This is a genomic window from Mesorhizobium sp. M7A.F.Ce.TU.012.03.2.1 (assembly GCF_004006095.1).
GTDB lineage: Bacteria > Pseudomonadota > Alphaproteobacteria > Rhizobiales > Rhizobiaceae > Mesorhizobium.
The window spans coordinates 1,344,894-1,400,953 of record NZ_CP034779.1; the positions used below are offsets into that span (position 1 = coordinate 1,344,894).

A 56,060-nucleotide genomic window follows, 5' to 3' on the forward strand; every position below is an offset into this window, starting at 1 on the left:
CCCTTGGCGCAGGCCTGGCCAAAGGGATAGACGACGTCGTCGCCCGGTGCCGGCCCATAGGAGCCCCGCGCGCAGTTTTCGAACGCGCCATTGGCCGAAACCGTCACGTCGAAGTGGCGACTGGTTCCAGGTGTCATGACGGCACCGGGAATCTGGCACGACAGCGCGTTGGCCGGAACCGGTCCGCACGCCCATTCCGCGCCGTCAGGGGTGACGGTCTGGATCTGGACGGGCGCGCCGCCGGCCACCAGCGTGGCGGCATCGTTGACCCGCACCGGACCGGTGGGGGCAGCGGTGCCAAGGCTGATGACGGTGATGCGGCAAGAGATCAGCGCGGCACCGGCGAGCGAGCCGTTGCAGACCTTGGTGATGCGCAGGGTCGGCTTGCCGCCATTGGGATGGCGGAAGCGTTCCTTGGCGCAGGCCTTGTTGTTGGTGAGGTCGTTTTCGCCGGGGATGGGCTTCACCGTCGCGCAATTCTCGACAATGTCCGACTGATAGCCGGCCGGCATGACAGCCTTGACCACAATCGGCGTCGAGCCGCCCGGAGGCAGCGAGATGCCCGCATGGTCGCAACGGAACAGCCCGGGACCGGTCGGTACGCAGGTCCATGGCGGGCTTGGGCCGAAGGTCGAGGAGGCCGGCGCGCCCGCCGGGTAGCTGTCGATCACCGTCAGCGGCCCGTTATAAGTCGATGTGCCGTTGTTGATGATGTCGATCACGAAGTGGCAGATGCCGTCGGCCGTGCAGACCGGGACGCGGGCACGCTTCTTCAGGATCAGGTCGACCTTCTTCTCGACCGGCGGCCGGCAGTCGCGGTCACGGTCGCCACGCCGGCAGACCGGGATCGAGGCACAGCCGCGATCGTTCGACTGGCTGCCGAAAAGCGGCTTGCCGCTAGCGCCATAATTGTAGGTGGCGCAGTTACGCAAGACGCTGCCTTGCCAGCCTCCGGCCGGCTTGAAGCCGAGCTTGAGGTCGACGGAGGCCCCCGGATTGAGCGTGGTCACCGGATGGGTGCAAATCATCGGGGTAATGCCGGGTACACAGACCCAGGGCGGATTGGGCCCTGAATCGAGCGTCGAGCCGGCCGGCAGCGTCACCTCGTCGAGCACGATCTTGCCGTGGTAGGCACCGGTGCCGACATTGGTGACCCTGATGGTGAAATCGCAGCCGCCGCCCATCGTGCAACGCGTCACGTCGGCGCGTTTCTCGACCTTGAGGTCCGGCTCCTTGTCCTTGGGCGGGCATCTCTGGTCACGCGGGATGACGATGTCGATCGTCTGCGTGCAGCAAAGGCCCCAGCCTTCCTTCGGGCCGGCATAGGTTTCGATGCCGGTGACGATGAGGTGGATGATGTCGCCGGGCGATGCGCCGACGATCTTCCAGTTGAGCACACCGCCGCCCGCCGGCACCAACTGGGTGTCGGGGATGATGGTGATGCCTGATGTGGTCGTCGACACCTGCACCCATTTGCCGCCCATCTCCGGGCCGACCGGCATGTGGTAGATGAAGGCGCCGCCGCCGGGCACGCAGTCCACCGTGCCGCGCTCCACCTTGAAGCATTCCCGGTCGGGAGGCGGTGGCCGCTTATCACAATTGGTGAGGTCGATCTTGATCGAGGTCTTGGCCCCGGTCTTGTAGTCGCCATCGTCGGGCTTGCCCGGATCCTGCGACGGGATAATGGTCCCGGGGCCGGCTCCGTTGCTGACCTTGATCACACCCTGGTTGTCGATCACGGTCGGCGAAGGAAACGCCGCATGGTCGATCTTGGCCGTGATCTGGAAGTTGATGACGCGTTCATTGGCGGCACCGGCGCCGTCGAGATCGGCGGCGGAGAGCCGGAAATCGGACACCGTTGCCGTATCGTTCGGACCGGCCGAGGTGCTGATCGAAACGCCGGGCAATGGTCCGCCCGAAGCGTCCGTGCCGTCGCCCGACACATTCGCGCTGACGATCGAAAGGCCGTGTGGAAGCTGGTCCTTGAACTCGATCTTGAGCGTTTTCAGCAAGGCTGTCAGGTCAGCGAAGGCTTGCGCATCGCCGCGCAGGCCAAAGCTCAGGGAGTAGACGACATAGTCGCAGCTCCGCTGGGTGCCTTTCTTGGTGAAGAAGGGCACCGCCCGCTCCGGCCTCGGATTGACGATCTTCGAATTGTCGAGATCGAGCCTCAGTTCCGGGGTGATCGGGGCGGCGTCTTCCGCGTGGCTTGCCACAGGGGTGAACATGGCGACCGCGATACCGGCCGCCATCAGCCAGCGCGCGCCGCGCCTGGCATATGACAGGGGTTTCATGATCGTCTCCATGACTGTGGATTGCGAGTTCGTCGTGAGCGGGGAGAGTGCGAAATTTTTCATCTTCCCCTCCTCAACGTTCGCAGCTGACGGCTGGGGTTCGGAGCGGCAAGATCATCTTGCAGCAAGGGTAGTAGCCACCCCTGTCCTTGTCGGACTTCCTGTAGAAGCAAAGTCCAACATCCACTCTGTCGCCCGGATAGTGGCCGGTGATGTCGACCGTGTAAGGCTTGCCGGGCGCATGCGACTGGGATGCTGTCACCCCGACGCCTGGCGTCCTGGACTTTGTCTCATTGGAAGGTTGGGCCTTGATCGAATCGCCGCCGAAGCCGGCATGGTCATGGAGATAGAGATCTGCCTGGAGGCCGCGAGGCGTACAGTAATACCTGATATCCTCGACATCGATGCACGGAGGCAGGCTACCGGGTGGTGGGAAATCCGGCGGGTAGAAGGGGGGCAGGTAGCCGCCCGGGATTTCCTCGTAATAGCCGGCGCGGCCCTCGCAAGGATGCCAGACGGCAACGTCGCCGACATGGCCCTCGACCTCCGGATCTTCAAAATAACCGTCGAAGTCGACGAACCAGGAGCCGAAGGGCGGCACGTTGGCCGGCTTGACCAGCTCTTTCGGCGTGATCTGGACGCCATGCACGGCCAGCGGCCCACCGGCGGCGAGCTGTTCGGCGAGTGAAGGATTGTCGCGCAGCTTGTCGCCGGTGTTGACCAGCGTCTGCGTGCAGACCGATGTGTCGAGATTGCCGTCAGAATCATAACCATATTGCAGGTCGAGACCGCCGGCGGCCTGCCGGTTGCCCTGCGGGAAACCGACCGCATATTCCTGCGGCACTTCGACCCAGATCGATTCCGTCTCCGGATCGTCCGGGTTCTCTCGGAAGTAGCGGATGACCTCGCCTTTGCCGGAATCGGCGAATTGGCTGTAATCGTAGCGGTTCTCGACTGGGCCGCGCTGGGCCAGGTACATGAAGCCGCTATTGTCGAAGGCGATGTCGGTGACGGCGTAGTCCTTGTCGGCCTTGACCGTCAGTTCCCAGCGCGGGTCGCCGGCAAAACTGCCGTCGCGGGCGATGCCCACCGACCAGATTTCCGACTTTTCGCCGACCGAGTAGTAGAGCCGGCCGCCATGGTAGGAGACGCCCCAGACGCGGCGCTCGTCCTGCGTGTAGCCCCAGCTGTCGGGGTCTTCGCTGTCGAAGGCCGCGCCCTTTATGTCCATCACCGAACCGTCGTCGGCGACTGGAGCAAGCCCATGCGCGGGACGGCCGGCAACGCCGTGATCGAAGCTGTCGATCAGACTGCCTTCGGCGTCGATGCGATGGATCAGGCCGGTATCGAGATCGGACGCGAAGAACTCGCGATGAGTGGCGTCGAAAGTGAGATTGCCAATGCCGGGACCGCTGTTGGTGTCGATGTCGGCGAATTTGGATACCTGGCCGGTGATGCCGTCGATCTTCCAGACGGTGCCCGGCCCGCCGCCGTTTTCGGTGCCGAACTGGCCATCCATGAAGATGGCGCCGGCAGCGCCGCGGCGCTGCCGCTCGGGGCGGCCGTCATCGTCGGCGTCCGGGGTGACGATACGGATGCCGTGCAGCGAGGTGGCGCCGGCATAGAGATTGGGAATGCCCGTCGGAACGCCGTCGCGCACGCCGTCATCGTAGGTGACGCCGAACACCTGGCCGACCTGCTCCGCCGTCACCTCGAAGGGCGGTGGCGTGTTGACGAGCTGGCCGGTGGCTGGTCCGCCCAGTTGCGAGACGTCGAAGACGCGCAAGGTGGCGCGCGTGGTGTCGATGAAGGTTTCGTCGACCGGATCGACGCCGGGCGGCAGTCCCTCTTTTTCGGAATCAGGGGGGTCGAAATTGGGAATGATGGTGCCGGAAAATCCGGTCACCGCCATCGAACCGGGATAAATGATCCGGGTTTCCTGCGCCTGCGCGGCGCCCAGCCACAGGCCGAGTGCCAGCAACCCGCCTGGATGCACAGCGCGGCGCAAGCCGCCAGCAAGAGACGACACAAACGAGCCGCGGATGCGAGACATGACACTACCCCCCGTAGTCGACGGGAGAACGTCGGGTCTGGCCGCGCAAATCAGGGCAAGGCGCGGCGGTCCGGCTCGTTCTTCCCTGATCGAATTGTCTGCTTTCCTCAAGATGACGATACGCCTGCTCTTACGCAGGGTCAACGGAATCAACAGAAAGCCCAGCGCATCGACCTCGTCCCGAAGGCGGTGGTCGCGCCGAGCTCCTGTTGTTCCCGGAGACCTGGGAGTCTCTGGGTTATTGGTCATGGGGGCTTCCTTTCCGGGCCGCACCATGCGGCACCTGGAGATCAGTCGCGGGCGGAGGTGGAAAGGTTCATGGAAGCCTTGCGCAGAATGCTTGCGCGCGATGCCGCCTGTTCTTATATACGCGCCAAGCCGTTCGGCGCCGGAATGCCGGTTGCCGGAACGGGATTTCTTGTGAACAGGGGCTTTCGTCGGAACGCCTGTACGGGTCCTGATAGCCTGCTTAGCGGAGAGACTAGAAAAATGGCAAAAGTAATCGGTATCGACCTCGGCACCACCAACTCGTGTATCGCCATCATGGATGGCAAGGAGCCCAAGGTGATCGAGAATGCGGAAGGCGCGCGCACGACGCCTTCCATCGTCGCCATTTCGGGCGACGACGAACGTCTGGTCGGCCAGCCGGCCAAGCGCCAGGCGGTCACCAATCCTGAAAACACCATCTTCGCGGTCAAGCGCCTGATCGGCCGCCGCTATGACGATCCGGTGACGGAGAAGGACAAGAAGCTTGTCCCCTACAAGATCGTCAAGGGCGACAATGGCGATGCCTGGGTCGAAGCCGGCGGCAGGAAGCAGTCGCCCTCGCAGATCTCGGCCATGATCCTGCAGAAGATGAAGGAGACGGCGGAAGCCTATCTCGGCGAGAAGGTCGAGAAGGCGGTCATCACCGTTCCAGCCTATTTCAACGACGCCCAGCGCCAGGCGACCAAGGACGCCGGCAAGATCGCCGGCCTTGAAGTGCTGCGCATCATCAACGAGCCGACCGCGGCAGCGCTTGCCTATGGCCTCGACAAGAAGGAAGGCAAGACCATTGCCGTCTATGACCTTGGCGGCGGCACGTTCGACATTTCGGTGCTCGAAATCGGCGACGGCGTGTTCGAGGTCAAGTCGACCAATGGCGACACTTTCCTCGGCGGCGAGGATTTCGACATGCGCCTGGTCGAATACCTGGCGGCCGAGTTCAAGAAGGAACAGGGCATCGACCTGAAGAACGACAAGCTTGCCCTGCAGCGCCTCAAGGAGGCGGCTGAAAAGGCCAAGATCGAGCTGTCGTCGACCACCCAGACCGAAATCAACCTGCCCTTTATCACCGCCGACGCGACCGGGCCGAAGCACCTGACGCTGAAGCTGACGCGCGCCAAGTTCGAGCAGCTGGTCGACGACCTGGTCCAGCGCACGATTGCCCCTTGCAAGGCTGCATTGAAGGATGCCGGCCTGAAGGCCGGCGAGATCGACGAAGTCGTCCTGGTCGGCGGCATGACCCGCATGCCCAAGATCCAGGAGATCGTGAAGCAGTTCTTCGGCAAGGAGCCGCACAAGGGCGTCAATCCGGATGAAGTCGTTGCTCTCGGCGCCGCCATCCAGGCCGGCGTGCTGCAGGGCGACGTCAAGGACGTGCTGTTGCTCGACGTGACGCCGCTGTCGCTCGGCATCGAGACGCTGGGTGGCGTGTTCACCCGCCTGATCGAGCGCAACACGACGATCCCGACCAAGAAGAGCCAGGTGTTCTCGACGGCCGAGGACTCACAGTCGGCCGTGACCATCCGGGTCTTCCAGGGTGAGCGCGAAATGGCCGCCGACAACAAGGCGCTTGGCCAGTTCGACCTGGTCGGCATTCCGCCGGCGCCGCGCGGCGTGCCGCAGATCGAGGTCACCTTCGACATCGACGCTAACGGCATCGTCAACGTTTCGGCCAAGGACAAGGGCACCGGCAAGGAGCACCAGATCCGCATCCAGGCATCGGGCGGTCTTTCGGACGCCGACATCGAGAAGATGGTCAAGGACGCCGAGGCCAATGCCGAGACCGACAAGAAGCGGCGGGCGCTGGTCGAGGCCCGCAACCAGGCCGAAGCGCTGCTGCATTCCTCGGAGAAGTCACTGAAGGAATATGGCGACAAGGTTTCGGAAGGCGAGCGCACGGCGATCTCCGACGCGATCGCGGCGCTTAAGACCGCGACCGAAGGCGACGACCCGGCCGACATCGAAGCCAAGAGCCAGGCGCTTGCCGAGGCTTCGATGAAGCTTGGCCAGGCCATGTACGAGGCTTCGCAGAAGGAAGCGGCGGAAGCCGACGCCAAGGCGGACGCCGCCAAGGACAGTGACGTTGTCGACGCCGATTTCGAGGAAATCGACGAGGACGACGACAAGAAGAAGTCGGCCTGAACCGTTTGACGGCAAGATTAAGCGAAAAGCCCGGCGAAGGCCGGGCTTTTTTGCAACCCCTTGCAGAAAAACAGCGGGCCTTGCTGAAAAAATGCAGGCAAAGCCGCGTCGACACTGGCATCCCCCTTCCATCGCACCTAAATCGAAACGTCAGTGCCGGCAAGAGACGCAACAATGCTTCAAGACGTTGAGCATCCGGACAGCGGGAAAAAATGAAAGCTGATTTCTACGAGACGCTGGGCGTCCAAAAAGGCGCCGACGAGAAGGAGCTCAAGAGCGCTTTCCGCAAGCTTGCCATGCAGTTCCATCCCGATCGCAACCCCGGCGATCATTCCTGCGAGCACAAGTTCAAGGAAATCAACGAAGCCTACGAGACGCTGAAAGACCCGCAGAAGCGCGCGGCCTACGACCGCTTTGGCCACGCCGCCTTCGAACAGGGCGGCATGAATGGCGGCGCGCAAGGTTTTGGCGCCGGCGGTTTCGCCGATATCTTCGAGGACATTTTCGGCGACATGATGGGCGGGCGCCAGCGCCGTTCGTCGGGCGGCCGCGAACGCGGCGCCGACCTGCGCTACAACATGGAAATCACCCTGGAAGAGGCTTTTGCCGGCAAGACCGCGCAGATCCGGGTGCCGGCGTCGATCTCCTGCTCTGAATGTTCGGGCAGCGGCGCCAAGCCCGGCACCCAGCCCGTCACCTGCTCGATGTGCAACGGCCACGGTAAGGTGCGCGCCACGCAAGGTTTCTTCTCGATCGAACGGACCTGCCCGCAATGCCAGGGCCGCGGCCAGACGATCAAGGATCCGTGCCCGAAATGCGCCGGCCAGGGCCGCGTCACCGAGGAGCGTTCGCTGTCGGTCAACATCCCGGCCGGCATCGAGGACGGCACCCGCATCCGCCTTGCCAATGAGGGCGAAGCCGGCCTGCGCGGCGGGCCATCGGGCGACCTCTATATTTTCCTGGCGGTCAAACCGCACGAGTTCTTCCAACGCGACGGCGCCGACCTGTATTGCAAGGTGCCGATCTCGATGACGACGGCAGCCCTTGGCGGCTCCTTCGAGGTGACGACGCTGGACGGCACGCAGACAAAGGTCAAGGTGACCGAGGGCACGCAGAACGGGCGCCAGTTCCGTCTCAAGGGCAAGGGCATGCCTGTGCTGCGTCAGCCCAATGTCGGCGACCTCTACATCCAGACCGCGGTCGAGACGCCGCAGAACCTGACCCGCCGCCAGCGTGAGCTGCTGGAGGAGTTCGAACAGCTCTCCTCGCAGGACAATTCGCCCCAATCGAGCGGCTTTTTTGCCCGCATGAAGGATTTTTTCGAGTCCTTCGGCGAACGTTGATGCACTTTGGCCAGCCTAAGCCGATTTGCAACGCGTAAATCCTTGAATCGCGTCACCCCTTGAGACGCGACGAAAATTATCTTATCCACGACATGCGTCCGGCCGCGCCTTGCCTAGCACCGCTCAGGTGCTAAGTAACTTTGCGGGGAGCGCTGAGGAGAGCTTGCATGACACGTGGCCCTGGACTGCGGAAGGCGCTTGTCGAAAAGTTCGACGACGAACTCAAATTCTTCAAGGGCTGGATCGACAAGCCGAAGGCGGTTGGTTCGATCGTGCCCACCAGTTCGGTCACCGCGCGCAAAATGGCCTCGATCGTCAATCCTAAATCCGGCCTGCCGGTGCTTGAGGTCGGCCCCGGTACCGGCGTCATCACCCGCGCCATCCTCGCTCAGGGCGTGCGGCCCGAAAACCTCTACGCGGTCGAGTATTCCGCGGATTTCGTCCGTCATCTGCGGCGGCTCTATCCCGGCGTCAACGTCATCGAGGGCGATGCCTTCAATCTCAACGCCACGCTTGGCGACAAGAGCGGGATGATCTTCGATTCCGTCGTTTCCGGCGTGCCGCTGCTCAACTTCCCAGTCGCCCAGCGCATTGCCTATATCGAGAGCCTGCTCGACCGCATCCCGGCCGGACGGCCGATCGTGCAGCTGACCTACGGCCCGATGTCGCCGATTCCGGCCGGCCGTGGCAATTATACGGTCAAGCATTTCGATTTCATCCTTCGCAACATCCCGCCGACCCAGCTGTGGATCTACCGCCGCGAAGCGCATTAATTTGTCGGCGCGGGGTTGTTCGCGGATCGCCAGTGCTCACCGCATACCTTGGCAATGGCGGGAACGTCCCTCGCTTCGTCATCCACGGGCGGAGCAAGGAGCGTAGCGACGCAGCGCAGACCCGAGGATCCATGCCGCGACTTCCGAGCGCCGCTACGGCGCAGAATTCTGTTCCGCTGCACTCCTGGATAGCTGTCACGGAATGGATTCCAGGGTCTCCACGACGGAGCTTCGCTCCTGCTTCGCCCAGGGATGACGAAGTTGGCGTTGATTTGCTCGGTCCTTGGCTGTACCTGTCCGGGAACAAGGGTGGCCAATGGCAGTGATCCCGAAAATCCTCGTCTTCGCCGGCTCGGTGCGCAGCGGCGCCTATAGCGGCAGGACGGCCGACGTGGCGCAGAAGGAACTTGCCATGCAAGGCGCCGAGGTGACCCGCATCTCGCTCGCCGACTATCCCTTGCCGATCCTGGACGAGGATCTGGAAAAGGAAAAGGGTGTTCCCGAAAACGCCCAGAAACTCGGCCGTCTGGTGATCGCCCATGACGGGCTGCTGATCGCCACGCCCGAATATAACGGCTCCATTCCGCCGCTGCTCAAGAACACGATCGACTGGGTGAGCCGGGTGCGCAGGGATGGCGGGCGGCCGGTGAGGCCACTTGCCGGCAAGGTCGTTGGCCTCTGTTCGTCCTCCAGCGGGCACTTTGCCGGCATCCGCTGCATCAACCATCTGCGCGCCGTGTTGGTACGTTGCCGGATGGAGGTGGTGACGCCGGAATGCTCGGTGCCCGAGGGTGGCAGCGCCTTCGACGAGGACGGCAATTTCCGTGACGAAAGACTGTACACATCGATGGAGCATCTATGCCGCACGCTGATCGAAACCTCGCGCATGCTGTCCACCCGGATAGAGACATGATTGCCAGCACCTTGCAGGCCCAATCCATGCAGGAAAGGCTGATCGTCGGCCTCGACGTGCCGACAGTGAGAGAAGCCGAGCAGGCGGTGCGCGAACTCGACGGCGTCGTCTCCTTCTACAAGATCGGCTACCAGCTTGCCTTCGCCGGCGGGCTCGATTTCGCCAGGGAACTGGCCAGCGGCGGCACCAAGGTCTTCCTCGACATGAAGCTGCTCGACATCGACCACACGGTGGCCAAGGGCGTCGAGAACATCGTCAAGATGGGTATGACCATGCTGACCATCCACGCCTACCCGAAGGCTATGCAGGCCGCCGTAGAGGCGGCCAGAGGCAGCGACCTTTGCCTGCTTGCCGTCAGCGTGCTGACCTCGATGGACGAGCAGGACATGATCGATGTCGGTTACGAGTACGACCCGCATACGCTGGTGCTCAGGCGCTCGGAACAGGCGCTGCATGCCGGCATGGGCGGCATCGTCTGCTCGGCCGCGGAGGCCGAGGCGGTGCGCCGCATCGTCGGACCCGACATGGCGGTGGTGACGCCCGGCATCCGGCCGGCGGGCAGCGATCATGGCGACCAGAAGCGCGTGGTGACGCCGGGCCAAGCGATCCGCAACGGCGCCAGCCACCTCGTCGTCGGCCGTCCGATCGTGGCGGCGGCCAACAAACGCGAAGCGGCCGAAGCCATCCTCGACGAGATGCGCTCGGCCTGAGATTTCCAAGAACAAGTTCGGAGACCAAGAAGATGCCCAAGGGATACTGGATCGCCCGTGTCGATGTGCGCGACGCGGAAGGCTACAAGGACTATGTCGCCGCCGCCAAGCCTGCCTTTGAGCGCTTCGGTGCGAAATTCCTGGCGCGCGGCGGTGAGCATGAAAAGGCCGAAGGACCCGGCCGCGCACGCAATGTCATCATCGAGTTCGAATCGCTCGCTGCGGCGCATGATTGCTACCACTCGCCGGAATACCAGCGCGCCGTCGCCATCCGCCAGAAGGTCGCCGACGGCGAGATCGTCCTGGTCGAGGGCGCCTGAGGTCCTTGCAAGCATAGTTCCGAAGAAGTCATTCCGGTTTTCGCCGGAGATCATTGCTCAAAATCGGATAAAGCCTGGCGGCGTTTGAAGCCCCGAAGGCTCATTTACATATCTTTGCTCCGCGATTTCACGGTGATCTGCCTGGCGCAGTTGCCGGGTGCGGAGCCGTGCCGACGAGCGGTCATTCAACGCGGGTCGGATTGCCGGTTGACATGCAGGTATTTACCTGCATATTGTGACTTACAACAGAGTGAGGCAGATGGACGCCGACAAGGTTTTCAAAGCGCTGGGCGACCCGACACGCAGAAGGCTGCTTGACCTTCTGTGCGAGCAGAACGGGCAGACGCTCGGTCAGCTTTGCGACCATCTGGACATGGCCAGGCAATCCGCCACCCAGCACCTCGACCTGCTGGAGGCGGCCAATCTGGTGAGCACGGTCAAGCGCGGCCGCGAAAAGCTGCATTTCATCAATCCCGTGCCGCTGCACGAAGTCTACGAGCGCTGGGTACGGAAATTCGAACGGCAGCGGCTCAGCCTGCTGCACGACCTGAAGCAAGAACTCGAAGGAGAAGACCAATGACCAGGGAAACGACCAGCTTTGTCTACGTGACCTATATCCGCTCGACGCCGCAGAAGGTGTTCGAGGCCATAATCAAGCCCGATGTCGCAAAGCGCTACTGGGGCCACGAGAACGTCTCGGAATGGATGCCGGGCTCGAAATGGGAGCATATCCGCGCCAATGACGAACGGACCGTCGAACTCGTCGGCAATGTCGTCGAGATTTCGCCGCCGACCCGCCTCGTCATCACTTGGGCGAACGCTTCGCAGGCCGACGATCCGTCGAAAGCCAGCCGGGTGACGTTCGCCATCGAGGAATACGACACCATGGTGCGGCTGACCGTCAGCCATGACGAGCTCGAAGCCGGCAGCGGCATGGCGAAGGGCGTCAGCCAGGGCTGGCCGGCGGTGCTGTCGAGCCTGAAATCCTTCCTCGAAACCGGCAGCGGCATCGACATTTTCGCCAAGCCGAAATTGGCTTGATGTTGCGACCTCAAGCAGAATCAGGCCCGTGGAGAATGACAATGACCAAGCGCTATACCGGCGGCTGCGCATGCGGCGCGATCCGTTACGAAACCAATGACGAGCCGATCTTCCAGAACCACTGCCAGTGCAGCGATTGCCAGAAGCGCTCAGGCACCGGCCACGGATCCTACCTGACCTTCGGCCAACGTGCCGATATGGCCATCACCGGGGAGGTGAGCACCTGGCGCGTGGCGGGCGCCAGCGGCAACGAAAAAATCCACACCTTCTGTCCAACCTGCGGAACGCCGGTCTTTCTGATACCCGTCGCCATGCCCGAGCTGATAGTGGTCCATGCGGCCAGCCTCGACGATCCGGAACAGTTCAGCCCGCAGATGGTGACCTACACGAGCCACGGCCATGCCTGGGACAAGATGGATCCGTCCTTGCAGGCGGTCGAGCGAATGCCCTGGGGCTAAACTCGCTGGAAGTATTGGACCTCCAGAGGTACGCTGTAGGCGCTTACAGAGGGGGCGCCTACATGGCCGGAAGTAATCGATATTCACCGATCGGCAAGGGCCTTTTCATCGCACAGATGCTTGTTGGCGGTACCGGCGTGGCAGCCGGCCTTGGACGGGGAAAGCCATTTCACTGCAGCATGGCCGGGGGATCTTTCTCGTAGATCGGGCCCAAGACCCGTTCCTTTATTGGTCTGCACTGATCATAATCCTGCTCGTCCTTGTCGCGTGGCCGCTATGGTATCTCTGTAGGGGCCCACCAAAGCGCTAGAAGCTGCGGGAGAAGCGTCAAGGCACGCGCCTGCGCCTGCAACGCTGCCAGGCAAAGGCACGACGAGCGCTAGTTGCTGCGGCGCGGGCCGATCAGCCGGCTCGCCGCTGTCTCGGCCATGGCGTCGGCCAGCTCGAGGCCCCATTGCTGGCGGCAATAGGCGCGAAAATCGAAGCAGGGCAAGCCGGGGCAGACCTCGAACTCGATGAGGTGAACGGTATCGTCGGCCTCGACCCTGAGATCGACGGAAAACACGTCGCGCAGGCCGAGCCCGCTCATCAGCCGCCCGGCGATCGCACGTATCGTGGCGTCGGCGGCCGGCTGGCTGTCGGCCACCGCGACGAGTTCCGGTTCGGCGTAGTGTCCCGCCGCTTTCGCCGCCTCGCCAGTGTCGCCGTAGAGCGCCAGGCTGTCGGCCATGGTCTGGAAATCGGCGCCTGAATCGACAAAGGCCACGCCAAGCGCTTCAACCCCGGCACCAGGCACCAGGCCGAGGAAACTGGCGCGCACGTTGCGGCCGGCGACATAGGGCTGGACGACGACATCGTCGCGATAGGCCGAAAAGACGCGCCTGCTGAGCTCCAGCGCATGGTCGAGGTCGGCCACACGCGAGTCCGGCCAGATACCGATCTTGGCGCCGAGCCGGTTGGGCTTGACGAACCAGCCGGCGGGCGAGGCTGGCGGCTCGACCAGCCATTGGCCGTCGCGCGCAAGCCCGGCCTGCGGCACCGGCAGGCCGAGTGCGCCGAGCACGGCGCCGGACCGGAACTTGTCCTGGCAGAGCGCGAACAGCGCATCATCTGCGCCGATTGTCTTGAAACCGCCCAGTCGCGCCAGAGCGGGCGCCGCGCCGCCGCGAAAATAGGCAATGCCGTCGGTCAGCGTCCAGACCAGCGTTGTGCTGGGATGCTCACCGGCCAAGACGCTTGCGGCGTCGTCCAGCGCCACCGGCGTGAACGACAGGCCGCGTGCCTGGCAGGCGCGGCCAAGCGCCTCGAATTCAGGAGCGAGATCGGTCGACTGCGCCAGATAGGACGCGATTTCGGCGGCACGCTGCGGTGCATGACCGTCGGCGACCAGACGGTCGAAACAAGCCTTCTCCGGCTCATGGACGAGGATCAGTCTTCGTTTTGTGCTCGTCATGGCTTCGACGGTTTCCGGCGGCGGGGCCACCTACCATCGCACGGCCGATACTATCGGCTCTCGCGAAACCGACATGGCGCGGGCGCCTGCGTGACAGCACCGGCGTGGAACCGGGAAGGCCGGCCTCGTTCAGGCGATCAGCACGCGCGGCTCGAAGCGGCCGTTGACGGGAATATCGAGCAGAAAGGTCATGCCGCCCTGCAGATCCAGCAGACGCTGCTTCTCATCCTTGCCCGACCAGGCGGAGGTGACCGCCAGCCGATCGGCCTTGGCGCCGGCAAAGGCCGGGCAGGATGGCTGCGTCACCGGCATGGCGACCGTGCGGACGAGCTTGCCGTCGGGTCCATAGGCTTCGATGACGCTGCCGCCCCAGACGGCGTTCCACAGGATGCCGTCGCGGTCGAGTACGGACCCGTCGATATAGCCCTTGGCCGAGCGGTGATCGACGAACAGCTTTGGCTCACCTGCAGGCAGACCGGTCGCCGGGTCGCAGGCGACGCGCATCAGCAGCCCGGTCGAGGTGTCGGTGTAGTAGGCGATCGCGCCATCCTCGGTAAAACAGATCGAATTGGAGACGGTGATGTCCGAAAACAGGCGGCGCAGTTCGCCCTTGAAAAACCAGTAGATAGAACCCGCGCCTTTTTCCTCACCCTTGCCCATGGTGCCCATCCACAAGGCGCCGCAGGGATGGACCCGGGAATCGTTGGAGCGCGTGACCGGATTGTCGGCCTCGACGGGCGTGTGCAGCGTCAGTTTGCCGGTCGCGACATCGCGGACATAAAGGCCGGTCTCGGCGGCGACCAGCTGGCGCTTGTCGTCGACGACGGCGATGGCGCTCGCCATTTGACCAAGCTCATGGACGGTAGTCGCGCCGCCTGACAGCCGCTTTTCCAGAAGCTGGCTGTTGACGATGTCGAACCAGTAGAGCGTATCGGTGGCGGGATCGTAGCTCGGCCCCTCGCCGAGCCGGCAGACGTGATCGGAAAAAACCGAAACAATGGCTTCGCTCATCCTGCTTCTCCGAACACCGCATCCCAGGCCGCGACGGCAGCTTGCGCACGCGCGGCCACCTCGTCGACGCTCATGCCAGGTTTGAACAGGCTGGAGCCCAGACCAAAGGCGGTCACGCCGGCAGCCTTGTAGCCGGCAAAATCTTTTTCGGAGACGCCGCCGACGGCGCCGACCAATGTCTGCGCCGGCAACACGGCGCGCATCGCGGAAATGCCGCCGGCACCCAGCACGCTCGCCGGGAAGAATTTCAGCGCCGAGGCGCCGAGCTTGATCGCCAGGAAAGCTTCGGTCGGCGTGAACACGCCGGGCATCGTCACCATGCCGTAGTGCATGGCGCGCGCCATCACCTCGGCATCGATGTTGGGACTGACCAGCAGCCGCCCTCCGGCCTGGTGCAAGCCATCGACATCGGCCGGCGTCAGCACCGTGCCGGCACCGACCAGCGCCGTTTTCGGCAGCACTTGGACGATGCGGGCGATCGACGAGAACGGTTGCGGTGAGTTCAGCGGCACTTCGATCGCCTCGATGCCGGTGTCGAACAGTGCCTGGCCCATGGCCATCGCTTCGGTGGGCTTGAGCCCGCGAAGGATGGCAACCAGGCCGCGCTTGAGTTTTGGAAACGGTGCGGTCTGGCTCATCGAGCTGCTCCAATTCTGGCGATCATGTCGTTCTCACGCGCCGCCTCGACGAGACCTGCACGCACCGCCTCGTCAGCGTCGACGGCCCGAACCTCGAGGCCGGCAAGGCCGAGTGCCTCGCTGTACAGCGTTCCCAGCGCACCGGAGGCGACCAGCACCACGGGTTCCGCACCGGCGCCGTGCCGACGGCTGGCGGAGGCGATCTCGCCGCCGATCAGAAGGCCGGACAGGCAGGCTGCGGCATCGTCGGCTTTCAAATCCTGCAGCAGGCCGGCGGCGCGGATGGAAAACAGCCGCGAGGTGACATCGCCACCATCAGCCAATGCGGTTTCGCACCAGCGACGGAAGAACGGATTGTCCGATGTGACCGGCTTGGGTTGCTCGCCGAGCGAATGGCGCAGGATCGAATGCGCGGCAAGCACGGAAAACAGCTCGCCGGTCGGCCAGGTGCCGAAGCCGGTGACAGTACCGTCCTCGACCAGCACCCATTTCGAATGGGTGCCGGGCATACAGACCAGCTGGCGTCCCTTGGCCGGCAAGCCAGCGCCGGCAAGCTGGGTTTCCTCGCCGCGCATGACGTCGGGCGCGTCAGTCAGTCGCTGAGCAAGGCCCGGAACGATGCGGATGTCGTGGCTCTGGCCGGGCACGCTGGCGGCACCCGCAAGGATGGCGCTAAGCGGCGCCGGCACGGTGACATAGGGTGCTTCCAGCCAGCCCTGGCGGGATCCGGCCATGCCGCAGATGATGACGGGCAGCGCCGCTGGTGCTCCCATCGCCGCCAGATGCCCTTCGAGGATGGTCGAAAAGCCCTTCTGCTGCGCCGTGATCAGGCCATCGTCGCCACGGCGTTCGGCAAGCACCTTGCCTTGCCCGTCTATCAGCCAGACCCGCATGCGGGTCGTGCCCCAGTCGACGGCGGCGACCGCCGGTGCGTTGCCGGCTGGGTTCACAGGAAACCTCCATCGACGACCAGCATCTGCGCTGTCAGCATGCGCGAGGCGTCCGAGGCCAGGAACAGCACGGTGCCGACGATGTCGTCGGGCTGCATCACCTGCTTGATGCATTGCTTGGCGACATGGGCGGCAAGCCCCTGTTCGGTCACCCAGAGCTCCTTCTGCCGCTCGGTGATCACCCAGCCGGGCGCAATGGCGTTGACGCGGATGCCGTCGACACCGAGCTTGCCGGCCAGCCCCTTGGTCAGGCCGAGGATACCGGCCTTGGCGGCCGTGTAGGACGGCATGTCAGGGTGGTTGATCAGATAGGATGTCGAGGTGAAGTTGATGATCGAGCCGCCGCCCGCCCGCTTCATGCCCGGCGCCACCGCTTGCGCGGTGAAGAAATGCGGCCTGAGATTAATGGCCTGGTTGTTGTCCCAGAACTCGACCGTCACGTCCTCGACGGCGTGGCGTTCATCCCAGGCCGCATTGTTGACCAGCACGGTGACATCGCCATGCGCCTCGGCGGCCTTCGCGGCGGACGCCCGCAGGGCCTCGACGTCGCGCAAATCGGTCTTGAGATAGAGAGGCCGGCGGCCGAATTCTTTCTCAATGCGGTCGGCAAGAGCCGTGCTTGGGCCGTCGGCGATGTCGATAAAGGCGACATTGGCACCCTGGCGCACAAATCCCTCGGTCAGGGCAGCGCCAATTCCGGAGCCGCCGCCGGTGATCAGCACCGAGGCTCCTTCGAGGTCGGCAAAATGCGCCGATGGCATCATCGTTCTTGTCTCCCAGCGCATGACCCCGAAAATCGGATCGAATTTCGGAAAGGGATCATGCGCAAAATGTAAATTGCTACAGCGTCCTTTGCGCGTCCAAAAGGACGCGCGGCGCTGTAGCGTGATCGGCGCGCATCCTAGCCACGCAAGGCGCGCGGGCAAGGGCGAACCGCCGGATTTCTGGGCTTATGTCAGACAAAACGACAATGCGCCGCACCGGATGCGCACAGCGGCAGCACCAGGATTGCGGATCACGGGGATCGCCGGTCAGATCGCCTTGGCGCGCAGGGCGCCGCGGAAGGAATCGCGGAGATAGCCGAGCGTGGCGTCGGCATCGACCGGCTTGCCGAACAGATAGCCTTGCCCGCCGGCACAGCCGAACTGGACCAGGCGATCGGCCTGCGCTTCCTGCTCGATGCCTTCGGCGACGACGTCCATGCCGAGCCCCTCGCACATTGCGAGAATGGCGCGGATGATGTGTTCCGAGGGACGGTCGTCGAGAATGGAGGAGACGAAGGCGCGATCGATCTTGAGCTTGTCGAAATGGAATTCGCGCAGACGGCCGAGCGAGGACTGGCCGGTGCCGAAATCGTCGAGCGAGACGCGGATGCCGACGCGGCGCAGATCCTCGACGATCTGCGCGGCAGAGGCCGGGTCGTTCATCAGGCCGGTCTCGGTGATCTCGATCTCCAGCCGCCGCGGATCGAACCCGGTGCGATCGAGGATCGCCAGTATGTGCAGGCCGGTGTTCTGGTCGACGAGCTGCGATGGCGACAGGTTGAAGGACAGGAACAGGTCCTTCGGCCAGCTTCTGGCCGCTTCGGTCGCCTTGCGCAGCACCAACTGCGACAACGGGCCGATGATGCCGCGCTCCTCGGCGATGGGAATGAAGACGGTCGGCGGCACCGAGCCGAGGTCGCGATCGGTCCAGCGCGCCAGCGTCTCGAAGCCGATGGTGCGGCGCGTGGCGAGATCGACGATGGGCTGGAAATGCGGCTCCACCTCGCCGGCCGAGACAGCCCGGCGCAGCGCCTGTTCGATGCGGGTGACGCGCTTGGCCGCCTCTTCCATCTCACGGGTGTAGACGACGACGCGGCCACGGCCGGAACGCTTGGCGTGGTAGAGCGCCGTCTCGGCCTTGTTGATGAGGATTTCCGTGGTCTCGTCGCCCGAATAGAACAGCGAGCAGCCGACCGAGGCCGAAAGCCTGGCGGTGCGTTCGCCGACATCATAGGGCGCCGACAGGATCTCGATCAGCATGCGCGACTTTTCGGCCGCCGCCTCCTCGCTGAACACCAGGGGATAGAGAAAGGCGAATTCGTCGGCACCGATGCGGCAGACCGTGGAATGGCCGTCCATCGAGGCGCGCAGCCGCATCGCCACCTGGATCAGGATATCGTCGCCGGCCTTGTGGCCGAACAGATCGTTGATCGGCTTGAAGCCGTCGAGGTCGAGAATGCCGACGGTAAAGGGCGCGGGATCGTCGGCACGGTCGGCGATCAGGCGATCGACCTTGTCGAAGAAGCGGCGATGGTTGCCAAGCCCGGTCAACGGATCGGTGAATGCCAGATCCGTGCTCTCCCTGTTTGCCTGACCGGTGCCAAACGAAGTTTGCATCGGTGTCCCTGTTTTGTGACGTCGGAATTTATTTTCAGACTGGCAGCAAACCCTTTAGGAAACGTATCGCGAAATCGATTTTCCACGGGCAACCGCGACTGTTTCGAAGGATCGATGAAAGCAGCGCATTCGGGTGTCGGATGCCAATCCTAGGAATGTCGCGATTGGCAGACGGGCAGTGAGCCTGTACAGGCAAGACAGTCGTCCATCCGAGCCGCCGGAGACCCGCCATGAAGCTGAAAATCGCCGTCCAGATGGACCACATCTCCACAGTGTCGATCGCCGGCGACACCTCGTTCGCGCTGTCGCTGGAAGCGCAGCGGCGCGGCCATGAGCTGTTCCACTACACGCCGGATCGGCTGTCGTTGCGCGACGGCAAGGTGTTTGCCCGCATCGAGGAAATGCAGGTGCGCGACGAGAAGGGCAGCCACTATTCGCTGGGCGAGAAGGTGCGCACCGACCTGTCGGAGATGGATGTGGTCCTGCTGCGCCAGGATCCGCCCTTCGACATGAACTACATCACCACCACGCACATCCTGGAGCGCATCCATCCGAAAACGCTCGTGGTCAACGACCCGGCCTGGGTGCGCAACAGCCCGGAAAAGATCTTCGTCACCGAATTTGCCGACCTGATGCCGGACACGCTGATCACCAAGGATCCGCTGGAGGTCGCCGCCTTCCGCAAGGAGTTCGGCGACATCATCGTCAAGCCGCTCTACGGCAATGGCGGCGCCGGCATCTTCCATCTGCTCGAGGGCGACCGCAACCTTGCCTCGCTGCTGGAAATGTTCGGCCAGATGTTCCGCGAACCCTACATCGTGCAGCGCTATCTCAAGGACGTGCGCAAGGGCGACAAGCGCATCATCCTGATCGACGGCGAGCCGGTCGGCGCCATCAACCGGGTGCCGGCCGAGCATGATTCCCGCTCCAACATGCATGTCGGCGGCCGCGCCGAAAAGACCGAACTGACGGAGCGCGAACGCGAGATCTGCGCCCGCATCGGCCCATCGCTGAAGGAGCGCGGCTTCATCCTGGTCGGCATCGACGTGATCGGCGACTACATGACCGAGATCAACGTGACCTCGCCGACCGGCGTGCGCGAGGTCAAACGCTTCGGCGGCGCCGACATCGCCAGCCTGTTCTGGGACGCGGTTGAGGGAAAGCGCGGGTAAGCCGTTTTCATTTTGTCTTAACCATGTTCCGTTTTTGCAACCGCGCTCAATTCCGCTGCAACCCGAGCGGTCATGCGTTCCCGTAATGTTCTTGATTTGACCGGGGAAGTGTGATTGTCTTCCCGGCGGGCCATTCCTGGCCTGATCGCAGGGGCTGGGGCCAGCCTGAATTGGGGTTGCACGATGGTGGCGCGGGTTCGCACGGTCGCTTTCCAGGGCATCGAGGCCGTGCCGGTCGACGTGCAGGTGATGATCGCGCCCGGCAAGGTCAACATGCACATCGTCGGCCTGGGCGACAAGGCGGTGGCCGAAAGTCGCGAGCGGGTGCAGGCCGCGCTGCATGCTTCCGGCCTGTCGATGCCGTCGAAGAAAGTCACGGTCAATCTGGCACCGGCCGACCTGCCGAAGGAAGGCAGTCATTACGACCTGCCGATCGCGCTTGGCCTGATGGCTGCCCTTGGCGCCATTCCGGGCGACATGCTGGCCGGCTATGTCGTGCTTGGAGAATTGTCGCTCGACGGCACGATTGCCGCGGTCGCCGGCGCCTTGCCGGCGGCGATCGCCGCCAATGCCGAGGGCAAGGGCCTGATCTGCCCGTTCGCGTGCGGGCCGGAAGCGGCCTGGGCGGGCAAGGAATTCGACATTCTGGCGCCGCGCAGCCTGATCGCCATCGCCAACCATTTCCGCGGCACGCAGGTGCTGTCGCGGCCGGAAGCCGGCATCCATGCCGCCGCTCTGGATTTGCCTGACCTCGCCGACATCAAGGGCCAGGAGACCGCCAAGCGGGCGCTGGAAGTGGCCGCCGCCGGTGGGCATAATCTGCTCATGATCGGACCCCCGGGATCCGGCAAATCGATGCTGGCGCAGCGGCTGCCGTCGATCCTGCCGCCGCTGGCGCCGAAGGAGCTTCTGGAAGTCTCGATGATCGCCTCGGTGGCGGGAGAGCTCGGCGAAGGTAAGCTGACCGACCGGCGGCCGTTCCGCGCGCCGCACCACTCGGCCTCGATGGCGGCGATGGTCGGCGGCGGTATCCGCGCGCGGCCGGGCGAGGTGTCGCTGGCCCATCACGGCGTGCTGTTCCTCGACGAGTTTCCCGAGTTCACGCCGCAGACGCTTGATGCGTTGCGCCAGCCGTTGGAGACCGGCGACTGCATGATCGCGCGGGCCAACCATCGCGTCACCTATCCGGCGCGCATCCAGCTGGTGGCGGCGATGAACCCGTGCCGCTGCGGCATGGCCGGCGAGCCGGGCTATCGCTGCCTGCGCGGCGAGCGTTGCCGTACCGACTATCAGGCGCGCATTTCGGGTCCGCTGCTCGACCGCATCGATCTCAGGATCGAAGTGCCGGCGGTCTCGGCCAGCGACCTGATCCGGCCCGACCGGGCGGAGAAAAGCGCCGATGTGGCGCTGCGCGTGGCACGCGCACGCACCATCCAGCGCGAGCGCTTCGAGCGGCTCGGCGCCACCCGCGCCACCACCAACGCGCATTGCGCGCCCTCGGTCATCGAAGAGATCGCCATGCCGGACGCCGCCGGCCTGTCGCTGCTCAAGGACGCCAGCGAAAAGCTCGCCTTTTCGGCGCGGGCCTATCATCGCGTGCTGAAGGTGGCGCGAACGCTCGCTGATCTCGACGCAAGCGAAACCGTCGGCCGAATCCATCTGGCCGAAGCGATCTCCTACCGCATGAGCTCGGAGCGGATGGCGCAGGCGGCGTAGGTCCGCCGACAAGCCGGCCTCGCCACATTGCATTCCGCGATCACGCCATAACCCGGCCTCCGCGAATCGATCATCTCCACGATGCGGCGGACCTGATTGTCCGCTTGGCCGGCGTCCTTACCACCCAACGGCCCCCACCGACCGGACGCCGGCCATTTTCTTCCTCTTCCAGAAAGCGTGGATGTCATCGGCGTCGGACCAAGGTCCTGGCCCCCGCATTGACATTCCTTATTTAGACAATGCGAATATGGTGTGGTCGGGGAGCGAGCTATGTTCATTGATTATTACGAAGTTTTGGAAGTCAGCCCGAACGCCAATTCGGAAACGCTGGAGCGCATATTTCGCTATTTTGCGATGCGCTATCATCCAGACAATCGCGAAACCGGCGATGAAGCCCGTTTCAGTGAAATCGTGGAAGCCCACAATACGCTCAAGGATCCGGTCAAACGCGCACAATACGACATCGCGTACAGGGACCATGCCGGCCTTCGCCGTGAATTGACCGAGGAAGCTAGCAACACCAAAGGCATCGAGCGTGACGTCGTGATCCAGGCCAGGCTGCTGTCGCTGCTTTACGCGAAGCGCCGGCACGACGTCGGCAATCCCGGGATCGGAGATGTGGAGCTCGAACGTCTGTCAGACTGTCCGCGAGAGCATCTCGAGTTTCATCTCTGGTATCTGAAAGCGAAGGGCTGGATAGCAAGAGTGGAAAACGGGACGATTGCGATTACGGTGGAAGGCGTCGATCGGGTCAACTCCGAACACCGTCGCGATCCCACCATCCGGCTCCTGGACCATACAGCTCCCTGACGCCTCACCCCGGAGAAAGCAGGCCGAAAACCCGCCGCCCATACACGACACTGGCCTATTCAGCTCTGCTGCGCCTTCAGTTCCAGCCGCCGCGCGTGCAGCACCGGCTCGGTGTAACCGTTGGGCTGGACGCGGCCCTTGAAGACCAGGTCGCAGGCGGCGAGGAAGGCTATCGACTTGTCAAAGTCAGCCGCCATCGGCTGGTAAAGCGGGTCGCCCGCGTTCTGGCGGTCGACGATGTCAGCCATGCGCTTCATCGTCGCCATCACCTGGTCCTCGCTGCACACGCTGTGGTGTAGCCAGTTGGCGATGTGCTGTGAGGAAATACGCAGCGTGGCGCGGTCTTCCATGAGGCCGACATCGTTGATGTCAGGCACTTTCGAGCAGCCGACGCCCTGGTCGATCCAGCGGACGACATAGCCAAGAATGCCCTGCGCGTTGTTGTCGAGTTCCTTCTGGACGTCTTCGGGCGACCAGTTCGGCCGCACGGCGACGGGCACCGACAGGATGTCGTCGAGATTCGCCTTGGGCCGGTTCTTCAGCGCCGCCTGCACGGCGTGGACATCGACCTTGTGATAGTGCGTGGCATGCAGCGTCGCCGCCGTCGGCGACGGCACCCAGGCGGTGTTGGCGCCGGCCCTGGGGTGGGCGATCTTCTGTTCCAGCATCGCCGCCATCAGATCGGGCATCGCCCACATGCCCTTGCCGATCTGGGCGTGGCCGGCCAAGCCGCATTCCAGCCCGATGTCGACATTCCACGCCTCGTAGGCGGAAATCCAGGCGGCCTGCTTCATGTCGCCCTTGCGGATCATCGGGCCGGCTTCCATCGAGGTGTGGATCTCGTCGCCGGTGCGGTCGAGGAAGCCGGTGTTGATGAACACGACGCGCTCTTTTGCGGCGCGGATCGCCTCCTTGAGGTTGACGGTGGTGCGCCGCTCCTCGTCCATGATGCCCATCTTGATGGTACTTCTGGCCATGCCGAGCAGTGCTTCGACGCGGTCGAATATCTCGACGGCGAAAGCGACTTCGTCGGGCCCATGCATCTTGGGTTTCACGACATACATCGAGCCCGCGCGGGAATTGGCGCGGCGGCCGTTTGGCCCTACATCGTGCAGCGCGATCAGCGCCGTCATCGCCGCATCCAAGATGCCTTCCGGAATCTCGTTGCCGTCGCGGTCAAGGATCGCCGGGTTGGTCATCAGGTGGCCGACATTCCTGACCAGCATCAGCGAGCGGCCGGGCACGGTCAGCGTGCCGCCGGCGGGCGTCGTGTAGGAGCGGTCAGGATTGAGCTTGCGGACAAAGCTCTTGCCGCCCTTGGTGATCTCTTCCGCCAAATCGCCCTTCATCAGGCCGAGCCAGTTGCGGTAGACGACGACCTTGTCTGGCGCATCCACCGCGGCGACCGAATCCTCGCAGTCCTGGATGGTGGTCAGCGCCGATTCCAGGATGACATCGGCGATCCCCGCCGGATCGGTGCGGCCGATCTGGTTGTTGCGGTCGATGACGATCTCGATGTGCAGGCCGTTGCGCACCAGCAGCACCGCATCGGGATTGGCGGCATCGCCGCGATAGCCGACGAATTGCCTGGGGTCGGCCAGCGTCGTCGAGCCGGCGCCGGCGCTCAGCCGCAAGGCACCTTGCGCCAGCGACAGACCATTGACGCCGGCCCATTTGCCTAGGGTGAGCGGGGCAGCCTCGTCGAGAAAGGTCTTCGTCCAGGCAACGACCTTGGCGCCACGCGCCGGATTGAAGCCCTTGCCCTTTTCGGCGCCATCCGTTTCGGGGATGGCATCGGTGCCGTAGAGCGCGTCGTAGAGCGAACCCCAGCGCGCATTGGCGGCGTTGAGCGCATAGCGCGCATTCATCACCGGCACGACCAGCTGCGGTCCGGCAACATCAGCGATTTCCGGGTCGACATTGTCGGTCGAGACACTGAAGGCCGCGCCTTCCGAAACGAGATAGCCAATCTCTTTCAGGAAGCCCTTGTAGGCCTCCATGTCGACCGGTGCGCCATGCTCGCGATACCAGCCGTCTATCTGTTCCTGGATGGCGTCACGCTTTGCCAGCAGCGCCCGGTTCTTCGGCGCCAAATCATGGACGATGGCCGAAAAACCGTTCCAGAAGGCGTCCGCTTCGATCCCCGTGCCCGGCAGCGCTTCCCTGGCCACGAACTCATGCAGCTCGCGGGCAATCCGCAATCCGGCGATCTCGATGCGGTCGGTCATCAGGCTACTCCAGATGAAAGGCTTTGCGGGCCTTTGGCATGTCAGGTTTGCCGGGTCAATTCAGCTTAGGGTGAAGGTGGCGTATTTGCATCGCTTCGTCCTCCAGAGAGGAGCGCCATCGCAGGGCACAACTTGCCATGTCCAATCGCATATCGCGTCAATTTTCTCATTCCAGTAAACCCGGCTTTATACATTGCCTGTCAAATAAAGCAGGCAGCTTTGGAGTATGCCGATGTTGAGATTTGCCTGGCTTACTTTTGTTTCACTCGCTCTTGCATTCGCTGGCGTTGCTCCTGCCGCCGCTGCCGATATCGAGTTCATTGGCACATGGCAGCAGGTTTACTCAACCGGCGGCCAATGTGCGATTGCAGAGTCGTTATCCGCAGCGATCCCGGCCTGCAGGTCGATGCGAGCAATGGGTGGACCGCCGATCTAAAGGAGAAAACGATCAATGGGGAACAGGCCTTGATCGGAAACGGCAATTGGCCGGGTTCGGCATCAGCGGGGGCTAAGGCCAGAGCCTTGTCGGCAGCGTTCAAGATTCATCAAAATCGGCTGCTTTTGGTCATGCAAATCATCGACCCGAACGGCAGTCGAATACGGGTACACGCAGTATTCGAGCGACTTACTGTGCCCAAATCTTCCATCTGACGGCTGCCATGCGCATGTGTTCAAATGCGCCGACAGGTTTTCACAAAGGCTGCATCACACCGCAATGCGCGGCCGTCCCGAGGCCACGGCCACGACATGCGCCTCGATGAACATGCGCTGGGCTTCGACGGTCGAGACCCGGAATTCGGTGGCGACGTCGATCTCGGCGCTGTCGGTGCCGGCATCCCTGGCGCGCTCCGCGACGATGGCGCGGACATCGGCCTCGGCCGCCGCGATCGCCGCCGCCTCGTCGAGGAAATCGCGCACGGTTTCACCCGAGGCAAGACGAAACAGCCCTTCTATGGGCTGGCTGACCCGCGCCTCGGCCGAAACCCTGACCTGGCCGACGACGGCGCCGAGCGCGTTGGCGACATCGGTATCCCTGGGCACCACGCAGTCATTGCCGATCAGCGGCGGCAGCCCGGCATAATGCAGCGGCGCCGAGGCGCCGAGGCCGATGACCGGGCGGTCGAGCGCAACGCTCAGGCGGGCGATGCCGGGATGCGCGTCGACCGCGCGCTGCACCAGGGCGTGCGCCACCGTCGACGCCCCATCGAGCCCATCCTCGGCAAAGGCGGTCTCGAGGATGTATTCGGCCGACCAGCGGGTCAGCGTCACCAGCACCCGCTCCGAGATCGCTTCCGGCGAGGCGGCGATGTACTGGCCACGGCCGTCACGCTTGCGGGCGAACAATTCGGCGCCGAGGCGCGCGGCAACGGGATCCCAGTTCGCCTGCTTGCCCAGCACGTGGGCGGCATCCGACGGGGTGAAGCCGGCGACATGCACCAGCCCGCGCGACACCAGCCGGTTCAGCGTCGCGTTCTGCGCGTTCGAGGTCAAAAGCCTGTCGACGGCGAGCGGCACGGCACCAATCAGCTCGTAGAGCTTGGCTTCGGCGCCGGTCAGGCCGGCGGCGAGCCGATCCGGCACGCCGGTGCGCACCGCGAAGCGGCCGTCCATGCGGCCGGGATTGGGCGCCCGCAACTGGCGCTCGAGTTCCGATGTGACGGCGCTGCCATGCGCCATGCCGGCCAGCGCCAGCGGCACCAGGCGGCGCGGCCCGAGCAGGATCTTCGGGTTGAGCGCGCCATCTTCCAGCGCCACTTCGGAATCGCCGCCGAGGCCGAAGGTGCGCATGGCGACGGCCTCGACCATGGTCCGGAAGCCGCCGACGGTGGCGCCTTCCGGATCGAGCCTGGGACGGCCGCCGTCGAGCACGGCGACGTCGGTTGTGGTGCCGCCGATGTCGGACACCATGGCGTTGTCGAGCCCGGTCATGTGGCGGGCCCCGACGAGGCTGGCGGCCGGGCCGGACAGGATGGTCTCGATCGGCCGCTGGCGGGCAAACGCCGCCGAAACCAGCGCGCCATCGCCGCGCACGACCATCAGGGGTGCTGCAATGTTGCGTTCTCCAAGAAAACCTTCGGTTGCCGCCACCAGCCGGTCGATCATCGAGATCAGCCTGGCGTTGAGCAAAGTGGTCAACGCCCGGCGCGGGCCGCCGAGCTTGGCCGACAACTCGTGGCTCGATGTGACCGGCAGGCCTGTCTTCTCGCGGATCAGCTCGCGGGCGGCGATCTCGTGCGCCGGATTGCGGGTGGCAAAATAGGCGCAGACGGCAAAGCCGGACACCGAGGCGCCGAGTTCCGGCAACGCCGCTTCCAGTCCGGACAAATCGAGCTTGGCGGCATTGCCATGCACGTCGTGGCCGCCCGGACAAAAAACCACCGGATCGGTGCCGAGCGCGGCCTTCAGCCCGTCGCGAGCGAGGTCGCCCTCGGAAAAGCCGATCATCACCAGCGCGACACGGCCGCCCTGGCCCTCGACCAGCGCGTTGGTGGCAAGCGTCGTCGACATCGAGACCAGCTTGATATGAGCCGGATCGGTTCCGGCTTTCTGCAGCACCGCATCGACGGCACCGGAAATGCCCACGGCAAGATCATGCCTTGTGGTCAGCGCCTTGGCCTTGGCCAGCACCTTGCCCTTGTTCGGCCCTTCTTGCGGGCCTTCCGTTTCAGACCACAACACGGCATCGGTATAGGTGCCGCCGGTGTCGATCCCGAGGAACAGCGGCTTTGGCTTGGTCTTGGCGGTCATTTTTGGCGGCGGTCCGGGTGGCAATTTATTTGTCCCTGCCCTTAGCCGATACGGAGCGGGCGATAAAGCCGCGAGCGCTGGGCCACGGGTAATCTCCCCCCTCGAGGGGGAGATGTCGCCAAAGGCGACAGAGGGGGTCGGCACGACTGGATGCGACTTCATACGAGGCGAAAGAGGAAGCCAGCGCTCTACGCGAGATGACCCCCTCTGGCCTGCCGGCCATCCCCTCAAGGAGGGAGATCGCAGCTACCCCACAAACCCCACCTTCTTGTGCGTCCCATCGCAGAACGGTTTGTTGGCGGAATGGCCGCAGCGGCAGAGGAAGGCGCGTTGCGTACGGTCGACCGTATGGCCGGTTCCGGTGACGATCTCGAGATTGCCCTCAAGCTTGAGCGGGCCATTGGTGGTCGGCGTCACTTTCAGCGGACCATTCCTCGCTTCGAGCGCCAGCGTGTCCTTCAGCGGCGGCTCGCCAGTGGCGGCAAAACCGGATTTGTTGTGGCTGCCGTCGCAGAACGGCTTGTTCTCCGAAGCGCCGCAGCGGCAGAGCGTGGCACGATAAGAAGTCTCGCCGTCGAGCACGATCTCGGCGTGTACCGCCAGCGGGCCGTTTTCCCGCAGCCGCACCGTGTTGACCACCGGTGATTGCTCCTGCGGCCCGCCATCCTTCCTGACATAGGTGATGGCGCCCGACGGGCAGCTCTCGGCGATGGCGACGATCTTCTCGACGCTGGCCGCCTCGGGATGGATCCATTGGCCCGGCGCGTTGGGCACGAAGACATGCGGATCGCCGAGCACGCAGTTGCGCGAATGGATGCAGCGCTTGCCGGAAAACCCGACGTCGATCTTGTCGCTTTCGACCATGCCGGCCATAGCTGGGCTCCTTTTGCCTGAAGCACGTCGCGTCTGAACAGTTCGAGGCGGCGCGCGCTGGGTATTTGCACAGGCTATGGCTCCGGCCCGAAGACCGTCAAGCTGGCAAACCGGTCAGGGGACCAGCTCGATCTCCTCGGTCTCGCCGCCGCTACAGGTGTAGCAGCAATCCTCGCATTTTTCCGTGTTGCCGGGACCGACGCCCCAATAGGTGCCCTCGTCGCCATCGACCCAGGCGCCGTAGCAGATCGATTCGCCCGCGTTGCAGGATATCGGCAGCTGCTTGGTCTCGCCGTCGTCGAGGAAATAGTCCTTGTCCTCGCCGGGCCAGACATAGTCGCGATCCTGGCTGTAGAGCTCGACGCGCATGGCGTTCGGGTGGCTGTTCTTGATGGCGAAGGTGACATCGTCGGCTTGCGCCGCCGACGCAACCAGCATGACGAAGGACAGCGCGGCCAGCATGCGGCGCGCATAGGCATGAAACATGATAACCCCCCGAATAAGCGGCCCACCCGGCCGCGGGGCAACCATTGCATGCAGCGCTGAATCGCGGAAGTGGACCGGACGAAGCGATCCCTGACTTAATTTGGGTCCAACGACACTTCCGCGCTCTACGGCACCAGATCGATCGTCTCGGTCGAGTGTTCCACGCAGATGAAGCAGCAGGTGTCGCAGGGCTGGTCATTGTCCGGCCCGACGCCGGCCGAGAGGCTGTCGTTGCCGTCGGCCCAGGCGCCATAGCAGATTTGTTCGCCCTGATTGCAGGACAGCGGCACGGATTTCTGCGACTCGGGTTCGATCAGGAACACCTTGTCATTGCCCGGCCAGACCGTCTCACGGTCGCGGCTGAACAGCTCGACCGCGACAGATTCCTTGCGCAGGTTCTTCACGAAGAAAGCCATGTCGGCGGCCTGCGCCGAGGCGGTGAAGACCAGCGCCGTAAGTGCAACCATACGAAACAGCGTCACGGCCTGGATCTCCCGAATCATCGCGGCAGAATCGCATGCCTGCCCGTAACTAGGAAGGCGCGGAACCCTGCGTTGCGATGTCATGCCCCAGCCGCACCGTTTCATGCACCAGAAGGTCGAGATCTTCGCGCCGTGTGCGATGATTGGTGATCGCCACGCGCAACCAGTGCTCGCCATGCACCGTGGTGTCCGAAAGGGCCGCAATGCCCTGTTCCTGCAGCCGCAGCATGACCTCCGTGTTGAGCGTCTTCAGAGCCTCGCCTGTCAGACCGGGCTGATAGCGGAAGCAGACGATGTTGACGGTCGGCGATGCCGCCAGCTGCAATTGTGGCGCGGCCTCGATCAAGCCGGCAAGATAGACAGCCTGGGCAATGTTCTGGTCGATCAGGCGGCCGAATTTCTCGACGCCGTGCTCCTTCAGCGCCATCCACACCTTCAGCGCGCGGAAACCGCGCGACGTCTGCAGGCCGTAGTCGTGCAGCCATTCGCCGGAAGCGAGGCCGCGCGGCGTCGATTCCAGATATTCCGGCGTCACAGCGAAGGTCCCGCGATGCGCGGCGGCATCCCTGACCAGGGCGCAGCCGACCTCAAATGGGGCGTGCAGCCATTTGTGCGGATCGAGCGCGACCGAATCCGCCCGTTCGATGCCGGCGACGCGATGCGCGTTTTCAGGCGCAATGGCGATCAGCGCGCCGATGCAGCCGTCGACATGGAACCAGAGGCCTTCCTCATGTGCCAGCTTCGCAAGCGCCTGCAAATCGTCGATCGCCCCGGTGTTGACGGTGCCGGCCGTACCGATGACGCAGGCCGGCTTGAACCCTGCTGCGCGGTCCTCAGTGATCGCCGCACGCAAGGCAGCGATATCGATGCGCAGCCCGCTATCGGTCGGGATGCGGCGCAGTGCCCGGTTGCCGAGGCCGAGTGCCTCCATCGCCTTGCGGTGGCACGAGTGTATCTGCTCCGAGCCGTAGAAGCGCAGCGGCTTCTCGATGGCAGCAACGCCATGCTCGCGCACGTCGATGCCGGCCTTGACGTTGCGCGCCACGGTCAGCCCTATGATGTTGGCCATCGAGCCGCCGCTGACCAGCGTGCCGCCGGCAGAAGCCGGAAAGCCCAGCATCTGCTTGCACCAGTTCACCACCTGGCTGTCCATCAGCCCGGCCGCGTGGTTGCCGCCGCCGAGGTTGGAGCCCTGGATGGCCGCCAGGAAATCGCCGAGCGCGCCGGTGAAGTTGCTCGACCCCATGTACCAGGACCAGAAGCGCGGATGGGTGTTGCCCATCGGATAGGACATCACCGTGCGCGAGACCTCGCCATAGACGGCGGCAAGCGGTGCCGGCGAACGCGGCAGCGGTGCCGCGAAGGCCTCTCTCACATCGGCCGGCATCTCCCGCCAGACCGGGCGGTCGCGCACATCGCGGAGATAATCGACCGCATCGTCGATGACGCGGTGCGACAGGGCCTGTACATCGGCCCAGTCCGGGGGATCGAGCGTTTCCTCGGCCACCAGGCCGAGGTTTTCTTGCATGGCGTCCATACCAGATCTCCCGTCAAGTCGCCGGGAACTGGCAGCCGGGCGTCGAGCGCGACAGGGCGGCCTCCTCGGCATCCATCTCGGCCTCGATGCCATCGAACAGCGGCGTCGACATGTAGCGCTCGCCGGTGTCGGGCAGCATGCACAGGATCACCGCCCCGGCCGGCGCCTTCTCCGCGACCTGCCGTGCCACGGCGAAGGTGGCGCCGCCGGAAATGCCGGTGAAGATGCCCTCTTTCCGCGCCAGTTCCCTGGCCCATTTGATGCCCTCGGGCCCGGCGATCGGCATCACCTCGTCATAGAGGCTAGTGTCGATCGCCTCCTGCAGCACGTTGGGGATGAAGTCCGGCGTCCAGCCCTGGATCGGGTGCGGCTCGAAGGCCGGATGGCTGGCGGCGGGCGCACCATCGGCGCCGCGCTGCTGGACCTTGCCGCTGCCGATGAGCTGCGCGTTGGCCGGCTCGGAGAGCACGATGCGGGTTTCCGGGCGCTCGCGGCGCAGCACGCGCGCCACGCCTACCACCGTGCCGCCGGTGCCATAGCCGGTGACGAAGCAATCTAGCCGCGAGCCGGCGAAATCATTGACGATCTCGCGCGCCGTCGTCGCCTCGTGGATGGCGGCATTGGCGGCCGTCTCGAACTGGCGGGCGAGGAACCAGCCATTGGCCTCGGCCAGTTCCACCGCCTTCTTGTACATGCCGAAACCTTTTTCGGCGCGCGGCGTCAGCACCACCTTGGCGCCCAGCATGCGCATCAGCTTGCGGCGCTCGACCGAAAAACTGTCGGCCATGGTGACGACCAGCGGATAGCCCTTCTGCGCGCAGACCATGGCGAGGCCAATGCCGGTGTTGCCGCTGGTCGCCTCGACAACTGTCTGGCCCGGCTTCAGCGCACCGCTGCGCTCGCCCTCCTCGATGATGTTGAGCGCCAGCCGGTCCTTCACCGAAGCACCGGGATTGAAGTACTCGGCCTTGACGTAGATCGTCGCGTGGGCCGGTCCGAGATTGTTGATGCGCACCACCGGCGTGTCGCCGACGGTATCGAGAATGCTGTCGAACAAGCGGCCGCGCCCGGCCGTGGTTCTGATCTTCTGCTGCTGCAACATCTTGGTCTCCTTGATTGTCATCGCGTTTTGTCTTCACGGGCCGGTTACAAACCGGCGGGTCGGGCGGCGAGGTTTGGTGACCTTGCCGCGCTAGGACTGACATGCCGCACAGCGGCAATGGCTGGCATCCGGCGCTGAAATCCGCTGCCGGATGCGCCGTGTCGTGTTTGGTGATACAGGAGAGGCCGACAGGCCAGCGTGGGAGCAGGCGTGGAAACGCACGTGGAATCCAGCCGATCGAGGCCGGACGGCGACATGCCGGTCCTTTCCGTGCGCCTGCTCGGACCGCTGGCGATCTCCCGCAATGATGTGCCGGTTACGTTGCCGTCGTCGCGCAAACTGCGCGCTCTGTTGGCCTATCTGGCGCTGGCGCCGCATCCTGTCAGCCGCAGCCGTCTGTGCGAGCTGCTGTGGGACGTGCCGAACGATCCAAGGGGCGAGCTGCGCTGGTGCCTGAGCAAGCTGCGCGGCGCACTCGACGCGCCGGGCCGACACCGGGTCGTGACACAGGGCGACACGGTAGCACTCGATCTGAGCGATTGTCTGGTCGATGCGCTGGAGGTGAGCAAGGCCGCCTCGCAAGGGCTGGGCAGCCTTGATGTCGACCGCTTGCGGGCGCTGGCCAAACTGTTTGCCGGCGATTTTCTCGACGGGCTGGAGCTCGAGCGCAGCCCGCATTTCAACAGCTGGCTGATCGCGCAGCGCCGCCGCTTCAGCGCTTGCCATGCCGCCGTTCTGGGACGGCTTGTCGCAAGCCTGCCGGCGCATAGTGACGAGGCGATCGCCCATCTCGACACATGGGTGGAACTGGCGCCGTTCGACACGCGCGGACATCTGGCGCTGCTGTCCAATCTGGCCGGGCGCGGCGAGGCCGGCGCGGCAGAGCAGCACCTGGCTTCGGCGGAGCGATTGTTTCGGTCGGAGGAGCTCGATTTCGCACCGCTTCGCGCGGCTTGGCGGGCGATCCGTGAACAACGGCCCGGGTCCTCGCCACGGACACAGGCGGCCTGCCTGTCCACGCTATCGCCACTGGTGGCCACCACCGTACCCGGCCCGGTCGAGCCCAGCCACGCGTCGCTGGCGGTGATGCCGTTTGTCGAGGAGAGCGGCGGCACGCGCGGCGGATTGGCCGACGGTTTCACCCACGACATCATCACCCGCCTGGCCAAGCTCAGGGATTTCTTCGTCATCGCGCGCGGATCGGTGTTTGCGCTGGCAGAGCAGAACATCGCGCCCGAGGATGCCGGCCGCCGGCTGAATGTCGACTATGTCGCCACCGGCACGGTGCGCAGCCCGTCCGGCCGCCTCATCGTCGGCGTCGAACTGATCGAGGTGCGCAGCGCCAGGATCGTCTGGGCCGAGACCTTCGAGCGCAGGCCCGATGACATCTTTTCCGTGCTCGACGACATCGGCAACAGCATCGTCTCCTCGATCTCGGCCGAGATCGAAACCGTCGAGCGCAACCGCGCCATGCTGAAGGCGCCCAGCTCGCTCAACGCTTGGGAGGCCTACCATCGCGGCCTCTGGCACATGTACCGCTTCACCCAGGCGGAAAACGAACAGGCGCGGCATTTCTTTGCCCAGGCCTTGCATCTCGACCCGACCTTTGCCCGCGCCTATGCCGGCCTGTCCTTCACCCACTGGCAGAACGCCTTCCAGCGCTGGGGCGACCGCGACCGCGAAAGCGCGCTGGCCTTCGAGAGCGCCGGACACAGCCTGCTGGTCGACGACCACAATCCGGCCGCGCATTGGGCGATGGGCCGGGCGCTGTGGCTGCGCGGCGAGCAGGACGGCTCGCTGCTCGAACTCGAGCGGGCTGTCGATCTCAGCCCCAACTTCGCGCTTGGCCACTACGCGCTGTCCTTCGTGCATTCGCAGTCGGGCGACCCGCGAGCGGCGATAGGCTCTTCGGATCATTCGCGCCATCTCAGCCCGTTCGACCCGCTGCTGTTCGGCATGCTGGGCGCACGCGCCATGGCGCATGTCCGGCTCGGCCAGTTCGCGGAAGCGGCCGAATGGGCGCTGAAGGCGGCGGCGCGGCCCAACGCCCACGCCATCATACTGGCGATCGCCGCGCACTGCCTGGCGCTGGCCGGACGGCTCGACGAAGCGCGCGGCTTCGCCGCCGCCATTCGCAAGACAAGGCCGGACTATTGCGCCGACGATTTCATCGGCACCTTCCGCTTCGAGCCGGACGCCGTGGCGCTGTTCCGGCAGGGCGCCAGGCTTATCGGGCTGAACTGAAGCTGGCTCGCCATCTCTGGGATCGCCTGGGAATTTCGCCTCAATTCCGCTGGGTTAACGAAGTCGGAAGGAGTTGTTTAACCGTTTGCAGCTATGTCACCGCGTGGGGGACCGACAAAGTGAGTATGATGAGCAACAGCCCCGACAAGCGCAATGAATGGCGTGCCATCTTTTACGTGCAAGCTCGCGTTGCCATCCTGTTTGTCCCGGTGGTTGCCAGCCTGCTGATCATAGCGGCGCTTGCCGGCAACGAACGCAAATCCGTTCCCAGCATGATCGACCCGACCGTCACCGGCTCCGTGCGGTAGACCGGCGGTCATCGGCTCTTCGAGATGCTGTCGGAGGCGGGCGCCTGGCGTGCGCTATCGGCGGTTTTCATTTGGCGCTAAAATCATCCGATGGCACTGAATGAGTGGGCCCGAACGATCAAGCGCGATGTGCATGCGCTCTACCTCGCCGCTCGCGATCCCCGAATGCCCTGGTACGCCAAGGCGCTTGCCGTGTGTGTTGCAAGCTATGCCTTGTCGCCAATCGACCTGATCCCCGATTTCATTCCGGTGATCGGCTATCTCGACGACGTCATCCTTGTCCCTTTGGGCGTCCTTGCCGTGGTCAGGATGATACCGCCCGAGGTGATGGCGGAACACAGAAAGACCGCCGCGCTGGCCGCCGACAGGCCGGTGAGCCGCTACGCGGCGGTGATCATTGTTTGTATCTGGACTGCCTCGGTCGTGCTGGCCGGATGGCTGGGATATCTGTATTTCGCCGACTGACTGCCAAGCCGTTCAGCAGGGAGGCCGCCGCCAAGAAAGCCCGGAGGGACCGCGCTTTTCCCAGGATTCCGTCGCCATGCGGCGCCGCTCAAACAAAGCGCGGGATCGGGCCGTTCTGCGGGGTCACGTCGTCGCCGAGGTCGACAAACACCTCGTCGACATAGCACCATGCCCAGCCTTCCGGCGGATCGTAGCCCTCGATGATCGGATGCTTGGTGGCGTGAAAATGCCTGGTGGCGTGGCGGTTGGGCGAGTCGTCGCAGCAGCCGACATGGCCGCAGGTGCGGCAGAGCCGCAAATGCACCCATTGCGACCCGCTCTTCAGGCACTCCTCGCAGCCGAGCGCGCTCGGCGTCACCTTCCTGATGTCGCGCGTATGCCTGCATTCATCCATCATGGTCTCCCTGCTGTTTGAGGTGCGTCCGCGCGCGCGAGATATGCATGCAATGCCGCGACCACCTGGGCGCCTTCGCCGACAGCCGCCGCGACGCGTTTGACCGAACCGGCGCGGACGTCGCCGATGGCGAACACGCCGCTGCGGCTGGTCTCCATCTGCGCCGATCCCAGCTCCGATCCGGTGCGCACGAACCCCCTGGCGTCCAGCGCCACACCGCAATTCGCCAGCCAATCGGTGTTCGGGTCGGCGCCGATGAAGAGAAAGAGATGGCGGATCGGGCGCGTCGTTTCCGCGCCGCTGGCGCGGTTGCGCCATCGCACCGTGCCAAGATTGCCCTCTTCGCCGTCCAGCGCCTCGATTTCGGTCCCGGTCAACACCTCGATGTTAGGCTGCGCCTTGATGCGTTCGACCAGGTAGCGCGACATGCTGGCATCGAGGCTGCCGCCGCGCGCCAGCAGCGCCACTTTGCGCGCATGACTGGCCAAGTAGACAGCCGCCTGCCCGGCCGAATTGCCGGCGCCGACCAGCGCCACTTCCTGGTCCGCGCAAAGCCGGCCTTCGATGGGCGACGCCCAATAGTGCACGCACGTTCCCTCGAACCGCGCCAGATTGGCGATGTCGAGGCGGCGATAGCGCGCGCCGCTGGCGATCACCACGCTGCGCGTGCGCACGGTCTCGCCATCGCCGACATCGAGCAGATAGCGGGCGCCTGACGCGTCGGAGGCGGCGCTCAAAAGCTTCGCCTCGTCCGGGATGACCATTTCGACGCCGAATTTCTGCGCCTGGTTGTAGGCGCGCGCCATCAGCGCCATGCCGGTAATGCCTGTGGGGAAACCAAGATAGTTCTCGATGCGCGAGGAGGCGCCGGCCTGACCGCCGAAGGCACGGCAGTCGAGCACGATCGTCGATAGGCCTTCGGAGGCCGCATAGACCGCCGCCGCCAGCCCCGCCGGGCCGGCGCCGACGATGGCCACGTCATACACCGTCTCGGCATCGATCGGCCGCAGCAGGCCGATGCAGCGGGCGAGGTCCTTTTCGCCGGGGTTCATCAGCAGCCTGCCGTTTGGACAGAGCACGATCGGCAGGTGGTGCGGATCGACCTCGAAGCGTTCTACCAGGGTTTTGGCGCAGGGATCGCTGCCGGAATCGAGCACGCGATGCGGCTGGCCGCTGCGGGCGAGGAAACCCTGCAGCCGCAACACGTCGGCATTGTCCTGGGGTCCGATGATGATCGGCCCGCTGGTGGCGCTCTCCAAAAGCCCGACGCGGCGCAGGATCAGCGCCCGCATGATGCGCTCGCCGAGATTGGCCTCCTGCACCATCAGGTCGCGCAGTCGCTGCGAGGCGATGACGAATGCCTCCACCGGTTCGGCGGCCTGCGCATTGACCAGCGAGGGCCGGGCCGAAAGCTGCGCCAGCTCGCCGACAAAGCTGCCTGGGCCATGCGTGACGATCGTCTCGCGCCGGCCGAGCCCGCCGTCCTGGGTGATGTCCACGCTGCCCGACAGCACGACGATCAGACCGGGCGCCACATCGCCTGCTTCGATGATGTGCTCGCCGGCGGCATAGGCGCTGGCCTCGCCGAACCGGCGCATGCGGTCGATATCCACCTCGGCCAGCGTGGGGAACGCCTGGTCGCGGCGGGCACCGAATATCTGGGTGGTGGATTGAGCCATGGTTTTGAGCGTAGCGAAGCGGGCGCGGAGTTTGAAGCGGTTTGTGAGGAGACTGGCCGGAAGGGGAGGTTGGCGGCAAAGAAAAAGCCCGGACGAGCCGGGCTTTTTCTCTAAGTTTCTGAACCGGCGAATGGTTCGAAACGGGAATTTGGTGCCCAGAAGAGGACTCGAACCTCCACTCCTTGCGGAACACGGACCTGAACCGTGCGCGTCTACCAATTCCGCCATCTGGGCTGGTGCGGGCTCATGTAAGCGGGCAAGCGATTGCTGTCAACGCGCTTTTTTCGCAGGTGCTCCGTTCGCCGGCTCAGTCGTCCAGCACTTCCTTCGAAGCGACGGTGGAATCGGCGTTGAGCTGGTAGATGATCGGCACGCCGGTGCCGAGTTCCAGCTTGACGATCTCCTCGCCCGACTTGCCGTCGAGCGCCATGATCAGCGCGCGCAGGGAGTTGCCGTGGGCGGCGACCAGCACGGTGCCGCCGCGCAGCACATGCGGCTGCAGATCGTGCAGGTAATAGGGCCAGACGCGGGCGCCGGTGTCCTTCAGGCTTTCGCCGGCGGGCGGCGGCACGTCGTAGGAGCGGCGCCAGACATGCACCTGCTCCTCGCCCCATTTCTTGCGGGCGTCGTCCTTGTTGAGGCCGGAAAGGTCGCCATAGTCGCGCTCGTTGAGTGCCTGGTCGCGGATGGTCTTCAGGTCGCTCTGGCCGACCGCGTCGAGAATGTGCTGGCAGGTTTTTTGCGCCCGGATCAGCGCCGAGGTGAAGGCGATGTCGAATTTCAGGCCGCGCGCCTTGAGTTTCTGGCCGGCGGCCTTGGCCTCGGCGTGACCCTGCTCGGTCAGGTCGACGTCGCGCCAGCCGGTGAACAGGTTCTTCAGGTTCCATTCGCTCTGGCCGTGACGCACGAGCACGAGGGTTCTCGACATGTTTGCTCCCTTCAGGTTGGCAGATTGGCCGCTCAGCTGAGGCCGAGCACGTCCCGCATCGAATACAGTCCCGGCTTCTTGCCACGAGCCCAAAGCGCCGCCTTGACGGCGCCACGGGCGAAGATGGCGCGGTCCTCGGCATGGTGCGACAGGGTGATGCGCTCGCCGGTGCCAGCCAGCAGCACGCTGTGGTCACCGACCACCGAGCCGCCGCGCAGCGTGGCAAAGCCGATCGAGCCGGTCTTGCGCACGCCGGTGTGGCCGTCGCGGACCCGCACGTCGTTGCCGGAAAGGGGGATACCGCGCCCGGCGGCGGCAGCTTCGCCGAGCAGAAGTGCTGTGCCCGACGGCGCGTCGACCTTGTGCTTGTGGTGCATTTCGAGGATCTCGATGTCGAAATCGTCGGCATCGAGCGCGCGCGCCGCCTGTTCGACCAGCACCGCCAGAAGATTGACGCCGAGGCTCATATTGCCCGACTTGACGATGGTCGCATGGCGCGCCGCCGCCGCGATCTTCGCATTGTCGTCGGCCGTGCACCCGGTCGTGCCGACGACGTGAACGATGCGCGCCTGCGCCGCATAGCCCGCGAATTCGACCGTCGAAGCAGGCGTGGTGAAGTCGAGCACGCCGTCTGCCTTGGCGAAGACCGGCAGCGGATCGTCGCCGATCGGCACGTTGATGATACCGATGCCCGCCAGTTCGCCTGCGTCCTTGCTCAGATAGGGCGAACCCGCCCGCTCGACCGCGCCGATGACCCGCGCGCCGGGGATGGTGTGGATGGCGCGGATCAGCGTCTGGCCCATGCGGCCGGCAGCGCCCACCACCACCAGGCCCATATCGCCTGCTTCGCTCATGTGCTCCTCACAGCAGTCTTCTTCGCACGCGTGGCCCGGACCGGAGTTTGGATCGGCTCGCGGTCCTCGACAAGCCCCAGTCCCTTCTTGCCCTGTATGCGGTGGAAGCGGGAATAGATGCTGTCCGGGTCGGCCATCAGCGTCGCATGGGTGCCTTCCTCGACCAACCGTCCCTCTTCCAGCACGATGATGTGGTCGGCATTGACCACCGTCGACAGCCGATGCGCTATGACGATGGTGGTGCGGCCTTGCATGACTTGGGTCAGCGCTTCCTGGACGCGCGCCTCCGCCTCGTTGTCGAGCGCCGATGTCGCCTCGTCGAGCAGCAGGATCGGTGCCTGGCGCACGATGGCGCGGGCGATCGAGACGCGCTGGCGCTGGCCGCCGGAAAGGGTCGAGCCGCCTTCGCCGACCGGCGTGTCGTAACCTTGCGGCTGCTGGCGGATGAACTCGTCGGCTGCCGCCTGTTTCGCCGCCTGCTCGATCTCTGCGTCCGTGGCCGACAGACGGCCGCAGCGGATGTTGTCGCGGATCGTGCCCTCGAACAGATAGGGCGCCTGCGCCACATAGGCGATCGACTGCCGCAGCGAATGCTTGGTTACCTTCGAGATGTCCTGGCCATCGACCTCGATGCTGCCCCGGTCGACGTCGTAGAAGCGCTGCAAGAGCGCCACCAGCGTCGATTTGCCGGCGCCCGACGCACCGACGATCGCCGTCACCTTGCCGGCGGCAGCGGTAAAGCTCAGGTCCCTCAGCACCGGCATGTCGGCGCTGTAGCCGAACGTCACATTGTCGAAACGCACCTCGCCGGTGGTGATCCTCGCCTCGACGGCATCGGCTGCGTCGCCCTGTTTCGGCTCCAGGTCGAGCAACTCGTAGATCATGCGCGCGTTGACCAGGGCACGTTCCATGCCCACCTGTGTGCGCGCCAGGCGTCTTGCCGGATCGTAAGCCATGATCAGTGCGGTGATGAAGGAGAAAACCGCGCCCGGCGGCTGCCCAAGATACAGCGCCCGGTAGCCGGAATAGGCAAGTACGGAGGTGATGGCGAGACCGCCCAGAATCTCGGAAATCGGCGACAGCCGCTCCGAGACGCGGGCGATCTTGTTGTTACGCTGCTCGGCCGTGTCCGCCATGATGCCGATGCGGCGCGCCAGCTCGGCCTCCAAGGTGAAGGCCTTGACGATGGCGATGCCTTGCGTGGCCTCCTGCACGGACCCGTTCAGCCGCGAATTGATCAGGACGGATTCCCGGTTGATACGCCGCAGTCGGCGGGTGATATAGACGACGGCCCAGATCAGTGGAGGGCCGATCAGCAGCGAGCTGAGCGACAACACCGGATCCTGATAGATCATCACGCCAACGAGAGCGACCAGCGTGACAGCGTCGCGGCTGATCGAGGTCAGTGTCAGCGACAGCAGATCGCGAACGCCGCCGACATTCTCGCTGACCTGTGCCGCCAGCCGACCGGAACGCGTATCGTTGAAGAAGTTGACGCCGAGCTTCATTAGATGGTCGAAGCTGCGCTTCTGGTAGCGCGCGACCAGATTGTTGCCGATACTGGCCAACGCGACTGCTTGGCCGTAACCGGCGAAGCCGCGCAGCAGGGAGGCCCCCATGAAACCGGCGCAGATCAACCAGAGCATATCGCCGCGTCGTTCGTAGAAGATCTGGTTGATCATCGGGGCCATGATCCACGCCGTGAAGGCAGTGGTGCCGGAAACGATCAGCAGGCAAGAGACGGCGACGACATAGGTCCAGCGATACTCTTTGCCGTTTTCAGCGAGGATGCGGCGGAGCACCGCTGTGACCTCGCCGGGCCGGGCTTTTTGTTTGTTTGGAGCTTGAAGTGTCAAATCGGGAGCGCTTTGTGGTTTTCCGCCTCGTGGGACCGGGGCTGCAAATTCGGCACCCCTCTTAACGCCCTGCGGCCTGATTGCCTATGCCCGCACCTGATTAACTTCGTCGCGGGGCGCGAGCGCTTCGCTGGCTTTCAGGCCTGCCAGCGCCGGCCCTCCGTCTGGACACCGAACAGCAAGGGGTTCCTGGCATAGGCGGCAAGGCCCAGAAGTGCGGCCAGCGGGTGGGTGATGACATAGACCGGCATGGTGCGCATCATCGCGCTGTGCGGCGCCTTGTCCTCGAAAGCGGCGCGGAAATTGCCGGCTTTCAGCGCCGGCACGATCTTCTGCGCGATGCCACCGGTGAGGAACACGCCGCCGCGGCTCATGAACACCAGAGCAAGGTCGCCTGCGGTGCGCCCAAGGCAGGTGACGAAAATCTCCAGCGCTTCCACTGCAACCGGATCGGTTTTCGCAAGTGCCGCGGCAGTGATCTCGGCCGGCGTGGTGAAGGGCGACGGCTTGCCGTCTGCCTTGGCAACCGCCCGATAGACATTGACCAGACCGCGTCCGCACAGGATCTGCTCGCCCGAAATGCGGCCCTCCAGCTTCTCGATATGCGGAAAAACCTCGAAATCGCGCGGTGTGCGCGGGCCGATGTCCATATGGCCGCCCTCGCCGGGGACCGGTATCCAGTGGTGCAGCGCGTGGACCAGCCCGGCGACGCCGAGCCCGGTTCCTGGACCGAGCACGACGCGCCCGGCATTGGGCTCCGGCGTGCCGCCGCCGATCTTTTCCATGTGCTCCTCGCCGAGCGCGACGACGGCCAGCGCCTGCGCCTCGAAATCGTTGAGCACGACGATGTCGCTCAGGCCGAGGCTGGCGAACATTTTCCTCGGCTTGACGATCCAGGGGCAGTTGGTGAGTTCGATCTCGTCGCCGTCGACCGGGCCAGCCACCGCCAGCACCGCCGAATTGGGGCGCACCGACGAGCGGTCGAGCACGGCCGCCTGGATCGCCTCGTCGATGGTGTTGTAGTTCGCCGTCTGGACAATGGTCGGCTCGCCTGCCTCGGAATTGGCGTCGAGCACGATCGAAAAGCGCGCATTGGTGCCGCCGATGTCGCCGATCAGGATCGGAAACCGCAACAAAGTATCGTCGTCGCCTGTGCGTGGCATGCTCTCGTCCGTCTCCGGCGCCCCCGACGGCATCTGGCCGTTCTTCCGTTGACTAGCGCATGAGTTTGAAAAGGGAAACGGTTTTCGACCCGGGCGGCGCGCTGAGGCCGGCTCTGCGGCCAAACCGCCACGGTTTCGCAAAATGAGGCGCTGAACCGATTGAGTCTGCCTATAAGCTGTAAGCTATAAGCCGTGACCGTCAGTTTCCAGGCGGTCGCGGTCTCGGCAGCGGCACGCCGATCTCGGGCGTCGCCGTGAAAGCGTTCATCGTGCTTGGCAAGCCGGCGGCGGCCGGGGTGGCGGGCAACGAGGGCGCTTCGGGTTCGGGCGCGGAGGCCGCGACCGGCACGCCGCCGCCATGGTAGGTCGCCGCATCGGCCGACGACGGCCCCGGCGCGTCGAGCACGGCGCGGCACTCGCTCGGCAGGTTCGCCATCGTCATCAGGTCGCGCGCCTTGGGCGCATCGGGGTTCTTGTTGGGTCGCCACGGCTCCTGCGTGAACCACCAGGCCAGCGGCTTGCCGCAACCGTCATCGTCCGGCGTCGCTTCCTGCGCCTTGCAGCCGGGCGATCCGGGCTGGCAGCCGATGCGCATGTGAAAATGATAGTCGTGGCCCCAGAACGGCCTGACCTTGCGCAACCAGAAGCGGTCGCCCTTGACGGTGTCGCAGAGCTTTTTCTTGATGCCCGGATTGACCAGGATGCGCTCGACCTGGCCGTAGCTCGCCGCCCGCTTCAGAAGCTTTGTGTGCGCCGGCGTCCACAGCGCGTCCTTCACCAGATGGGTCTTCTCATCGACCATCAAGGTGGCGCTCATCGATTCGCGCTGCGCTATCGACAGCGGGCGGCGGGGCATCGGCGTCAGCCAGATGTCGGCGTCGAGCCCGATCTGGTGCGAGGCATGTCCTGTCAGCATCGGGCCGCCGCGCGGCTGCGAAATGTCGCCGATCAGCAGGCCTGGCCAACCATCGGCCGCTGCGTCGCGCGACAATTTCTCGACTACTGCGATCATCGCCGGATGGCCCCAGCGGCGGTTGCGCGACGGCCGCATCACCTGCCAGGTCGGACCGTCCAAGGGAATGGCGACGCCGCCGGCAAAACAGCCCTTGGAATAGAATCCGATCGACTGCGCCGCGGTCGCGGCCGGCAGTTTCTTGGCGCCGAACAGGTCTTTTGCCCGCTCCTCGGCGCTCGCCGGCTGAACGGCTGACCCAAGCACGGCAAGCAGGCCGAGCGCAGCGGCCAACAGGGGCGTTTTGCCTAGAGATAGCCTCATCGCTGTCTTCATGAACCCGGTTCTCCACCGCAATCCCAAGGCCGAATCATAGCACGCCGCACCCGCGGCTTCGATCGTCAGCGCTTCATCGGGCTGCGCGCTTCGCCGTCACGCCAATCGCCGCTTGCCCACATATGATCGAAGGCGGCGCGGTAGTCTGGAAACCGCAGGGAATAACCCGCCGCCTTGATCGCCGCGTTGGCGACACGCTTGTTCTCGCCATAGAAGGACCGCGCCATGGGCGAAAGTTGGGCGGCGTCGAAGGGAATTTCGGGCGGCGGTTCGATACCCATTAGCGAAGCGGCATAGGCGACGACATCCTGCGGCGGCGCCGGCAGGTCGTCGGTGACGTTGAAGATGCCGCCTGTATTGCCTTCGATGAGCTGCCACAGGGCGCCGGCAATGTCGTCGCAATGGATGCGGTTGAACACCTGGTCCGGCTTGACCAGCCGCCTTGCAGTGCCGTTTTCCAGATTGACCAGCGCGTTGCGGCCGGGGCCGTAAATGCCGGACAGGCGCAGGATCGCCCCCGGTCGGCCGATCTCGCGGCCCAGCTCCAGCCAGTCTCGTTCGGCGGCCACCCGCATCACCGAGCGCTTCGACACCGGCCGGCATTCCGCCGTTTCATCGACCCATGCGCCGTCATAATTGCCGTAGACGCCGACCGTGGAGAGATAGCCGATCCATTCCAGCAAAGGCATTTGAGCGATTGCCTCTCGTGCGGCATTCAGAACGGGATCGCCGGCCTCTTCCGGGGCAATCGAAATCAGCAGATGCGTTGTTTTTCCCAATGCATCACCGATTTCGCCGGTCATCGCGCCGTCGAACAGGAGCGGCGCGATACCGGCCTGCCGTAGCGTCTCGAATTTTTCCGGCGAGCGTGTCGTGCCGAAGATCGTCGCGGCGCCTTTGTTAGCCCGAGCAAAAGCCCTGCCGGAATAGCCGGCGCCGAAGATGAATATCTGCTTTTCGCTCATGCATTCGCCCTGGTTGGCCGCGCCAGACGCCATTCGTCGCGCACGGCATCGTCGCTTTCGGTTTTCAGGCCGATGGCTGCCCGTTGTGAATATTCGGCATCGGGCACCAGCCGCGCCAGCGCCCATATTGCCGCGCCCCGCACCAGCGGCGAGGCATCGTCCAGCAAGGCGCGCACAGTGTCGGCAAGAGAGGCATCGCCGGTATTGCCGGCGGCGATCAGCACGTTGCGGATGAACCGGTCGCGGCCGATGCGTTTTATCGGCGAACCGGAGAAGAAAGCGCGGAAGGCCGCGTCATCGAGACCCAAAAGGTCGGCGAGCGGCGGCTCGCGCAAATCATCGCGCGCGACGAGTTTTGCTTCGGAAGCCGCCCTGGCGAATTTGTTCCACGGGCACGCGGCTAAACAGTCGTCGCAGCCATAGATGCGGTTGCCGATCTTTTCGCGGAATTCGTGCGGGATCGGCCCCTTGTTCTCGATGGTGAGATAGGAGATGCAGCGCCGCGCATCGAGCCGGTAGGGCGCCGGAAAGGCATCGGTCGGGCACGCGTCGAGGCAGGCACGGCAGGAGCCGCAATGGTCGATCTCGGCGCGGTCGGGCACGAGTTCGGCGGTGGTGAAAATGGTGCCGAGGAACAGCCAGGAGCCGTGTTCACGGCTGACCAGATTGGTGTGCTTGCCTTGCCAGCCGAGCCCGGCGGCCTCGGCCAGCGGCTTTTCCATCACCGGCGCGGTGTCGACGAACACCTTCACATCACCCCCGGCGCGCGCCACGATCTTGCCGGCGATCTCCTTCAGCCGCCCCTTCATCACATCGTGATAGTCGCGGTTTTGCGCATAGACCGAGATCGCGCCGGAGTCGCGCTTGGCCAGCACCCCGCGCGGATCATGGTCGGGGCCATAGTTCATCGCCAGCACGATGATCGAGCGCACCTGCGGCCAGAGGGCCATTGGTTCACTGCGGCGTTGCAGCGTCTCGGCGATCCAGTCCATTGAGCCGTGAAAGCCATCGGCGACGAATTCAGCCAGGCGCGCCGGCGCCAGCGGGATCGCATCGGGGGAGGTGACGGCAACGGCATCGAAGCCGGCGCGCTGCGCCTCCGCGTCGATCAGCGCGCGCAGTTTTGCGGCGTCAGAAGTCGAGGTCCGCATAATGCGACACCGGTGACAGGCCGCGCACCCGGTCGGTCAAAAGCGGCCGGAAGGAGGGCCGCGACTTGACCCGCGTGTACCATTCGCGTGCAGCGCTGTGCTCGCGCCAGTCGATCTCGCCGAGATAGTCGAGCACCGACAGCGTCGCCGCGGCCGCGAGATCGGCATAGGTGACCCTGGAGCCAGCCAGCCAATGGCGGGTGCCGGCCAGCCAGTTGGTGTATTTCATGTGCTGGCGGATGTTGGCGCGCGCGGCACGGATCGCGCCCGAATCGGGCGAGCCGCCGCCAGCGGTTTCCGGCATGACCGGCTTCAGCACGCGCTCGCGCACCAGATGGCGGGTGACTTCACTTTCAGCCTTGTTGAGATACCAGTCGATGAGCCGGCGGATTTCGGCGCGCTGCATCGGGTCCTCGGCGAACAGCCGCTTGTCGCGCTTCAGCACGCCGCGCGTTTCATCGAGATATTCCGAAATCACCGTCGCGCCGACGATCGGCACGTCGCCTTCGGCCAACAGGATCGGCAGCGTTCCGGCCGGGTTCAGCGCCAGGAACTCCTTGCGCCGGGTCCACGGCTTTTCCTCGATCAAAGCCAGCTCCTCGCCATACTCGCCGAATGCGAGGCGGACGAAGCGACAGGTGGCGAACATGGGATGGTGGAAAAGCGTCAGCATGGTTCCGCGATGATAAAGCGCACTGGCGAATCGCAGGGCGCACCGGTAAGTCTTGGCCGCCCGGTTAGCGGGCCGTCAGGGTGTTGCGACCTATAGGGGGACTTCAACGCCATGACAAGCAAGCCCTTCTGTCAGCCGTCACGCCAATGCCGAGGTAGCCATGGAAAGCCAGACCATCGTCGAAGCCCTGCTGCTCGGCCTGCTGGAGGGGTTGACCGAGTTCATCCCGGTGTCGTCGACCGGCCATATTCTGCTTGCCGGTCATTTCCTCGGCTTCCATTCGACCGGCAAGGCCTTCGAGATCCTGATCCAGCTCGGCGCCATCCTGGCGATCCTCAGCGTCTATTTCCGCCGCCTGTGGAAGATGCTGCTCGAACTGCCGCATGACCGGCTGACGCGGCATTTCGCCATCGGCATCCTGATCGCCTTCCTGCCGGCGGCGATCATCGGCGCGCTGGCGCATGATTTCATCAAGACGGTGCTGTTCGAATCGCCGAGGCTGATCTGCATCATGCTGATCATCGGCGGCGTCGTGCTGCTGGCGGTGGACCGCATGAACCTCAAGCCGGTCTACCGCGATGTCGAGCGCTTCCCGACCCGGCTTTACCTGCAGATCGGGCTTTTCCAGTGCCTGTCGCTCATTCCCGGTACATCGCGTTCGGGCTCGACCATCGTCGGCGCCCTGCTTTTGGGCGTCGATAAGCGCGCTGCCGCTGAATTTTCCTTCTTCCTTGCGATCCCGACCATGGTCGGCGCCTTCGCCTTCGACCTGTTCAAGAACCGCAACGTGCTGAGCAGTGCCGACCTGCCGATCATCGCCGTCGGCTTCGTCGCCGCCTTTGTCACGGCGCTCATCGTCGTGCGTTTCCTGCTCGACTACGTCTCGCGCAAAGGCTACGCGCTGTTCGGCTGGTGGCGGCTGGTGGTCGGCGGTGTCGGACTGCTGGCGTTGATGATCTGGGGTTAGCGAACGCGCATCGTTGCGAGCTCCCCCTCACCCGGATTGCCAGCCGAATTGCAAGTGCAATTCGGGGCAATCCGACCTCTCCCCGAGGGGAGAGGAGCCTGTCGGCGCCGGCACTAGTCTCTTCTCCCCAACGGGGAGAAGGTGGCCGCGAAGCGGCCGGATGAGGGGGCCGCCTCGCACAAGGGTCTGTACGGACTAACTCCTCCCGTAAAACGCGTTCTCGACATGCACCGGCCAGCGCCAGGGCAGCACCGCGACCATGTCGAAGCGCATCGACAGCCTGCCGTAGTCCGCTTGGCGCGACAGCCAGATGTCGGCCGCGCCTTCTATGCGACGTTCCGATTCATGACCGATCGCCTCCATGGCTTCCATCAGCGTGCGCCGCGCCTTGACCTCGACGAACAGCACCAGATCGCCGCGCCGCGCGATCAGGTCGATCTCGCCGAAGCGTGTGCGGTGGCGGCGCGCAAGGATTCTGTAGCCCTTCAGCATCAGTGCTGCCGCCGCCAGCCATTCGCCGCGATGACCGCGTCGATAGGCCTTTTGGCGGCTAACGCTTGGGCGCTCAGCCACTGTCGCTTTCTCCAGAAGTCTCCCTGAGGTCAAGCAGCCGCCGATAGAGGGCCTGTTTCTGGCCGCCGGTCATCTTCGCAGCTTCCGCGGCCGCCTTGGAGGCCGGCATTTCGGCGGCAAGCGACAGAAGCAGACGGTCGATGTCTTCAGGCTCGTCGACCCTGGCCTCGGCCGGACCGACGCAGACGACGATTTCGCCCTTCGGCGTATCGGCCGCAGCATAGTGGTCGGCCAGCGCCTGCAGCGTGCCGGTGCGCATCTCTTCGAAGGTCTTGGTCAATTCCCTGCCGATAGCGGCCTTGCGCTCGCCGCCGAGCGCTTCGACCATGGCAGCCAGGGAGTCAGCCAGCCGGCGCGGCGATTCAAAGAAAATCAATGTCGCCGGCACGGCCTTCAGTGCTTCCAGCCGTGTCAGCCGCTGCCCTGATTTGACCGGCAGGAAGCCGGCGAACAGGAAGGCATCCGACGGCAGGCCGGATGCCGTCAGCGCCGCCAGCGGCGCTGACGGGCCGGGGATAGGCACCACGCGAATGCCGTGGTCGAGCGCCTCGCCGACCAGCCGGTAGCCGGGATCGGACACCAGCGGCGTGCCGGCATCGGAGATCAGCGCCACGCTCTGCCCGGCCTGAAGTGCCGATATCAGCTTCGGCCCCGCCTCGCCGGCATTGTGTTCATGATAGGCCGTGGTGCGGCGGCGAATGCCGTAGCGGTCGAGCAGCACGCGCGACACCCGCGTGTCTTCGCAAGCAACGATGTCGGCGGCGGCCAGCGTCTCCAGCGCGCGCAGCGTGATGTCGGCGAGATTGCCGATCGGCGTCGCCACCAGATAGAGCGCCGGCTCCAATGGCCGTGCCGCGATCTCGGTCTGCCCGACCACATAGCTGCGCTTGCTCGTCTCTGCGGTCACCGATGACTTCTCCATTCAGCCCTGTTTGGCACGGCTGACGCGGGCTTGCAAAAGCTGACGCCGATGTAAGGAATTCGCCTTTCCTTTGCCACAGTGGGGAACCAAACCGGCGTTGGCAGATTAGCCCCCTGATTCCGGAGGAGGACAGGATGGACAGCCTGAAGATACAGGACGCTTTCGAGCCCTACTATGCCGGCCGCAAGCGCGGTGCCGCGCCCACGGCCAAGCGCCCGCCCGCCAAGACCGAGAACAGCCTGACCAAAGAGCGGACCGCGAGCACCTCGCCGACGAAGGGCAGGCTTTCGGACAGCAACAAACCAGACAGCACGACGGAGCACTGACCGGACGATGCCCAATCGCTTCGATATCTTCATCACCCGTCTTGAAACAAAGAATGCCCGCAACGGCGCGCAACTAGCCTCGATAGGCGACCAGCACCGCGCCCGCCGCGATAAGGGCGACGCCAAGCCAATTCGCTCCGGACAACCGCTCGCCGAGAAAGGCCGCGCCAAACACCGCCACAAGCACGACGCTTAGCTTGTCGATCGGCGCCACCTGCGCGGCATTGCCGATCTTGAGCGCCCGAAAGTAGCAGAGCCATGACGCGCCGGTCGCCAGACCGGACAGGCCGAGGAAAGCCCAGGTCTTTCCCGAGATCGTGGCCGGCGACTGGAACTGGCCACTGCCAAGCAGGATCGCACCGAGCACGATCAGGATGATGACCGTGCGGATGAAGGTGGCGAAATCGGAATTGATGTTCTCGATGCCAACCTTGGCGAAGATCGCCGTCAGGGCAGCGAACGCAGCCGAGAGCAATGCCCAGAATTGCCAGGAGGATACGGTCAGGTTCATCAAGGTGGCCTTCGCGGATGACGTCTCAACCGAGATACCGTGAGACGCGTGCCTTCAGAAGTGCAATCAGCTCCAGATCCATGAATTCATAGTTATCAGGTATATCCAGGCAGATCACACGGGCCTTCTTCAGGCTGGACTTGAATTTCTTCTGCAGCTTGGTGCGGTGCGCCTTTTCCATGACGAAGATGATATCGGCCCAAGCGACGAGTTCATGCGTCAGCGGCGTGTCCGCATCGTGGTTTGTCCCCGCCGAGGCCACCTCGATATCCCGGCGCGTTGAAAACACCTGTTCGGCGGTAGGGCTGCGCAAGCGGTTCTGGCTGCAGACGAAGAGGGCGTTCTTCAAGGGTTAGCGCGCCAGATCGGCGACCACGGCGTCGAGCACGATCATGCCGGCCGGTGTGGCGCGCAGGCGCGCATTGCCGATCGGCGCCACCAGCCCCTCGCCCTGCAGCATCGACAGCCGCGCTGACGACAGGCCGCGCCCGGAGAACGCTTCGTAGCGGGAAAGGTCGATGCCTTCGGCAAGCCGCAGGCCCATCAGCAGGAATTCGTCGGCCTCTTCCGAACGCGTCAGGATTTCGCCGCCGGTGACGCCGTGGCCCTTGGCTTCGACCAGATTGGCCCAGGTTTCCGGCATCCGCTCGGCGATCGTCACCGTGCGGCGGCCGTGCTCGACGAAGCGGCCATGCGCGCCGGGTCCAACGCCGACATATTCGCCATAGCGCCAATAGGTGAGGTTGTGCCGGCTCTCGGCGCCCGGCCTTGCGTGGTTGGAAATCTCGTAAGCCGGCAAGCCGTGCGCCGTGGTGATCTCCTGCGTCAGCGCATAGAGGTCGGCGGCGTGGTCATTGTCGGGAATGATGAATTTCTTTGCCGCGTGCAGGGCGTGGAAGGGCGTGCCTTCCTCGATGGTCAGCTGGTAGAGTGACAGATGGTCGGCGGCATGGCCGATCGCCTGTTCCAGCTCCGATGCCCAGGACTCCGGCGTCTGGCCGGGGCGGGCGTAGATGAGGTCGAAGGACAGCCTTGGGAATATTTCCCGCGCCAGGCCGATGGCGTGCAGGGCCTCATCGACATTGTGCAGCCGGCCGAGGAAGCGCAAATCCTTGTCGTTCAGCGCCTGAACGCCGAGCGACACGCGATTGACGCCGGCCGCCCGGTAGCCGCGAAAGCGTTCGGCCTCGACCGAGGACGGATTGGCCTCCAGCGTCACCTCGATGCCGTCAGGCACAGTCCAGTTCTTCGCCACGGCATCCAGAACCCTGGCTACGGTTTCCGGATTCATCAGCGAGGGCGTACCGCCGCCGAGAAAAACGCTGGTCACCTCGCGCGGCCCGGTGCGCTCGCGCATCGTCGCCAGTTCGGCCTCGAAGGCGGCGGCAAAGCGCTCCTGGTCGACCGGCTGGTGGCGGACATGGCTGTTGAAGTCGCAATAGGGGCATTTGGCCGCGCAGAACGGCCAGTGGACATAGACGCCGAAACCGGGCGCCCGGTCGAGCAGCATGCTCATGCCGAGCCCAATCTCGCCTTGGCGAATTTCTGGAAGGCACGGGCGCGATGCGACAGCGCCGTCGGCTGGCCAGGCTTCCAGCCATGCTTTTCCTCAGCGCTCATTTCGCCGAAGGTTTTTTCGAAGCCATCGGGCAGGAACACAGGATCGTAGCCGAAGCCGAGATCGCCGCGCGGCGGCCAGACCAGCGTGCCCTCGGCCTCGCCGCGATAATATTCCGCCTCGCCGTCTGGAAATGCCAGGCAGATGACGGCGACGAAGCGTCCCTTGCGCTGTTGCGGCAAGGCCGCGCCGACTTCCTGCAACGCCACTTCGGTGCGTTGCATGGCCATGCCGAAATCTCTGCTGCCATCCGGGGTTTCGGCCCAGTTGGCGGTGTAGACGCCGGGCGCGCCATCAAGCGCGTCGACGCATAGGCCGGAATCGTCCGACAGCGCCGGCAGGCCGGTCGCCTTGGCGGCGGCGAGCGCCTTGATGTAGGCGTTCTCCTCGAAGGTGGTGCCGGTCTCGTCAGGCTCCGGCAGGCTATACTCCTTGGCCGACTTGGCTTCGAAGCCGAACGGCCCCATCAGGTCGGCGAATTCGCGCAGCTTGCCGTCATTATGGCTGGCGACGACGATCTTCTTTCCATCGAGAGAATGCATCAAAGGCCCCAGATTCGTGGCTCGGCAAATTCGATCGAATTGCCCGAGGGGTCGCGTATATAGATCGAACGGCCGCCCTGCGGCCACTCGAATTCGCTCTCGATGGCGATCTTCTTTGCCTCCAGATGGGCTTTCCAGCCGGCGATTTCATCGGCGGTCGCAGCAAAGCACAGATGGCCCTCGCCGACCGCGCCATGCGACGGCACCGGCAGCCTGGCGTCAGGCGCCGGCGGCACTTTCGTCGCCTCGGCATTGAAGACGAGCAGCACGCCCGGCCCGCAGCGGAAGAAGAGGTGGCGGCCGTCGACCTTGCCTAGGAGATTGAGGCCGAGGATGTCGGTGAAGAACGTTTCCGCGGCGGTCAGGTCTGTGACGTAGAGGGCCGATTCCAGGATCGCGGAGGGTGTCACGAGGCGCCCCCCTCTGGCCTGCCGGCCCCGGCCCTTCGCTGCCGCTCTGGGCGTTCGTTGTTCGGAAAGCCAAGCAATTGGCTTTCCGTCCGCTTCGCGGACCACGCCTCACCCCCCTCAGGTGGGGAGATTAGCAGCTTCTGCATTGTCGCGCACCCTGCAACGCCGGAGATTGGCGAAGACCGAAATGGCATCCGATCTCCCCCCTTGAGGGGGAGATGGCCGGCAGGCCAGAGGGGGGTGTTCAAGCTCGGCATTTAAGTCCTAAGCCACCGCCATCTGCTGCAGACTAACCAAGCGCTGGATGCCCTTCTTGGCCAGACCCATCAAATCCGCGAACTGCTCTTCCGAAAAGGGCTCGCCCTCGGCGGTGCCCTGGATCTCGACGATGCCGCCCTTGCCGGTCATGACGAAATTGGCGTCGGTGCCGGCCGCGGAATCCTCGACATAGTCGAGGTCGATGACCGGCTGGCCGTCATGGATGCCGCAGGAGATCGCCGCGACGTGGTCTTTCAGCACCTTGGCGACGCTGGCCATCTGGCGCGCTTCCATCCAGCGCAGGCAGTCATACAGCGCCACCCAGCCGCCGGTGATCGATGCGGTGCGGGTGCCGCCATCGGCCTGGATGACGTCGCAGTCGACGGTGATCTGCTGCTCGCCCAGCGCCTGCAGGTCGACCACGGCGCGCAGGGAGCGGCCGATCAGCCGCTGGATTTCCAGCGTGCGGCCGCCCTGCTTGCCGGCCGAAGCCTCGCGGCGCATGCGCTCGCCGGTCGAGCGCGGCAGCATGCCGTATTCGGCCGTCACCCAGCCCTTGCCGGAATTGCGCATCCAGCCCGGCACTTTTTCCTCGAGGCTGGCCGTGCACAGGACATGCGTGTCGCCGAACTTCACCAGGCATGAGCCTTCGGCATGCTTGGAGACGCCGCGCTCGAAGGAGATGGCACGCATTTCGTCGAATTGGCGTTTGGAAGGGCGCATTCAGGCTGCTTTCTTGTCATTTTTCGGAATCTTGGCCGGCTTGTAACCGCATGGGACGCGTGGCGCAAAGGAAAATGGCCTGACGATCTGACACAGACACCGGGTGGTCCCACAAAGACACCCGGTGATCTCACACAGACACCGGGTTGCGCGGGTGCAGTGTAAGTCTGTATCCTTGGGCCGGAGGTTTTTGGCCGTATGACCAAGGCAGTCGATCCCGCTTCGCAGTCGCCCGCGCTCCAGTCGCTCGACATGCGTTCGCGCGACATCTTTCGGCGCATCGTCGATTCCTATCTCAAGGACGGCGAACCCGTGGGCTCGCGCAGCCTGTCGCGCATCCTGCCGTCTTCGCTGTCCCCGGCCACCATCCGCAACGTCATGAGCGACCTCGAGCATCTCGGCCTGATCTACGCGCCGCACATTTCGGCCGGCCGGCTGCCGACGCAGGCCGGCCTGCGTTTCTTCGTCGATGCCTTCATGGAGCTTGGCGATCTTTCCGACGAGGAGCGCCGCGCCATCGAGGCACAGGTTCGGGCGTCCGGCTCGGGCGCGACGCTGGAACACATGCTGACCGAGGCCAGCCAGATGCTGTCGGGCATGTCGCGCGGCGCCGGCCTGGTGCTGGCCGCCAAGAACGAGGTGGCGCTGAAGCACATCGAATTCATCCAGCTCGAACCGACCAAGGCGCTGGCAGTGCTGGTGTCGCAGAATGGCGACGTCGAAAACCGCGTCGTCGAGCTGCCCGCCGGCATCACCGTCTCGCAACTGCACGAGGCCTCGAATTTCCTCAACGCCCATATACGCGGCCGCACGCTGGCCGAGGCGCGGATCGAGATCGCCCGCATCAAGGAAGAAACCAGGGCCGCGCTCGACACGCTGTCGCAGGACCTGGTCGAGAAGGGGCTGGCGGTGTGGGCCGGCGCCGATAGCGGCCTGCCGGCACGGCTCATCGTGCGCGGGCGCGCCAATCTGCTCGAAAACGTCACCGCCCAGGCCGACATCGAACTGCTGCGGCATCTGTTCGAGGACATGGAGACGCAGGACGGGCTTATCCAGCTGCTTGACCTCGCCGAGCAGGGCTCGGGCGTGCGCATATTCATCGGCTCGGAAAACAAGCTGTTTTCGCTGTCGGGCTCGTCGCTGGTCGTCGCCCCATATCGCGACAAGGATGCCCGCGTCGTCGGCGCGCTCGGCGTCATCGGCCCGACCCGGCTGAACTACGCGCGCATCGTCCCAATGGTCGACTATACGGCGCAGCTGATTTCACGCATGCTGCGCTGAGCTGATCCAACCGAGGAGACGATGATGGCGCTCGAAGAATTCAAGGCCCGGATCAGCCTCCTGCTGGAGGAGATGGTCAACCAGCCGGAAGACCAGCACGAGATCCAGGAGCAGTTGCGCGAAAAACTGCAGGAAATGCGCGCCATGGGCCTGCCGCTGCCGGCCGATCTCGTCGAGTTGGAAAAACGCCTCGACGACGATTTTTACGCCGCCGGGACCTGAACCGGGAAACCGGAAGCTTCCTCCACCTCATCATGTGCCGTGGAACGATCGACGAAACCGGTCGTTCCTGTTTTCACGCCCAAACATTGGAGGACCGAATGATGCGTTTTGCCGGCCCCGCACTTTCCGCCGCACTGTTTCTCTCGACCGCTTCATTCGCCCAGCAGGCGGACGAGCCGGCGCTGAAAGGCGCGGACGCTTTCGGCGACTGGCGAGCGGACAAGCCGGGCACACGCCGCCTGATCAGACCGGATGATCTGCCTAAGCCCTATGCCAACAGATCGACCTCTAACAGCGCCGGCGTTGCGGACATGCCGGCAGACGCGAAGCTGCAACTGCCGCCGGGGTTCTCGGCTGAGCTGGTTGCATCCGGCATCGACAATCCACGCGTCGTGCGCGTCGCGCCGAACGGCGACCTGTTCGTCGCCGACAGCAAAGCCAACCAGGTCCGCATCTATCGCCTCGCCGAAGGCGGTGCGAGCCCTGTGCAGGACGGCATCTTTGCCGGCAGTCTCAAACGGCCCTATGGCATTGCCTTCTATCCGCCGGGCGCTGACCCGCAATGGGTCTATGTCGCCAATAGCGACAGCATCGTGCGCTTTGCCTACCGCAATGGCGACCTGAAGGCCTCCGGCGATCCGGAAACCATCGTCGGCAACATCCCTGCCAGTCATCACTGGACCCGCGACATCGCCTTCTCGCCGGATGGCAAGACGCTTTATCTGTCGGTCGGCTCGGGATCGAATGTGGCCGAGCGCATGGGCAAGGAACCGAAGGGCGGCCTCGACGCCTGGGCGAAGTCGCAGCCGCTCGGCGCCACATGGGGATCCGAGGACGGCCGCGCCGGCGTGCTGGCCTTCGATCCCGATGGCAAGAATGGCCGTATCTTTGCCACCGGCCTGCGCAACTGCTCGGGCATGACCGTGCAGCCGGCGACCGGCGCGCTGTGGTGCGTCGTCAACGAACGCGATGCACTTGGCGACAATGTGCCGCCCGAATACGCGACCGTGGTCAAGGAGGGCGCCTTCTATGGCTGGCCCTGGTACTATATCGGCGGCAATGAGGATCCGCGCCACAAGGGTGAGCGCCCCGATCTTGCCGGCAAAACGACCGTTCCCGATGTGCTGATGCAGGCGCATTCGGCTCCGCTCAACATCGCCTTCTACGAAGGGAAGAGCTTTCCGGCCGAATACAAGGGCAATGCTTTCGTCGCTCTGCACGGTTCATGGAACCGCGGCAACCGGACCGGCTACAAGGTGGTGCGATTGCTGTTCAAGGACGGCAAGCCGACCGGCGAATATGAGGATTTCATCACCGGCTTCGTCTCCAACGGCGAGGTCTGGGGCCGGCCGGTCGGTGTGGCGGTGACCATGGATGGCGCGCTGATCGTCACCGAGGACGGCAACGGTACCATCTGGCGTGTCACCCATGGCGACGGTCGCTCCTGATCTGCTTGGGTAACGCAGGCCCCCTCACCCGGATTGCCAACCGAATTGCGAAGAGCAATTCGGGACAATCCGACCTCTCCCCGGCGGGTAGAGGAGGTAGGCGGGCCCGTGCTCGTCTCTTCTCCCCAGCGGGGAGAAGGTGGCCGCGAAGCGGCCGGATGAGGGGGCTTCGTGAGGCGAGGCCCCCGATATCTGGTGCAATAGAATCCGACCCCAGGGAATTCAATCTTAGCCGGTCCCATGCGACAAGGCATTCTGATCTGAGACGAATGCCATGACCCTTACCGGATTCCTCGCCTACAGCGCCGCCCTCGGCATCGCAGCCGCGATCCCTGGTCCCGGCATCACCGCGCTGGTCGCGCGTGCGCTCGGCTCCGGCTTCCGCTCGTCGCT

General features: G+C 64.5%; 55 protein-coding genes and 1 tRNA gene (2 of these 56 cut by a window edge). 22 read left to right on the plus strand and 34 right to left on the minus strand.

All coding sequences use genetic code 11. The features are described from left to right. On the minus strand, nt 1-2,357 hold the 5' portion of the coding sequence (locus EJ079_RS06490) for a hypothetical protein (protein WP_127808428.1). 1,381 nt of this gene lie to the left of the window's left edge; the window shows 2,357 of its 3,738 coding nt (coding positions 1-2,357); the start codon lies at nt 2,355-2,357; its stop codon lies off the left edge, out of view. Nucleotides 2,358-2,367: 10 nt separating this feature from the next. Continuing rightward, nucleotides 2,368-4,623: a hypothetical protein gene (locus EJ079_RS06495; protein ID WP_164873740.1), complete on the minus strand. Its 2,256-nt coding sequence runs from the start codon at nt 4,621-4,623 to the stop codon at nt 2,368-2,370. A gap of 213 nt (nt 4,624-4,836) precedes the next feature. Between EJ079_RS06495 and dnaK the strand changes: the two genes are divergently transcribed. From dnaK to EJ079_RS06540, 9 genes are all read left to right on the plus strand, one after another. Then, nucleotides 4,837-6,753, plus strand: a complete 1,917-nt coding sequence (gene dnaK, locus EJ079_RS06500; RefSeq protein ID WP_023810872.1) for a molecular chaperone DnaK — start codon at nt 4,837-4,839, stop codon at nt 6,751-6,753. A gap of 212 nt (nt 6,754-6,965) precedes the next feature. Beyond that, the gene (gene dnaJ / locus EJ079_RS06505) at nt 6,966-8,096 is read left to right on the plus strand and encodes a molecular chaperone DnaJ (protein WP_013528587.1); all 1,131 of its coding nucleotides are present in this window, start codon (nt 6,966-6,968) and stop codon (nt 8,094-8,096) included. Between the two features lie 167 nt (nt 8,097-8,263). After that, the gene (gene pmtA / locus EJ079_RS06510) at nt 8,264-8,869 is read left to right on the plus strand and encodes a phospholipid N-methyltransferase PmtA (protein WP_023810874.1); all 606 of its coding nucleotides are present in this window, start codon (nt 8,264-8,266) and stop codon (nt 8,867-8,869) included. A 316-nt stretch (nt 8,870-9,185) separates the two neighbouring features. Then, nucleotides 9,186-9,782, plus strand: a complete 597-nt coding sequence (locus EJ079_RS06515; RefSeq protein WP_127397001.1) for an NADPH-dependent FMN reductase — start codon at nt 9,186-9,188, stop codon at nt 9,780-9,782. Next, entirely contained in the window at nt 9,779-10,492 is a 714-nt protein-coding gene (pyrF, locus tag EJ079_RS06520) for an orotidine-5'-phosphate decarboxylase (RefSeq protein WP_164873741.1), read from the plus strand. The genes EJ079_RS06515 and pyrF overlap by 4 nt, the downstream gene beginning before the upstream one ends. 32 nt (nt 10,493-10,524) lie before the next feature. Then, nucleotides 10,525-10,812, plus strand: a complete 288-nt coding sequence (locus tag EJ079_RS06525; protein ID WP_023762651.1) for a DUF1330 domain-containing protein — start codon at nt 10,525-10,527, stop codon at nt 10,810-10,812. Nucleotides 10,813-11,071: 259 nt separating this feature from the next. Further along, entirely contained in the window at nt 11,072-11,392 is a 321-nt protein-coding gene (locus EJ079_RS06530; RefSeq protein WP_013528592.1) for a metalloregulator ArsR/SmtB family transcription factor, read from the plus strand. Next, a complete protein-coding gene (locus EJ079_RS06535; RefSeq protein ID WP_127808430.1) occupies nt 11,389-11,853 on the plus strand; it encodes an SRPBCC family protein in 465 nt (154 codons plus the stop codon). The genes EJ079_RS06530 and EJ079_RS06535 overlap by 4 nt, the downstream gene beginning before the upstream one ends. 41 nt (nt 11,854-11,894) lie before the next feature. Continuing rightward, the gene (locus EJ079_RS06540) at nt 11,895-12,311 is read left to right on the plus strand and encodes a GFA family protein (protein ID WP_127808431.1); all 417 of its coding nucleotides are present in this window, start codon (nt 11,895-11,897) and stop codon (nt 12,309-12,311) included. A gap of 379 nt (nt 12,312-12,690) precedes the next feature. Here the strand turns inward: EJ079_RS06540 and EJ079_RS06545 are convergent, their stop codons facing one another. The 6 genes from EJ079_RS06545 to EJ079_RS06570 form a co-directional block, all read right to left on the minus strand. After that, entirely contained in the window at nt 12,691-13,764 is a 1,074-nt protein-coding gene (locus EJ079_RS06545; protein ID WP_127808432.1) for a D-alanine:D-lactate ligase-like protein, read from the minus strand. Between the two features lie 129 nt (nt 13,765-13,893). After that, the gene (locus EJ079_RS06550) at nt 13,894-14,775 is read right to left on the minus strand and encodes an SMP-30/gluconolactonase/LRE family protein (RefSeq protein ID WP_127808433.1); all 882 of its coding nucleotides are present in this window, start codon (nt 14,773-14,775) and stop codon (nt 13,894-13,896) included. Beyond that, nucleotides 14,772-15,413, minus strand: coding sequence for a 2-dehydro-3-deoxy-6-phosphogalactonate aldolase (locus tag EJ079_RS06555; RefSeq protein ID WP_127808434.1), 642 nt, complete (start codon nt 15,411-15,413; stop codon nt 14,772-14,774). The genes EJ079_RS06550 and EJ079_RS06555 overlap by 4 nt, the downstream gene beginning before the upstream one ends. Beyond that, the gene (locus EJ079_RS06560) at nt 15,410-16,363 is read right to left on the minus strand and encodes a 2-dehydro-3-deoxygalactonokinase (RefSeq protein ID WP_127808435.1); all 954 of its coding nucleotides are present in this window, start codon (nt 16,361-16,363) and stop codon (nt 15,410-15,412) included. The genes EJ079_RS06555 and EJ079_RS06560 overlap by 4 nt, the downstream gene beginning before the upstream one ends. Then, nucleotides 16,360-17,127 (minus strand): SDR family oxidoreductase, encoded by a 768-nt coding sequence (locus tag EJ079_RS06565; protein WP_024502164.1) that lies wholly within the window; start codon nt 17,125-17,127, stop codon nt 16,360-16,362. The genes EJ079_RS06560 and EJ079_RS06565 overlap by 4 nt, the downstream gene beginning before the upstream one ends. A 267-nt stretch (nt 17,128-17,394) precedes the next feature. Further along, the gene (locus tag EJ079_RS06570; RefSeq protein ID WP_127382164.1) at nt 17,395-18,744 is read right to left on the minus strand and encodes an EAL domain-containing protein; all 1,350 of its coding nucleotides are present in this window, start codon (nt 18,742-18,744) and stop codon (nt 17,395-17,397) included. A 230-nt stretch (nt 18,745-18,974) separates the two neighbouring features. Between EJ079_RS06570 and gshB the strand changes: the two genes are divergently transcribed. The 3 genes from gshB to EJ079_RS06585 all read left to right on the plus strand — a co-directional run bounded on the left by gshB (nt 18,975) and on the right by EJ079_RS06585 (nt 22,442). Further along, nucleotides 18,975-19,916 carry a glutathione synthase gene (gene gshB, locus EJ079_RS06575; RefSeq protein ID WP_127808436.1) on the plus strand — a complete coding sequence of 314 codons (942 nt, stop codon included), beginning with the start codon at nt 18,975-18,977 and terminating at the stop codon, nt 19,914-19,916. 183 nt (nt 19,917-20,099) lie between these two features. Then, complete coding sequence (locus tag EJ079_RS06580) at nt 20,100-21,632, plus strand: YifB family Mg chelatase-like AAA ATPase (protein WP_127811287.1); 1,533 nt, start codon at nt 20,100-20,102, stop codon at nt 21,630-21,632. Nucleotides 21,633-21,902: 270 nt separating this feature from the next. Further along, nucleotides 21,903-22,442 carry a J domain-containing protein gene (locus EJ079_RS06585; protein WP_127318999.1) on the plus strand — a complete coding sequence of 180 codons (540 nt, stop codon included), beginning with the start codon at nt 21,903-21,905 and terminating at the stop codon, nt 22,440-22,442. Between the two features lie 59 nt (nt 22,443-22,501). Here the strand turns inward: EJ079_RS06585 and EJ079_RS06590 are convergent, their stop codons facing one another. Then, entirely contained in the window at nt 22,502-24,670 is a 2,169-nt protein-coding gene (locus tag EJ079_RS06590; RefSeq protein ID WP_127808437.1) for a malate synthase G, read from the minus strand. Between the two features lie 327 nt (nt 24,671-24,997). Here EJ079_RS06590 and EJ079_RS06595 point away from each other — a divergent pair, with 327 nt between their 5' ends. Further along, a complete protein-coding gene (locus EJ079_RS06595; RefSeq protein WP_127808438.1) occupies nt 24,998-25,321 on the plus strand; it encodes a hypothetical protein in 324 nt (107 codons plus the stop codon). A gap of 54 nt (nt 25,322-25,375) precedes the next feature. Here EJ079_RS06595 and EJ079_RS06600 read toward each other — a convergent pair whose 3' ends face one another. The 6 genes from EJ079_RS06600 to cysK form a co-directional block, all read right to left on the minus strand. Further along, nucleotides 25,376-27,418, minus strand: a complete 2,043-nt coding sequence (locus EJ079_RS06600) for a hydantoinase/oxoprolinase family protein (RefSeq protein ID WP_127808439.1) — start codon at nt 27,416-27,418, stop codon at nt 25,376-25,378. Nucleotides 27,419-27,664: 246 nt separating this feature from the next. Beyond that, complete coding sequence (locus EJ079_RS06605; protein ID WP_127268750.1) at nt 27,665-28,291, minus strand: CDGSH iron-sulfur domain-containing protein; 627 nt, start codon at nt 28,289-28,291, stop codon at nt 27,665-27,667. 114 nt (nt 28,292-28,405) lie between these two features. After that, the gene (locus EJ079_RS06610) at nt 28,406-28,777 is read right to left on the minus strand and encodes a hypothetical protein (protein ID WP_027040247.1); all 372 of its coding nucleotides are present in this window, start codon (nt 28,775-28,777) and stop codon (nt 28,406-28,408) included. Nucleotides 28,778-28,902: 125 nt separating this feature from the next. Continuing rightward, entirely contained in the window at nt 28,903-29,259 is a 357-nt protein-coding gene (locus EJ079_RS06615; RefSeq protein ID WP_127396247.1) for a hypothetical protein, read from the minus strand. Nucleotides 29,260-29,308: 49 nt separating this feature from the next. Further along, nucleotides 29,309-30,796 (minus strand): aspartate aminotransferase family protein, encoded by a 1,488-nt coding sequence (locus tag EJ079_RS06620; RefSeq protein ID WP_127808440.1) that lies wholly within the window; start codon nt 30,794-30,796, stop codon nt 29,309-29,311. 13 nt (nt 30,797-30,809) lie between these two features. Beyond that, nucleotides 30,810-31,898: a cysteine synthase A gene (cysK, locus tag EJ079_RS06625; protein WP_127268753.1), complete on the minus strand. Its 1,089-nt coding sequence runs from the start codon at nt 31,896-31,898 to the stop codon at nt 30,810-30,812. 255 nt (nt 31,899-32,153) lie between these two features. Here cysK and EJ079_RS06630 point away from each other — a divergent pair, with 255 nt between their 5' ends. The 3 genes from EJ079_RS06630 (at nt 32,154) to EJ079_RS06640 (ending at nt 34,915) form a co-directional block, all read left to right on the plus strand. After that, the gene (locus tag EJ079_RS06630) at nt 32,154-34,142 is read left to right on the plus strand and encodes a transcriptional regulator (RefSeq protein ID WP_127808441.1); all 1,989 of its coding nucleotides are present in this window, start codon (nt 32,154-32,156) and stop codon (nt 34,140-34,142) included. 125 nt (nt 34,143-34,267) lie between these two features. Beyond that, a complete protein-coding gene (locus EJ079_RS06635; RefSeq protein ID WP_013528612.1) occupies nt 34,268-34,450 on the plus strand; it encodes a hypothetical protein in 183 nt (60 codons plus the stop codon). A 90-nt stretch (nt 34,451-34,540) separates the two neighbouring features. Beyond that, nucleotides 34,541-34,915: a YkvA family protein gene (locus tag EJ079_RS06640; protein ID WP_127808442.1), complete on the plus strand. Its 375-nt coding sequence runs from the start codon at nt 34,541-34,543 to the stop codon at nt 34,913-34,915. 88 nt (nt 34,916-35,003) lie between these two features. Here the strand turns inward: EJ079_RS06640 and EJ079_RS06645 are convergent, their stop codons facing one another. The 11 genes from EJ079_RS06645 to EJ079_RS06695 form a co-directional block, all read right to left on the minus strand. Next, nucleotides 35,004-35,312 carry a UBP-type zinc finger domain-containing protein gene (locus EJ079_RS06645; RefSeq protein ID WP_027040253.1) on the minus strand — a complete coding sequence of 103 codons (309 nt, stop codon included), beginning with the start codon at nt 35,310-35,312 and terminating at the stop codon, nt 35,004-35,006. Next, nucleotides 35,309-36,988: a cyclic nucleotide-binding domain-containing thioredoxin-disulfide reductase gene (locus tag EJ079_RS06650; RefSeq protein WP_127808443.1), complete on the minus strand. Its 1,680-nt coding sequence runs from the start codon at nt 36,986-36,988 to the stop codon at nt 35,309-35,311. Before EJ079_RS06650 ends, EJ079_RS06645 begins: the two co-directional genes overlap by 4 nt. Nucleotides 36,989-37,137: 149 nt before the next feature. Further along, nucleotides 37,138-37,222, minus strand: a tRNA-Leu gene (locus EJ079_RS06655). Between the two features lie 73 nt (nt 37,223-37,295). Beyond that, nucleotides 37,296-37,916 carry a 2,3-bisphosphoglycerate-dependent phosphoglycerate mutase gene (locus EJ079_RS06660; protein WP_127808444.1) on the minus strand — a complete coding sequence of 207 codons (621 nt, stop codon included), beginning with the start codon at nt 37,914-37,916 and terminating at the stop codon, nt 37,296-37,298. Nucleotides 37,917-37,948: 32 nt separating this feature from the next. Beyond that, nucleotides 37,949-38,770: a 4-hydroxy-tetrahydrodipicolinate reductase gene (gene dapB, locus EJ079_RS06665; protein ID WP_127808445.1), complete on the minus strand. Its 822-nt coding sequence runs from the start codon at nt 38,768-38,770 to the stop codon at nt 37,949-37,951. After that, complete coding sequence (locus tag EJ079_RS06670; protein ID WP_127808446.1) at nt 38,767-40,626, minus strand: ABC transporter ATP-binding protein; 1,860 nt, start codon at nt 40,624-40,626, stop codon at nt 38,767-38,769. The genes dapB and EJ079_RS06670 overlap by 4 nt, the downstream gene beginning before the upstream one ends. A gap of 137 nt (nt 40,627-40,763) precedes the next feature. Then, a complete protein-coding gene (locus EJ079_RS06675) occupies nt 40,764-41,789 on the minus strand; it encodes a glucokinase (protein ID WP_127808447.1) in 1,026 nt (341 codons plus the stop codon). 199 nt (nt 41,790-41,988) lie between these two features. After that, nucleotides 41,989-43,077, minus strand: coding sequence for a penicillin-insensitive murein endopeptidase (gene mepA, locus EJ079_RS06680; protein WP_127808448.1), 1,089 nt, complete (start codon nt 43,075-43,077; stop codon nt 41,989-41,991). A gap of 65 nt (nt 43,078-43,142) precedes the next feature. Further along, nucleotides 43,143-44,042, minus strand: coding sequence for an SDR family oxidoreductase (locus EJ079_RS06685; protein WP_127808449.1), 900 nt, complete (start codon nt 44,040-44,042; stop codon nt 43,143-43,145). Next, a complete protein-coding gene (gene queG, locus EJ079_RS06690; RefSeq protein WP_127808450.1) occupies nt 44,039-45,193 on the minus strand; it encodes a tRNA epoxyqueuosine(34) reductase QueG in 1,155 nt (384 codons plus the stop codon). Before queG ends, EJ079_RS06685 begins: the two co-directional genes overlap by 4 nt. Continuing rightward, nucleotides 45,174-45,866: a glutathione S-transferase family protein gene (locus EJ079_RS06695; protein ID WP_013528622.1), complete on the minus strand. Its 693-nt coding sequence runs from the start codon at nt 45,864-45,866 to the stop codon at nt 45,174-45,176. The genes queG and EJ079_RS06695 overlap by 20 nt, the downstream gene beginning before the upstream one ends. A gap of 160 nt (nt 45,867-46,026) precedes the next feature. Here EJ079_RS06695 and EJ079_RS06700 point away from each other — a divergent pair, with 160 nt between their 5' ends. Continuing rightward, nucleotides 46,027-46,833: an undecaprenyl-diphosphate phosphatase gene (locus tag EJ079_RS06700; protein ID WP_127808451.1), complete on the plus strand. Its 807-nt coding sequence runs from the start codon at nt 46,027-46,029 to the stop codon at nt 46,831-46,833. A 195-nt stretch (nt 46,834-47,028) separates the two neighbouring features. On the opposite strand, the gene EJ079_RS06705 is transcribed toward EJ079_RS06700, so the two are convergent. Beyond that, the gene (locus EJ079_RS06705; protein WP_127808452.1) at nt 47,029-47,406 is read right to left on the minus strand and encodes a YraN family protein; all 378 of its coding nucleotides are present in this window, start codon (nt 47,404-47,406) and stop codon (nt 47,029-47,031) included. Continuing rightward, nucleotides 47,399-48,328, minus strand: coding sequence for a 16S rRNA (cytidine(1402)-2'-O)-methyltransferase (rsmI, locus tag EJ079_RS06710; protein ID WP_127382148.1), 930 nt, complete (start codon nt 48,326-48,328; stop codon nt 47,399-47,401). The genes EJ079_RS06705 and rsmI overlap by 8 nt, the downstream gene beginning before the upstream one ends. A gap of 134 nt (nt 48,329-48,462) precedes the next feature. Here rsmI and EJ079_RS06715 point away from each other — a divergent pair, with 134 nt between their 5' ends. Beyond that, nucleotides 48,463-48,654 carry a hypothetical protein gene (locus EJ079_RS06715; RefSeq protein ID WP_127808453.1) on the plus strand — a complete coding sequence of 64 codons (192 nt, stop codon included), beginning with the start codon at nt 48,463-48,465 and terminating at the stop codon, nt 48,652-48,654. Nucleotides 48,655-48,727: 73 nt separating this feature from the next. Here the strand turns inward: EJ079_RS06715 and EJ079_RS06720 are convergent, their stop codons facing one another. The 6 genes from EJ079_RS06720 to rph form a co-directional block, all read right to left on the minus strand. After that, entirely contained in the window at nt 48,728-49,165 is a 438-nt protein-coding gene (locus tag EJ079_RS06720) for an EamA family transporter (protein ID WP_127808454.1), read from the minus strand. Nucleotides 49,166-49,190: 25 nt separating this feature from the next. Then, the gene (locus EJ079_RS06725) at nt 49,191-49,514 is read right to left on the minus strand and encodes a low molecular weight protein tyrosine phosphatase family protein (protein WP_127808455.1); all 324 of its coding nucleotides are present in this window, start codon (nt 49,512-49,514) and stop codon (nt 49,191-49,193) included. Between the two features lie 3 nt (nt 49,515-49,517). Next, the gene (gene hemW / locus EJ079_RS06730; protein ID WP_127808457.1) at nt 49,518-50,681 is read right to left on the minus strand and encodes a radical SAM family heme chaperone HemW; all 1,164 of its coding nucleotides are present in this window, start codon (nt 50,679-50,681) and stop codon (nt 49,518-49,520) included. Then, on the minus strand, nt 50,678-51,325 hold the full coding sequence (gene rdgB / locus EJ079_RS06735; RefSeq protein WP_127808459.1) for an RdgB/HAM1 family non-canonical purine NTP pyrophosphatase: 648 nt from the start codon (nt 51,323-51,325) through the stop codon (nt 50,678-50,680). The genes hemW and rdgB overlap by 4 nt, the downstream gene beginning before the upstream one ends. Continuing rightward, on the minus strand, nt 51,325-51,735 hold the full coding sequence (locus tag EJ079_RS06740; RefSeq protein ID WP_127808461.1) for a VOC family protein: 411 nt from the start codon (nt 51,733-51,735) through the stop codon (nt 51,325-51,327). Before EJ079_RS06740 ends, rdgB begins: the two co-directional genes overlap by 1 nt. A 264-nt stretch (nt 51,736-51,999) precedes the next feature. Further along, nucleotides 52,000-52,716 carry a ribonuclease PH gene (gene rph / locus EJ079_RS06745; RefSeq protein WP_127396273.1) on the minus strand — a complete coding sequence of 239 codons (717 nt, stop codon included), beginning with the start codon at nt 52,714-52,716 and terminating at the stop codon, nt 52,000-52,002. 198 nt (nt 52,717-52,914) lie between these two features. Between rph and hrcA the strand changes: the two genes are divergently transcribed. The 4 genes from hrcA to EJ079_RS06765 form a co-directional block, all read left to right on the plus strand. Next, complete coding sequence (hrcA, locus tag EJ079_RS06750) at nt 52,915-53,997, plus strand: heat-inducible transcriptional repressor HrcA (protein WP_127808463.1); 1,083 nt, start codon at nt 52,915-52,917, stop codon at nt 53,995-53,997. Between the two features lie 24 nt (nt 53,998-54,021). Further along, nucleotides 54,022-54,219 (plus strand): hypothetical protein, encoded by a 198-nt coding sequence (locus tag EJ079_RS06755; protein ID WP_023814156.1) that lies wholly within the window; start codon nt 54,022-54,024, stop codon nt 54,217-54,219. Between the two features lie 98 nt (nt 54,220-54,317). Continuing rightward, nucleotides 54,318-55,667, plus strand: a complete 1,350-nt coding sequence (locus EJ079_RS06760) for a sorbosone dehydrogenase family protein (protein ID WP_127808465.1) — start codon at nt 54,318-54,320, stop codon at nt 55,665-55,667. A 274-nt stretch (nt 55,668-55,941) separates the two neighbouring features. Continuing rightward, nucleotides 55,942-56,060: the beginning of a LysE family translocator gene (locus EJ079_RS06765; protein WP_127808466.1), read on the plus strand. Its footprint extends 499 nt past the window's final position; only the first 119 of its 618 coding nucleotides appear in the window; it begins with the start codon at nt 55,942-55,944; its stop codon lies beyond the right edge, outside the window.

Coding starts and splice junctions, on each gene's coding strand:
- EJ079_RS06495 (WP_164873740.1), bottom strand. CDS start 4,623: ATGGTGCGGCCCGGAAAGGAAGCCCCCATGACCAATAACCCAGAGACT.
- dnaK (WP_023810872.1), top strand. CDS start 4,837: ATGGCAAAAGTAATCGGTATCGACCTCGGCACCACCAACTCGTGTATC.
- dnaJ (WP_013528587.1), top strand. CDS start 6,966: ATGAAAGCTGATTTCTACGAGACGCTGGGCGTCCAAAAAGGCGCCGAC.
- pmtA (WP_023810874.1), top strand. CDS start 8,264: ATGACACGTGGCCCTGGACTGCGGAAGGCGCTTGTCGAAAAGTTCGAC.
- EJ079_RS06515 (WP_127397001.1), top strand. CDS start 9,186: ATGGCAGTGATCCCGAAAATCCTCGTCTTCGCCGGCTCGGTGCGCAGC.
- pyrF (WP_164873741.1), top strand. CDS start 9,779: ATGATTGCCAGCACCTTGCAGGCCCAATCCATGCAGGAAAGGCTGATC.
- EJ079_RS06525 (WP_023762651.1), top strand. CDS start 10,525: ATGCCCAAGGGATACTGGATCGCCCGTGTCGATGTGCGCGACGCGGAA.
- EJ079_RS06530 (WP_013528592.1), top strand. CDS start 11,072: ATGGACGCCGACAAGGTTTTCAAAGCGCTGGGCGACCCGACACGCAGA.
- EJ079_RS06535 (WP_127808430.1), top strand. CDS start 11,389: ATGACCAGGGAAACGACCAGCTTTGTCTACGTGACCTATATCCGCTCG.
- EJ079_RS06540 (WP_127808431.1), top strand. CDS start 11,895: ATGACCAAGCGCTATACCGGCGGCTGCGCATGCGGCGCGATCCGTTAC.
- EJ079_RS06545 (WP_127808432.1), bottom strand. CDS start 13,764: ATGACGAGCACAAAACGAAGACTGATCCTCGTCCATGAGCCGGAGAAG.
- EJ079_RS06550 (WP_127808433.1), bottom strand. CDS start 14,775: ATGAGCGAAGCCATTGTTTCGGTTTTTTCCGATCACGTCTGCCGGCTC.
- EJ079_RS06555 (WP_127808434.1), bottom strand. CDS start 15,413: ATGAGCCAGACCGCACCGTTTCCAAAACTCAAGCGCGGCCTGGTTGCC.
- EJ079_RS06565 (WP_024502164.1), bottom strand. CDS start 17,127: ATGATGCCATCGGCGCATTTTGCCGACCTCGAAGGAGCCTCGGTGCTG.
- EJ079_RS06570 (WP_127382164.1), bottom strand. CDS start 18,744: ATGCAAACTTCGTTTGGCACCGGTCAGGCAAACAGGGAGAGCACGGAT.
- gshB (WP_127808436.1), top strand. CDS start 18,975: ATGAAGCTGAAAATCGCCGTCCAGATGGACCACATCTCCACAGTGTCG.
- EJ079_RS06580 (WP_127811287.1), top strand. CDS start 20,100: ATGGTGGCGCGGGTTCGCACGGTCGCTTTCCAGGGCATCGAGGCCGTG.
- EJ079_RS06585 (WP_127318999.1), top strand. CDS start 21,903: ATGTTCATTGATTATTACGAAGTTTTGGAAGTCAGCCCGAACGCCAAT.
- EJ079_RS06590 (WP_127808437.1), bottom strand. CDS start 24,670: ATGACCGACCGCATCGAGATCGCCGGATTGCGGATTGCCCGCGAGCTG.
- EJ079_RS06595 (WP_127808438.1), top strand. CDS start 24,998: ATGGCAGCAGGTTTACTCAACCGGCGGCCAATGTGCGATTGCAGAGTC.
- EJ079_RS06600 (WP_127808439.1), bottom strand. CDS start 27,418: ATGACCGCCAAGACCAAGCCAAAGCCGCTGTTCCTCGGGATCGACACC.
- EJ079_RS06605 (WP_127268750.1), bottom strand. CDS start 28,291: ATGGCCGGCATGGTCGAAAGCGACAAGATCGACGTCGGGTTTTCCGGC.
- EJ079_RS06610 (WP_027040247.1), bottom strand. CDS start 28,777: ATGTTTCATGCCTATGCGCGCCGCATGCTGGCCGCGCTGTCCTTCGTC.
- EJ079_RS06620 (WP_127808440.1), bottom strand. CDS start 30,796: ATGGACGCCATGCAAGAAAACCTCGGCCTGGTGGCCGAGGAAACGCTC.
- cysK (WP_127268753.1), bottom strand. CDS start 31,898: ATGTTGCAGCAGCAGAAGATCAGAACCACGGCCGGGCGCGGCCGCTTG.
- EJ079_RS06630 (WP_127808441.1), top strand. CDS start 32,154: ATGCCGGTCCTTTCCGTGCGCCTGCTCGGACCGCTGGCGATCTCCCGC.
- EJ079_RS06635 (WP_013528612.1), top strand. CDS start 34,268: ATGATGAGCAACAGCCCCGACAAGCGCAATGAATGGCGTGCCATCTTT.
- EJ079_RS06640 (WP_127808442.1), top strand. CDS start 34,541: ATGGCACTGAATGAGTGGGCCCGAACGATCAAGCGCGATGTGCATGCG.
- EJ079_RS06645 (WP_027040253.1), bottom strand. CDS start 35,312: ATGATGGATGAATGCAGGCATACGCGCGACATCAGGAAGGTGACGCCG.
- EJ079_RS06650 (WP_127808443.1), bottom strand. CDS start 36,988: ATGGCTCAATCCACCACCCAGATATTCGGTGCCCGCCGCGACCAGGCG.
- EJ079_RS06660 (WP_127808444.1), bottom strand. CDS start 37,916: ATGTCGAGAACCCTCGTGCTCGTGCGTCACGGCCAGAGCGAATGGAAC.
- dapB (WP_127808445.1), bottom strand. CDS start 38,770: ATGAGCGAAGCAGGCGATATGGGCCTGGTGGTGGTGGGCGCTGCCGGC.
- EJ079_RS06675 (WP_127808447.1), bottom strand. CDS start 41,789: ATGCCACGCACAGGCGACGACGATACTTTGTTGCGGTTTCCGATCCTG.
- mepA (WP_127808448.1), bottom strand. CDS start 43,077: ATGAAGACAGCGATGAGGCTATCTCTAGGCAAAACGCCCCTGTTGGCC.
- EJ079_RS06685 (WP_127808449.1), bottom strand. CDS start 44,042: ATGAGCGAAAAGCAGATATTCATCTTCGGCGCCGGCTATTCCGGCAGG.
- queG (WP_127808450.1), bottom strand. CDS start 45,193: ATGCGGACCTCGACTTCTGACGCCGCAAAACTGCGCGCGCTGATCGAC.
- EJ079_RS06695 (WP_013528622.1), bottom strand. CDS start 45,866: ATGCTGACGCTTTTCCACCATCCCATGTTCGCCACCTGTCGCTTCGTC.
- EJ079_RS06700 (WP_127808451.1), top strand. CDS start 46,027: ATGGAAAGCCAGACCATCGTCGAAGCCCTGCTGCTCGGCCTGCTGGAG.
- rsmI (WP_127382148.1), bottom strand. CDS start 48,328: ATGGAGAAGTCATCGGTGACCGCAGAGACGAGCAAGCGCAGCTATGTG.
- EJ079_RS06715 (WP_127808453.1), top strand. CDS start 48,463: ATGGACAGCCTGAAGATACAGGACGCTTTCGAGCCCTACTATGCCGGC.
- EJ079_RS06720 (WP_127808454.1), bottom strand. CDS start 49,165: ATGAACCTGACCGTATCCTCCTGGCAATTCTGGGCATTGCTCTCGGCT.
- hemW (WP_127808457.1), bottom strand. CDS start 50,681: ATGAGCATGCTGCTCGACCGGGCGCCCGGTTTCGGCGTCTATGTCCAC.
- rdgB (WP_127808459.1), bottom strand. CDS start 51,325: ATGCATTCTCTCGATGGAAAGAAGATCGTCGTCGCCAGCCATAATGAC.
- rph (WP_127396273.1), bottom strand. CDS start 52,716: ATGCGCCCTTCCAAACGCCAATTCGACGAAATGCGTGCCATCTCCTTC.
- hrcA (WP_127808463.1), top strand. CDS start 52,915: ATGACCAAGGCAGTCGATCCCGCTTCGCAGTCGCCCGCGCTCCAGTCG.
- EJ079_RS06755 (WP_023814156.1), top strand. CDS start 54,022: ATGGCGCTCGAAGAATTCAAGGCCCGGATCAGCCTCCTGCTGGAGGAG.
- EJ079_RS06760 (WP_127808465.1), top strand. CDS start 54,318: ATGATGCGTTTTGCCGGCCCCGCACTTTCCGCCGCACTGTTTCTCTCG.